Genomic DNA, 57,671 nt, shown 5'->3' with positions numbered 1-57,671 from the left:
AAGAGAATTAAGTGGTAAGGAACACATTTTATTTCCAAAAGGGAATTTAGCTAGAGATGTGATTCCGATTAAACTCCGGGAATTAGGAGTGTTCTTAGAGGAACTTGTTGTATATGAAACAAAAACAAATGATAAGAAACAACAAGATCTCATCTCAGCTTTAGAATCAGGTAAGGTAGACGCTATTACATTTACAAGTCCTTCTACCGTTACAAGCTTTGTGACATTACTCGAGGGCACAAACTGGAGAGAATGGATAAAAAAATGTACAATTGCTTGTATAGGACCGATAACAGAGCAAGAGGCAATGCGTTATTTTGCTGATGTAATTGTTCCAAAAGAATATACAATAGAAGCGTTAATACAATGCATTTCAAAATATAATCAAAATGCATAATCTAAATAAAAGAATGGGAGACAGAAATCTATGAGTTCTTTACAATTTAATCGTCACCGTCGTTTAAGACAAAGTGGAAATATGCGTGCGCTTGTACGTGAAACATTTTTACATACAGAAGATTTTATTTATCCTATTTTTGTATTAGAAGGAGAGAATGTTCGTAACGAAGTTCCTTCTATGCCAGATGTATACCAAATTTCTTTAGATCTTCTGCAAGCTGAAATGCAAGAAGTTGTAGATTTAGGTATTCGTTCTGTTATCGTATTCGGTTTACCTGCTGAAAAAGATGAAGTTGGCTCTTCTGCATTTTGTGAGCACGGTATTGTACAACGTGCAATCAAACAAATTAAAGAGCAGTTCCCAGAGTTAGTAGTAGTTGCAGATACATGTTTATGCCAATATACAAGCCATGGTCATTGCGGTGTTATTGAGGATGGAATTATTTTAAATGATGAATCATTAGAAGTTCTTGCGAAAACTGCAGTAAGCCAAGCGAAAGCAGGAGCAGATATTATTGCACCATCTAACATGATGGATGGATTTGTAACGGCGATTCGCCATGCATTAGATGAGAACGGTTTTGCGCACGTGCCGGTTATGTCATATGCGGTGAAATATTCATCGGCATTTTACGGACCATTCCGCGATGCAGCACATGGTGCACCGCAATTTGGTGATCGTAAAACGTACCAAATGGATCCAGCAAACCGCATGGAAGCACTCCGTGAAGCTGAATCGGATGTAATGGAAGGGGCAGATTTCTTAATCGTAAAACCAGCTCTTTCTTACTTAGATATTATTCGCGATGTGAAAAATAATTTCAATTTGCCAATCGTTGCTTATAACGTGAGTGGAGAATATTCAATGATTAAAGCAGCAGCGCAAAATGGTTGGATTAATGAAAAAGACATTGTACTTGAGAAACTATTAAGCATGAAACGCGCAGGAGCAGATTTAATTATTACGTATCATGCGAAAGATGCAGCACGATGGTTACAAGAAGGAGGCGCACAATAATGAAAAAATTTGATAAATCGATTGAAGCATTTACGGCGGCGCAAGATTTAATGCCTGGTGGCGTAAACAGTCCGGTTCGTGCATTTAAATCTGTTGGTATGAATCCGCTCTTTATGGAGCGCGGAAAGGGCTCTAAAGTGTACGATATCGATGGGAATGAATACATCGACTACGTATTATCATGGGGACCTCTTATTCACGGACATGCAAATGACCGTGTTGTAGAATCATTAAAAGCTGTTGCTGAAAAAGGAACAAGCTTTGGTGCGCCGACAGAAATTGAAAATAAATTAGCGCAGCTTGTAATTGAGCGTGTGCCGTCTATTGAAATCGTGCGTATGGTAAACTCTGGAACGGAAGCAACAATGAGTGCACTTCGTTTAGCACGTGGTTACACAGGTCGTAATAAAATTTTGAAATTTATCGGTTGTTACCATGGTCATGGCGATTCATTATTAATTAAAGCTGGTTCTGGTGTTGCAACGCTTGGTTTACCAGATAGCCCTGGGGTACCTGAAGGTGTAGCGCAAAATACGATTACAGTAGCGTATAACGATTTACAGAGCGTAAAATATGCTTTCGAACAATTCGGTGACGATATCGCTTGTGTGATTGTAGAGCCAGTAGCGGGAAATATGGGGGTTGTACCACCTCAGCCAGGATTTTTAGAAGGACTTCGTGAAGTAACAGAGCAAAATGGTGCACTACTTATCTTCGATGAAGTAATGACAGGATTCCGCGTTGCTTATAATTGTGGCCAAGGTTATTACGGTGTAACGCCTGACTTAACTTGTTTAGGAAAAGTAATTGGAGGTGGCCTACCAGTAGGAGCATACGGTGGTAAAGCAGAAATCATGCGCCAAGTTGCACCGAGCGGACCAATTTATCAAGCAGGTACATTATCTGGTAACCCTCTTGCAATGACAGCAGGTTATGAAACATTAGTACAATTAACACTGGAATGTTATCAAGAGTTTGAGCGTAAAGCTGAAATGTTAGAAAATGGTTTGCGTAAAGCGGCTGAAAAATATGGTATTCCGCATCATATAAATCGTGCGGGTTCAATGATTGGTATATTCTTCACGAATGAACCAGTTATTAACTATGATGTAGCGAAAACTTCAAACTTAGAGTTTTTCGCAGCTTACTATCGTGAAATGGTAGAACAAGGTGTATTCTTACCACCTTCTCAATTTGAGGGCTTATTCTTATCAACAGCTCATAGTGATGCAGATATTGAGGCAACGATTGCAGCAGCAGAAATTGCCATGTCAAAATTAAAAGCGTAAAGGAAAAAAGGTTGTCAGGGAGAGTTCTGACAACCTTTTTGTTATGTTGTATATTGTCGAAGTTCCGATATGTGACGTTTAATGGTCGATATATTAAAAAACGCCGGTATATGAAAAATGAATAGGAAGTCCTCATGTGTAGTTTGATTTTTTACTCATAAAATGACTCTTAGGTACATAAATCTGTAATGACATACAGTTTGGGAGGGGGAAAAAGAGGTGGCAACTGATCATTCATTACGTTTTTCATTAAAAGAATCGGTTTGGTTCCAAAAAGGACAGGAAGTCGAAGAACTTTTGTCAATTTCGTTAGATCCAGACGTTGAGATAGAAGAGCTTGAATACGAAGTAATTGTGAGAGGGCAATTGGATTTAACGGGGGAATACGTTGCAAGGCAAGATGATTCTGCGTTTTCATTACGAGATTTATCTCCAGCGAAATCCATTGATTATGTAGAAACGCGAGAAGATGGTGTAAACGAACTTGTACACTCTTTTCCGTTAGAAATTTCGATTCCGCGAAACCGAGTGAAACAAGTTGAAGAATTGTATGTTTCCATTGAGGAATTTGATTATGAATTAAAGGAAAGTGGTTGCCTGCAATTATTAGCAGATATATCGATATCTGGATTATGCGAAGACGAGAGAATACAGAATGAAGTGCACGAGGAAGAGATAGAGGATGTGGACGTTGATAGAATTGAGGAAGCAAAAGCGGTGGATGAGGATAAAGCACCAGTGGAAGTGGAAGTGGAAGTGGAAGAAGTAACAGTTCATACAGAATCAGATGGATGGGAGGATTATGCATTTGAGCCTTTCCAATTAGAGGAGCGTAAGGAACAAGAATTAGAAGAAGAGGTAGTAGATTTAGAAGAGCAGGAAGAGGAAGAACGAGAAGAAGTGAAAGAAACGACACCTCAATTTGAATTGTTCGGGCGGAAGGATTTTAAGAAAAAGCAAGCGGAGAAATTACAGGAAGAGCAAGAGGAGACATCTTACTCACAACGGGATGAAAATGCATTATACTTAACAAAATTGTTTACGAAAGAGCCGGAAGAAGAATTTACGAAATTACGTATGTATTTCGTGCAAGAAGGGGATACAATTGAATCGGTTGCGGAGCGGTATGAAACATCTGTCCAGCATCTACATCGCGTGAATCAAACAGATGAAGTATATTTAACCGCAGGGCAAATTATATATATACCTGTGTCAAGAGTGAAAACAAAGTGAGTGAAGAAGTTTCTTCTTCACCTCTTTTCTTTTTACTCCGCTATTCGTGGGCTTATAATCAGTGGGGGGTTCATTTTATATGTGCATAGATATATATCCAGTTTGATTTTCTGACATATAAGTCGCAGCTATGAAAATAAAAGGAATCTCCACTCATTTTCACCCGGCATGGGGCGAAAAAAGGCACTGACCGCTTTTATGCTTGGCCGGATGCTTTTTCCCACTTAAAGGTTAGGTTTTATATGTCGGTTTTTCAAGCTGTATTTCTATAGAAATCGATTGTTTCAGTTAAAAGGAATTTTATTTTACGTTTTTGAATGAGAAAGGATCATTCGTATGGATATAGAATTGCGAGATCGTTATGCCCCAATTGTACAGCGATATCAATTGGACGTCCATCATATGGAAGAGCACGGAAGTGTCATAAAAATGTATACGAATCAAGGTCCATATGCATTGAAAAAATTACCATCTCATCGATTGAAACGAAATAATTTAATGTATCATGTTCAATTTTTACGAGAAAAGGGATTTACACATTATGCACCGATTTATCATGCAACAGATGGAAATCATATTTTGAGCGACGAAACATATAGTTATTATTTAATGCCTTGGTTGGAGCGAGCAGAAGGAAGTGGAGAGGACAATGATCAATATCATAAAATGTTTCAGACGCTAGCGCTACTTCATCAAAGAACGGTAAAAGAAGAAACGTATACTGAAGAAGTGCTAGAGAATCATTATACAAATATCTCTGATCGTTGGGAGAAAGATGGGGAGTTCTTAGAGGAATTCCTTGTAGAGTCTGAGGCAAAATGGTATATGTCTCCGTTTGAACTACAGTACTGTACGTATTTTCATCATGTGATGAGGGCACGTGAATTTGCAACGAAACAGCTTTCGGAGTGGCATGAAGCGATGAAAGAGAAAGAAAAAACACGAGTTTCTTTTATTCATGGCAATGTATCGATGAATCATTTTTTATTTGATTATGAACGAAACGGTTATTTTATTAGCTTAGAAAGGTCGGGGTTTGCAACACCAGTTCAAGATCTTGTCCGTTTTTATTCCCGCTCATTAAACACATATCCAATTGCGAGAAGTGATCGTTTCGAATGGTATCAGGTGTATCAAAAGAATTTTCCGTTTACGAAAGAAGAGCAACTTCTTATGTTTGCTTATCTAACATATCCGTCCCCGTTTATTCGGCAAATCCAATCTTATACAAGTAAACAGAAGAGTCGTGGTGAAAAGCAAGAACTTCAAGGTGTGAAAATGTTACAGCAAGCCCATTGGCTTGTAAGTAATGTAGAATATTTCATTTCACAATTACAAGCTGCGCAGCAAGGGAACGAGCAACAGCCGTAGTCTCAAGTATTCTTGAGGCTACGGCTGAAAATGTAAGCGAATTGTTGCTACAACAAAGATGATAAGGATGATGAAATCTAAGAAGGTTGGAAGTAGTAATGTGCGAATTCCTTGAAAAATAGTAAGTGGAATGGCAAAATCAGAAAAAATCGTTTGTAAATTCCTAACCCATGAAGGGGCTGAAAAATTGTAGGTGCGTCGGTATCGTCGCATAATCAATCATTCCTCCGTACAGAAAGCATTTGCTACACATTAATCTTGAAGGGGAAGGTGCAATATTACAGTATGCAGGATAAGTACCTAAGGTGCTTGTGCTGCTTTTTTCATTTTTCATACATATGCTATAAAAAAATGCTTCCGCTAATTGACGATTGCACACTGATTTTTAGATGATAGGAAATTATAGCATCTATCAACTGTAGAAATTTGATGAAAAATATTTTTATCTTGACGAATATGGTTTCGTTTTTTACACTATTGTATATAATAAATAACAATTATATAAATACGTTGAAGGGGAAGAGTATAACATTAAACGTCTGCAGAGAGGAGAATTATTAGCTGTGAGGTTCTCTAGATAGTCATGTTAGAAGGTAGCCCTGGAGTATCTTTTCTGAACGGATTTATTCTCATTAGGAAAAGACGGATTTGTCCGTTATCAAATTAAGAGTATAAGCAAATTTTGAATTTGTTTGTAAATAAAGGTGGTACCACGATGTCCCTCGTCCTTTTTGGATGAGGGACATTTTTTATTCTGAAGGAGGGAAAATAATGTCAAACATGGAAAAGAATTTACCAACTAAATATGATCATATGTCCGTTGAAGAAGGCCGTTATAAATGGTGGCTTGATGGCAAGTATTTTGAAGCAAAAGGAGATGCGGAAAAACAACCGTATACAATTGTAATCCCGCCTCCAAACGTAACAGGTAAACTGCATTTAGGTCACGCTTGGGATACTACACTTCAAGATATTTTAACACGTACAAAGCGTATGCAAGGATACGACGTATTATGGCTCCCTGGTATGGACCATGCGGGTATCGCAACGCAAGCGAAGGTAGAAGGAAAACTTCGTGAAGAAGGTATTTCACGTTACGATCTTGGCCGTGAAAAATTCCTTGAAAAAGCATGGGAATGGAAAGAAGAATATGCTTCTCACATTCGTCAGCAATGGGGAAAAGTTGGGTTAGGATTAGATTACTCTCGTGAGCGCTTTACATTAGACGAAGGCTTATCTGATGCGGTTAATAAAGTATTCGTTCAGTTATACGAAAAAGGTTTAATTTACCGCGGTGAATATATTATTAACTGGGATCCAGCAACACGTACGGCCCTTTCTGATATTGAAGTAATTCATAAAGAAGTTCAAGGTGCATTCTACCATATGAACTATCCATTAACGGACGGTTCAGGTCACATTCGTCTTGCGACAACTCGTCCAGAAACAATGCTTGGTGATACAGCAGTAGCAGTTCATCCAGAAGATGATCGCTACAAGCATTTAATCGGAAAAACAGTTACACTTCCAATCGTAGATCGTGAAATTCCCATTATTGCTGATGAGTACGTAGAAAAAGATTTCGGAACAGGTGTTGTAAAAATCACACCAGCTCACGATCCGAATGACTTTGAAGTAGGTAATCGCCATGACTTACCACGCATTCTTGTAATGAACGAAGATGGCACAATGAATGAAAAAGCTGGTAAATATAACGGTATGGATCGTTTCGAATGCCGTAAAGAGTTAGTAAAAGACTTACAAGAAGCAGGTGTATTAGTAGAAATTGAGCCTCATATGCATGCGGTGGGTCATAGTGAGCGTAGCGGAGCGGTTGTTGAGCCTTACTTATCAACACAATGGTTCGTAAAAATGGCACCACTTGCAGAAAAGGCTGTTGCTCTGCAACAAAAAGAAGAAGAAAAAGTAACGTTCGTACCAGATCGTTTCGAGAACACATACTTACGCTGGATGGAAAACATTCACGATTGGTGTATTTCTCGTCAATTATGGTGGGGACACCGCATACCAGCTTGGTATCATAAAGAAACTGGTGAAGTATACGTAGGTACAGAAGCTCCAGCAGATATCGAAAACTGGAACCAAGATAACGACGTACTTGATACATGGTTTAGCTCAGCGTTATGGCCATTCTCAACACTTGGTTGGCCAAATGAAAATGATGAAGACTTCAAACGCTATTATTCAACAGATGCGCTTGTAACGGGCTATGACATTATTTTCTTCTGGGTATCCCGTATGATTTTCCAAGGTCTAGAGTTTACAGGAGAGCGTCCATTTAAAGATGTATTAATTCATGGTCTTGTTCGTGACGAGCAAGGACGTAAAATGAGTAAGTCTTTAGGTAATGGTATTGATCCAATGGAAGTTATCGAAAAGTATGGTGCAGATGCAATGCGCTTCTTCTTATCAACAGGAAGTGCACCAGGTCAAGATTTACGCTTCAGCATGGAGAAAGTAGAATCTACTTGGAACTTCATTAATAAAATTTGGAACGCGTCTCGTTTCGTATTAATGAATATGGAAGACATGAAATACGAAGATATCGATTTAACTGGTGAAAAGTCAGTTGCTGATAAGTGGATTTTAACTCGCTTAAATGAAACAATTGAAAGTGTAACGCGTAACATGGATAAATATGAATTCGGTGAAGCTGGTCGTGCACTGTACAACTTCATTTGGGATGATTTCTGTGACTGGTACATTGAAATGGCAAAGCTTCCGTTATACGGCGAAGATGAAGCGGCGAAGAAAACAACTCGTTCTGTTTTAGCATATGTATTAGATCAAACGATGCGTTTATTACACCCATTCATGCCATTCGTAACAGAGAAAATTTGGCAGCACTTACCTCATGAAGGTGAATCTATTACAGTAGCAGCGTGGCCAACAGTTCGCGAAGATTTACAAGACAAAGAAGCAGCGGCAGAAATGCACCTTCTTGTTGATATCATTCGCTCTGTTCGTAACATTCGTGCTGAAGTAAATACGCCAATGAGCAAAAAAGTTCAAATGCAAATTAAAGCAAAAGACGAAGCGGTACTAGCACAACTTACAAAAAATAGCTCTTACATCGAGCGTTTCTGTAATCCAAGTGAATTAACAATTAAAACGGATTTACAAGCGCCAGAAAAAGCGATGACTGCAATCGTATCAGGTGCAGAGTTATTCTTACCGTTAGCTGATCTAATCAACCTTGATGAGGAGAAAGCACGCCTTGAAAAAGAACTTGAGAAGTTCGATAAAGAGGTAGAACGCGTACAGAAGAAACTTGCAAATCAAGGTTTCGTAGCAAAAGCTCCAGCAGCAGTTATTGAAGGAGAGCGTGCAAAAGAGCAAGATTACTTAGAGAAACGCGAAGCAGTTCGCCAACGTCTAGCTGATCTTCAAAAATAAAAATCTTTTTAAAGAGGCTTACCATATTGGTGAGTCTCTTTTATTTGCGTATAATAGGGTTTAAGAAGGTTGTTTTTGAAAGGGGAAGGCATACGTGATACATACATACGAAGAAGCAATAGGTTGGATTCATAGCCGATTAAAGTTTGGTATTAAACCAGGGTTAGAAAGAATGCAGTGGATGCTAGGGGAGCTTGGAAATCCTGAACGTCATATAAAATGTGTTCATCTTGCAGGAACAAATGGAAAAGGTTCAACTTTAACATATATGCGTTATATGCTAGAAGCGGAAAAATATAAGGTCGGGACATTTACATCTCCATATATTGAAACGTTTAATGAACGAATTGGTGTGAATGGAAAACCAATTGTAGATGAAGAAATTACTGAGCTTGTAAATATGGTAAAGCCAGTTGTTGAAAAATTAGATGAAACAAATTTAGGAGAAGCAACGGAATTTGAAATTATTACAGTAATGGCAATCTGCTATTTTGGGAAAATAAACTTCTGCGATATCGTTTTGTTTGAAACAGGGCTTGGTGGTCGTTTTGATTCTACAAATGTCGTTCATCCAGTTCTTACAGTGATTACAAATGTCGGCCATGATCATATGCGTATTTTAGGGAATACATTAGCGGAAATTGCGTATGAAAAAGCAGGAATTATTAAATCAGGTGTTCCTGTTATTACTGGTGTGCAGGATAAAGAAGCACTTGGGGTTATTCAAAAGGTTGCCAAGGAAAAAAATGCAAACCTTTACGAACTCGGAAAGCAATTTACAGCGGTGCATAAACGTTCTGATGAAGATGGAGAACACTTTGACTTTTCTTGTCCGTTCGCTTCGTTTGAGGAAGTTCGGATTTCGATGAAAGGAAGTCATCAAGTAGGAAATGCGGCACTAGCATTGATGGGGGTTATGTATCTTAAAACATACTTATCATTCTTACTGGAGGAAGAGCGTATTCGTGTAGGATTAAGTGAAGCATATTGGATTGGCCGATTTGAACGACTGCACAGTAAACCTGACGTAATTATAGATGGTGCTCATAATCCAGAAGGAATTGCAAGTCTTGTGAAAACGGTGAAGGCTCATTATAACGATAAAAATGTTATTGTTTTATTTACAGCTCTTGGTGATAAGCAATTAGATAACATGGTTGGTCCACTTGAAACTGTAGCAGATGAAATGATTTTTACAACATTCACATTTGATCGAGCGATTTCTGCTAAGGAGCTTGCTGCTCATTCAAGTAAGGAAACAAAAGAAGTTTTTGAAAATTGGAAAGAAGCTATTGATACGAAAATGAATACTCTTCAAGAAAAGGATGTTTTCATCATAACAGGTTCTCTTTATTTCATTTCAGAAGTTCGAAAGTACATTCGTGAAAAAAACTAGGACAGCAGTTGCTGTCCTAGTTTTTTGTTCTACAAATGAAGTCAAATGCATACATATAAGATAACTATATGGGAAAATTTGACGAATCCCTCCGACAAATATCTCGTTTTTTTGTGAAGTGAATATGTTATGATGCGGACAATGATAAGAGGTGAGGTGTGAGGGTATGGACAAGCAATCACGAACAATCTCGGTTAAAGTAAATGGAACGGAAGCAAAGTATGAAGAAAAGAAGAAAAAAAAAGAAGAATTTGATTGGATCGTAGTGGATAGTGAAACATCGCAAAATGTAGTGCCGTTTCAAAAAAATAAATTACCATCCATTCAGCAGCGCAAGAAGAAATGGAATAATATACTGATTTTCATAGTTGCTACCGCAATTATTATTGGCACAGTGTTAGGGATGGGGATGCTTCACTTGTTAACGGGACAAGGTACGGTTCAGGAAGCTACGGTCACAAGTGGAGAAAAGAATAATAGAGTAGAGCAAAGAGAAGCAACGGCTGAAGAGAAAAAAGCAGAAAAACCGAAAGTAGGAAATAGTGCTGCCTTAGAACCAATTACCTTATATTTCGTGCAAGGTGGTCTTTATTCTTCTGAAGAAAAAGGACAGGCAGCTATTCAGGAGTGGAAAGATAATGGAGGCGTAGCGGCCGTGAAACAGAACGGTGAAAAGTATTCACTTGTAGTTGGAATTTCTAGTAACGAGCAATCCATAGATCAATTAGTCGGACAATATAAAAAAGATGGCGTATCAGTTTTGAAAAAGAAATGGGAAATTACAGATCAAGCATTGCTGAAAAACGATAAAGAATCTGGTCCGTTGTTAAGTAAGTTACAGCCTTTATACGTTCATTTTGTGAAATACTTGACCGGTATACAATCTGGAAGTAAAAGTAATCAAAAAGAAATAGAAGCCATTGAGAAAGAATGGAAGGTAATTGAAAAAGAAGAAAAATCAATTAAGGGTGAGGACGTAAAAAAAATATATACGTATGCATCAGTAGCTATGCAAACAATAAAAGAGGGAAAGACTGATAAAGAAGCGATAGCTAAATTGAATCAAGTTATTATTGATGGTTTACTTTCTTATGAAAAAGTGGTTTCGCAAAAAGAAAAAGAGTAGGATAATGGAGTGGGAGGGAAGAAGTGTATACTTCTTTCTTTTCTTTTGAATGATATATCTATAGAAATATTTTCTCGCTATAGCAGGTATAAACTTATGGTGAGAAAATATCATTTCCTAAAAAGAAAATAATGTTTTTATAATTTGTAGGAAAGGTATTTGTTTGATACGATCAAGCTATATTTTTCTGCTTTATGTAAGAAAGGAGAACACATGAAGAAACTTATTTTAGCATCTGGGTCACCGCGTCGAAAGGAATTACTTGAACTAGCAGATGTACCATTTGAAATTGTTGTAAGTGAAGTAGAAGAAACAATCGGTGCATATTCATCACCTGCTGATATTGTGATGTCACTCGCTTTGCAAAAAGCGTCTGCTGTAGCAGATAATCATGGTGATTGTGTGGTATTAGGTGCAGACACAATTGTTACATATGAATCGCGTATTCTTGGTAAGCCTTCTGATGAGGCGGAGGCAAAAGAAATGCTGCAACTATTATCAGGAAAAACACATGAAGTATATACAGGTGTTGCACTTATTTCAAAAGAAAAAACAGTAACTTTCTATGAGCGTACAGAAGTTATATTTTGGGAGTTAACAGAGGAAGAGATTGATGCCTATATTGCATCGAAAGAACCGCTTGATAAGGCTGGAAGTTACGGCATTCAAGGAAAAGGTTCCATCTTTGTTCAACATATTCAAGGAGATTACTACAGTGTAGTCGGATTACCAATTGCACGTCTTGTTCGTGAATTAAAACAGTTCGATAGTGATGAATCCCATGCGTGAAATTGCATGGGGTTTTCTTTGCGGAAAATTGAAAAAGGAGTGAAAATATGAACGGCATTCGTGATGTTTTGAAAGAAGAGCAACCACGGGAACGCTTATTAGTAGAAGGGGCAAGCAATTTAGCGAATCGGGAACTTCTTGCAGTGTTACTTAGAACGGGCTCTAAAGAAGAGTCTGTTCTAACATTAGCCGATCAAATTTTATATCATTTTGACGGATTACGAATGTTGAAAGATGCTACAATAGAAGAGATGACAAGTATTCATGGGGTAGGAGTAGCAAAGGCTTCTCAGTTAATTGCTGCTTTTGAACTAGGAAGAAGAATGGTACGTTTAGAGTACCAAAATCGCTATAGCATTCGAAGTCCAGAAGATTGCGCTAGTTATATGATGGAAGAGATGCGCTTTTTACAACAAGAGCATTTTGTTTGTGTAAATGTAACATAAATACTAAAAAAATACTATATCTAAAACTTCTGTAGATCCTTCTTCTTTATCAATTTTGATACTCTCGATAAACATATTCATAAATTGTCTTTTTTCAGTAGGGGATAGGTTTGACCAGTTATCTTTGATATTATTTATAGTTTCTTTTAGAATGTCATTATCTATCTCCTCGTTTTTATTAAGGTTCAACGAATTTAGTTTTTCTTTGATTGCTTCTAATACACCTTTTGTTTCCTTCATTTGATTTGTAAACTCTTCATCTGTCATTAGATCATTAGACCAGGCTTTTTGGAATTTATCTCTTTGTCGTTCTACTTTAGCTAACTGTTTCTTTAAAATGTTGAATTCATCATCTTCTTTTTTAAATTGTGGAATTTGTTTGAAACGATATTTATAAATGTAATCTAAAAATGCTTTTTCAACCTTCTTTTCACTTGTAGCAAATGCTGCTTTTTTATTTAAAGCACATGCTTGACAACGATATTGGTTATTCTCCACATGTTTTTGATCTTTTTTTCTGTAATATATGGAACGTTCGCTAGCTAAACGATTACCACAGTTTGGACAGATTAATTTCATTTGATAGATAAAAACTGATTGTGTTTGTCGCTTTTTAATGTTTTGTCTACTCACTAAAATTTTTTGCAACTTCATAAATCTATCTTTAGTAATGATTCCTTGATGTGTTCCTTCGATTATTTCATCAGACCATCTTATAGCCCCGTACAAGGCGTTATTAGAAAGAATATCTAATATGGTACGTATATGCCATTTGTATCCTCTAATGGGCTTTACATAGCTATCTAAGCGCTCTGCAAGCTGTCTGATAGAATAACCTTCTTCAACCTTCTTTACCATGTCTAAAACAACTTTACTTTCTTTTTCATTTATAACAAGTCTGCTGTGGTCATTTTTATCAAAGCCAAATGGAGCCTTTGCTGAATATTCTCCTTGACGTGCCTTTTCTAATTGACCCATTCGAACACGTTCACCTAAATTTTCTCTTTCCCATTGTGCCAAAGCCGCAACAATTGTAATAAACATCCTTCCCATCGCTGTGGAAGTGTCATAAACTTCTGTGGCTGATTTAAAAGCGCAGTTATATTGATCAAATGTATCAAGTAACTTGTATAGATCCATAACAGAACGAGTTAAACGATCTAAACGATAAACGAGAACAGTAGTAATTAAGCCTTGCTTAATATGATTTAATAAAATATTTAATTGTGGTCGATTTGTATCTTTTGCTGATACACCTTCATCCACATAAAATTTAAAACTATCCCAGTCTTGTGCCACACAATACGCTTTTAATTTCTCACGTTGAGCTGAAATAGAGAAGCCATCTCGTGCTTGTTCCTCAGTGCTTACTCTTATATAAATTCCAACAGTCACTATTTATCTCTCCTTTTAAAAAAGAGGACAGCTGTACGGGCTGTCCATTAAATTCCTAGCGCTAAGGATTTAACTAGTCTAACTCTACGATGTAAAGAACTACTTTTCCGTGTATTTTTAAGTTCTTAGCATTTTCATAAGAAACCGTGTAATCAAAGAATCTGTTATCGTATGAGTCAGGTCTAAATATTACACGCTCATTTTCTTTATCATGGAAAAATCTTTTAACAGAGTAGTCTCCGCCGTTACTAAAAACAACTATATCTCCATTTTTGAGATCTGATAACTCTACAGTTTTCACCACAATTATAGAACAATGTGGGATAACTCTATTCATTGAATCACCATTAACTCTTGTTACGAATACATCTTTGTTTCCAGCCCATTTACCCATTAATGAATTTGGTATTGATATTTTTTCAAGTTCATTATCTGATATTGAATCAACACATAGTGGGAGACCGGCTGAAATTGATGTTGGAAAATAATTATATTGAGATTCATTTATTATATGAGCTGTTTCCTTAGTGGGCATATAAGGTTCCATTGTCGAAGGAAACAAGTCATTGATTGATACATCTAGTGCATTTGCTATTGCAAATAGTGCATCTTGTTCAGGTTCATTTGTTCCATTTTCATAAGATGAAATTGTATTATGTTTTTTTCCAATTCGTAAACCTAATTCCTTTTGAGTCATCTTCTTTAGCTTCCTATAGTTCTTTATCTGTTGTCCTACATATTTAGAAATATCTTGTTTCATGAAGTTTCACCGCCTCTCTAAATACATTATACCACATTTCATGAAGTTTTAAACAATAAATTTCATAAAACATGAAAATAATTGTTGAAACTTGTCATTTTTTCATGTATCATGAAGTACGTTAGCAAGGAGGTGAACAAAGTTGCAAGATAAATTAATATCTTTTCGTATGAGTAAAAGGTTGACTCAAAAAGATATGGCTGAATTATTGGGCATTGATAAAAGAACATACATAAACAAAGAGCATAGTGTTACTCAATTTAAAGCCAATGAAATGTTCTTAATCGCTCAATATTTCGGTGCGGAGATCGGAGAAATTTTTTTACCAACAAACTTCATGAAACATGAAGTTTTAGGGGTGGAGGTAGTAGAAAGTGAAACGCACAATATTGGATAATCCACCAAGCGAGGAAACAGCATTAAAAATGGCAGAGTTTTTTATGAAAACATCGGTACCTCGTATATTGGCTGCTCGTAAAGATAAAGAATCAGAAAAGAAAAGAGGTGATAAATCATGAATGGTGTTTTATCCGCAAGTAAATTAATGAAAGCTGCTCAAATAAGAAAAGAGTGTGCTGAGATGCGTAATAATCCATCTGTAATGATTGCTATGGAATTAGAAGCAAAACGTAAATTATATGAAATGAACCGTAAGGTTTCTAATTGAGGGGAGATGAGTTAAATGAAGGAAGTAACAGTGATTTTTAAATCAGGTGCTACAGCAAGTTTTACAGCTAATGAATTTAAAACATTTAAAAATGGTTTTGGTGCTATGTCGCAAGTCGAGTGGAATACAGAAGGGCTTAACAAGCATTTGCTTCATTTAAATGATTGCAACGTTGATGCGATATTTGTGGAGTATCCAGAGGAAAAGGAACACAAAGTTGTTAAGCAAGACGATCATCCAATTGAAGATGTGTTTGGTGAAGAAATTAAAACGGATGATGTTTATTACAAATTCGGTGAACATATTGTACTTGAGAATAATTTGAAGTCTTATTTAATTGATCAACAAAATGTTGAATGCTTTCAAGCACAATAAAAAACCACCTGCGCCAACAGGTGATTTAGAAAAACAAAATTCAAAGTCATTATAGCATGAAATTTATTCGTGTAAAGGAGCGTCTTAAATGAATGAGCAATTTGAAGTGAAAACTTCATATTTGGTAATGGTAGGGAAACTGTTTGTCTCTAATGGTCTGTTTATTGCAAACTTCTCTAAAAATATAAATGATGCTACGGAATTTGATTACGATACAGCGAAGGAATTATCTTTCCAATATGGCGGTGTATTCGTTAGAAAAACTGTGGATTATGAAGTGGTGCAAAATGATTAAAAAAATTGAGGAATGTGTACAAGCTGTTCGTTTAGCGCAGGACAATGGCATCTTAGGTGTCTATCACAACCGAATACATGTAAGGTATCAATTATTTAAAGAACTCCTGAATGAGCAAGGAAATCTAGAAGTAGTGAAGCGTGATTGTTCGGAATATCCTTTTGAAGCTACTTTTACAAAAAACGGTTTAACGTATTTTTCCCTTCACACTGAAGAAGAACTAATAAATAAATTTGGAGGTAATATTGATGAACTCATTACAAGCAATTGAATTGGCGGAAGTTGATGAATTACAAGATGCGGAGCGAAAATTTGAAATTAGTGATTTGGAAAGCCTTAACTGGGCATTCCGTAAATTGACTGCACTTAAAGCAGAAGAAAAGAAAGTCACAACGTTAGCAAATGTTGAACGTGATCGTATTGCACAATGGGAACAAAAAGAATTAAAGCCTATCCACGATAGCATTAGTTTCTTTGAAAGCCATATCAGACGTTACCATGCGGAACAACTTGCCACGGATCCAAAGCAGAAAACAATTAGTACACCTTACGGTAAATCTAAAACTCGTAAGAGTAAGGAAACACCGGAACAACAGGATAAGGAGCAGTTACTTCAATACGCTATTGAAAATGAACTTGATGATTGTTTAAAGACAGAAGTGAAGTGGGGTGATTTGAAGAAGAAATTCAAGATTGAAGAAATTAGTGGCGAGAAAGTTGTTGTGGATGAGGATGGTCAAATTGTTCCAGGGGTGACGATTAAACCCGAATCTATTTCTTATAGTGTGGAGGTGTAAACGAAATGGAAATCACAAACGGTGCTGCAATTACCAAAAGTAAAAAGGCAAAAGTCATTATCTATTCAAAACCAGGTAACGGAAAAACAACAGTTGCTGGACTGTTACCAGGAAAAATATTGGTATTTGATATCGATGGGACAAGCCAAGTGTTATCAGGTTATGACAATGTAGATGTAGCTAAAATTGATGGTGAAAACCCACATGATAGCATCCTACAGTTTTACGCACTCGCAAAAGCAAGCAATGGAAAATACGACAACATTTTTATTGATAACCTAACGCATTATCAAAAGTTATGGTTGCTTAAAAAAGGCGAAAAGACAAAAAGCGGTATGCCGGAATTAAAGGACTACGCTTTACTAGATAACCATCTTTTAAAGTTAGTAGAAACATTTAATTCATTAGATGCAAATGTTATTTTCACAGCTTGGGAGACAACAAGAACTATCATTCATGATGATGGTCAGCAATATACACAATTCATTCCAGATATTCGAGATAAGATTGTTAATCACATTATGGGAATTGTTCATGTTGTTGGAAGATTAGTTAAAAAAGCTGATGGTACACGAGGATTCATCTTAGAAGGTGATCAAAGTGTTTATGCCAAGAATCATTTAGATGCACGTCAAGGTTGCGTACAAGAAGAATTAATAGTGTCATCCACAAAATAAATAAAATCAAATAACAGGGAGAGATTATAATGTCATTTTTCAAAATGGATGAAGTAGAAGAAGTAAAAGGTTTTTCATTAATTGAAGTAGGGAATTATGAAGTGGTTGTATTAAATGCGGTTAACGGTTTAACACAAAATAATAAAATTAAATTAACAGTGGATTTTGAAATTCGTTCAGATGTTCCGCAAAATCATCAAGGTCAAAAAGTTCAATATACAACATTTACTTTTGAACATCCAACAGCTAGAGGGATTGCTAAATCATTTTTCTTAGCTTGTGGTTTGCCGAATAATTATAATCCTCAAACTCCTGAGCAAATGGCGAAAGATGTTTTCAATAAACACTTAAACGTTTATATAACGCATGATAAAAAAAATGATGGTCGTGTATTTCCAAAAGTATCGAGTTATAGCACTTCAAAGGTGAACCCACCAATGCAAACAAGTGCACCGGTTACTGTTGGTGATGAAGATTTACCATTCTAAATAACTAAATAGAGAGGTTGGTTTTGCCGACTTCTCTTTTTTATACCCTAAAAAGCTAATTGGAGGGCGAAATGAAAGAAAATCCATACAATTTTAATGAAATTCCTGCTGAGTTAAAAGCCCTTCCTCAATGGATTTTGTGGAGGTTTGAAACCCGAAATAATAAGCCAACAAAAGTACCGTATCAAGTAGATGGTGAAATGGCGCAAGCAAACAATAGAAGCACCTGGTCGACATTTGCAACAGCAGTCAAATTCTATTTAGAAGGTGACTATGATGGCATAGGGTTTGTGTTTAGTAGGCAGGATAACTATATCGGAATTGATATTGATAAGTGTGTTGTAGACGAAAAAACAAATACTTTGGCGACAGAGGTTATCGATACATTAGATAGTTACACAGAATTCTCACCGTCAGGGAAAGGGATTCACATCATCATCAAAGGGAACCTTCCACAATCTGTTTTAGGTACTGGACGGAAAAATACGAAACATGGTTTGGAAATTTACTCATATGGTCGTTTTTTTACCTTTACCGGGAATCGTGAAAATTCTAATGATGTATATGAACGTACGGATGAACTAGCTGAAGTGTTCGAAAAGTATTTTGATGATAGCGATATTCAAGGTCGTGTAAATTTAGCAGAATTTGAGAAAGACGAAATTAAAATTTCAAATGATGCTTTATGGGAAAGAATGTTTCGCAGTAAGAACGGTGATGAAATTCGTTCATTATACAATGGCAGCTTAATCAATGATGATCATTCGGCAAGTGATCTTGCTTTATGTAATCATTTAGCATTTTGGACAGGAAAATCGGCAACTCGAATGGATTCGATGTTTCGTGAAACAAGCCTTATGCGTGACAAATGGGATGTTATTCATTTCAGAGACACGAATGAAACTTATGGCGAAAGAACGATAGCAACCGCTATTTCATCAACTTCCACAACTATTTTAGACAACAAACAGCAATTCGAAGAATTCTCTTTTGATTTCCATAATGGAGATGCAGAAGAGGTTGTGGAGGACAAGCCAAAAAAGAAATTCCGTTTAACAGAGCTTGGAAATGCTGAACGTATCGCATATGAATATGGTCATGTAATCAAATATGTTAGTGACATTGGGTGGTATATATGGGACGGAAAACGGTGGAAATTAGACACTAAAAAAGAAATTGAACGAATTACAGCAAAAGTACTTCGCAGTCTTTATAAATCAGAAGATGAATCTGAAATGAAATGGGCACGGATGTGTGAGCGCAGAAATATTCGAATGAATAGTATTAAAGATTTAATGCCGTTAGTACCAGGAGAGCGTGAAGACTTTGATAGACATAAATATTTGTTCAATGTTGAAAACGGCATTGTAGATTTAAAAACTGGTAAGTTGCAGCAACATGATCGGAATTTACATGTAACTAAAATCACTAATATTGAGTTTGATGAAAATGCGAAATGCCCAGAATGGATTAATTTCTTAGACCAGATTTTCCAGGGAGATAGAGAGTTAGTTGATTACATGCAACGATTAATCGGCTATTCCCTTACTGGAGAAATTACAGAGCAAATAATGGTCTTCCTAATTGGCGGTGGATCCAATGGGAAATCAACCTTTATTAATACGATTAAGGACATTATGGGAGAATACGGAAAACAAGCTAAATCAGATACTTTCATCAAAAAGAAAGAAACTGGTGCCAATAATGACATCGCTAGATTAGTAGGAGCTCGCTTTGTGTCTGCAATCGAAAGTGAAGAGGGTGAACAACTATCAGAAGCTTTTGTAAAGCAAATAACAGGCGGTGAGCCAGTATTGGCTCGATTCCTTAGACAAGAATATTTTGAGTTCATACCAGAGTTTAAAGTCTTCTTTACTACAAATCATAAGCCAGTAATCAAAGGTGTAGATGAAGGGATTTGGAGACGTATCCGTTTAGTTCCATTCAATCTACAGCTTCCAAAAGAAAAACGTGATAAGAAGTTACCGGAGAAATTAAGTATAGAAATGCCAGGTATTCTGAATTGGGCGATTGAGGGTTGCTTGAAGTGGCAGAAGTCTGGATTAAATGATCCTGCAATTGTAATGAAAGCAACAGGTGATTATAAAGAAGAAATGGATATACTTGGCCCATTTATGTTTGAATGTTGTTTCAAAAGAGAAGATGTTCAAATTGAAGCAAAAGAATTATATGAAGTTTATTCCAATTGGTGTTTTAGAAATGGTGAGCATCAATTAAAAAATAGAGCGTTTTATCGAATTTTAGAATCCCAAGGATTAAAGAGAGAACGTGGCAATAGAAATAAGTATTTCATCAAAGGTGTTACTTTAATAGAGCGAAAAAATACTTTTACGCAGCAAAAGTTACTGAAATTCGATGGAAATAGCGAAAGTGTTACTAAAAGTAACACATTTAAAATCACTTAAAACCCTTATGTATCAAGGGTTTAAGGTACTTTTTGTACTCTTTTTGTTACTTTTGTTACTAAAAATATATATAAACAAAAAATAATATATATATAAGTATTCTATTAGGGGGCTTAATGCTCAAAATAGGTAACAAAAGTAACACGAGTACTTCAATCCCTTGTGGCTCTAAGGATAAAGGGTGTTACTAAAAAGTAACACATGCTAAATTTAGGTATTTTTTAGTAACACTTATTAGTAACTTTTGATAACAGAGGTGATAGATTTGCAAGTCTTAGAAATTATAAGTTCAATTTGGAAATTAGGTGCAAATATCTATCTTGATCCGAGTGATAATCGAATTGCGATAAAAAGACAAAATTTAATTCCAACGGAAGTTATGCAAGCTGCTGAACAAAACTTTACAGGAATTGATGCTTGGTTTAAATCTTGGAAAGATGCAAGTGCGGAGAAAATCACAATCATGAAGATCTTTTACCAGTTTTGCGGATGGCAACATAATCAAAAGTTATACGAATGGTTACGTGATGACGAAGGTTCTTTACAGTTGTTTTATGAATGGACAATCGTCCTTGCTAATAACGGATGGAAAGACGTTTATGAAGATTATCGCCAATTTGAAAATGATGAATCGAATGCAATGGCAAGAAAGATATATGGACGGGCGGTTACATATGCAAGGAAAGGAGTATGAGAATGATCCGTTTTCACTATACAGATACAGAAATAAATAAAATCCTTAAAACACTCACAATCGTGGTTGATACTCGTGAAAATGTAAATGGTCATATTCGTGATTATTTAAATCAAAAGGGTATACCAGTAAAACTTCAAAAATTAGATACCGGTGATTATGGATGCATGATTCCAAAAAATGAAGAGTTTGGAATACCACGTGATATTTATTTAGATCGTCGAATAGAAAGAAAAGCTAGTATTGATGAAATTACAGGGAATCTACAAAAGGATACTCAAACAGCGTTTGAAAATGAGTTGATTCGTTCAAAAGATATTCCATTCACTCTAATTGTGGAAGATCCACATGGTTATGAAAAAATATTAAAGGGTGAATATCGCTCGAGATATAATCCGAAGGCATTGCTCGGTAGACTTAATACTTTTAAAGCAAAATATGACTTTGAAATTGTGTATTTAGATAAAAAGCTTGTTGGTAATTGGATATACTATGTCCTTTATTATCATGCAAAACACTATTTGAAAACGGGTGCGTTTTAAAGCTAGAAACGTACAGAAATAATAGGGGAAATTTAGTTCTAATATCAATCTAATACAAAAGGAGTCGGAAGAGATGACAAAGGTAAAATTGAACGTTTTATTCAAGAAAATGCAAAAGGACGATAAAAAGGAAGTTTTAATGTTCCATGTATTAAGTGATGAACTTCCACATGCTGACGATCTATTGAAAATGCCAGGTACAATTGTTCATTTAACTGTGGAGAAAAGTGATGTTGAACCAATTGGAGCTGAATTTGTTTCTATTCAACGTGATAGCAAGAAAACAGTTATTAAACTCAATGTAAAAGGTGATACGAAAGATAAAATTAATAAGCTTTATTCGTTTGCTGGTGAAAATGTTTCTATCATTCTTGAACCTTCTCACATGTCTATTGATGAATTCTATGAGGAATCACATGAAGGTATGGAATACAGCGTTAATTCAGATGGAACAACGGAAGTTGCTCCTGGTCAGTTGAAACTTGTTGATGAAGAAACGATTACTGAATAAATAAATGTCCTGAGCTTCGACTCAGGGGTTCAAAGAGTAATTGGTAAGAATAATTAATTATTTTATTGAGAAGAGGAGTGTTATTTTGAGGAGAAAAGATATTGAAATAAATCCAGGTATAACAAAATTAGAAATAGACATCTTAGATATTTCAAAAGATTGCGTAGTAATTATATCAAATGGAAAAGCAAAAGTGAGAGAGTTACCGATTTACGGTGAATATAGAATTATTACGCATCAAGGAAGAGTTAAAAGAATGAGGCGAGAGGAAGGGGAAGAATTTTAACTTTAATTTTTTGGGGTTTTTATCACTTTTTCTTTAATTTTTTAGAATATGATATATAATTAAGTGTATTACATATTATAAAAAAGAAAGAGGGATAGGAGATGCAAGGGTATACTTTTGATGCAGGGGTAAATCAAGTAATTGTTGATGGAATATTAAATGGTTATAAAAGTTATATTGATGAGCGTAACGAAAAACAAAGAACAATGCTAATTAGTGATGCATATGCATGGGTGAAAGGGAATCATATTGATGATCAAACAGCTAGAGAGTGTGCAAAGGTAGGCATTGAGTATGCCAAAGCGAAAGCTGGTTATACTTGGGGGTATTTACAGTTCTCAGATTCTGAGGACAAGAGTATGTTTATTGTTAAAAATGCAAAGTATTTTAATGAAGAGAATTTTCCAGGTGGCAAGGGGATTAATGGAAAGAAAAGACGTAAGACAAACGATGAAAACTATTTGAAAAAATTATCTAGAATAAATCATAATATTATCTTCCCAGAAGCTCGAACACTGTTTACAGGAGAGGAAGAGAATATAGAATTTTTATCGATCTTTGATGATAATACTTTAAAAGCATTAGAGGATACTGATGTAAAGAAAATGCAAGAAGAGTATAACAAATTTTATATTGTTACTTATGAAATTGATGAAGCGTTTATGATTTCCAAGATATTGCTTTGGATGCCGAATCCAAATGACGAGAAAGCATATTTAATTGACGATTTAACGGAATTAATTAATAATAGCTCAGTGGACTTTGATGATATAGATATCACGGTTTTAGAAAGTGATGAACTAGATTATAATTACGATTCACCTGCAGCTGTTGATTTTGATATTTTCCACGAAGAAGAGCTGGATCGAGAACAAACAAATAACGATGATGATAGTCAAAGTTAGGATTATATAGGAGGTAGATATACATGTTTGTTGGTACAAATTTGACCAACATTCGAATTCTCCATGGCTATACAAGGAAACAACTGTCCGAAATGTTGGATATTACAGAACAAGCTGTTTGGCAATATGAGAACGGGTATATGTCTCCTAAGTTAGAGGTTATTAATAAAATGAAAAATATCTTTGGGGTAAAAAGTAAATATTTTTACTCTGAAGATATCCTTACTAAAAATGGAAATACGAATGTACAGCAATGTCATATTGCATATAGAGCGGAAGTAATGAACAGTGCTCAAAAAAATCAAAGTGAAGCGAAAAATATTGAGTATCTTAACTCATTTTTAAAAATTATTGAAAAAAAATTGTATTATCCTCCAAATGAAATAGTCATTTTAAGAGATAAGATTATTGAATATCTTAATAATTCAAGTGAAGAGCGAAAGATAAAAATTGAGAAAGCGGCTGGTATAGCTAGAGAATTTTTAAATATAGGGAATAAAAGTAATATAAACTTATTATTTATGCTTGAAAAAAAAGGTGCATTTATCTTTGAAAAAGCTATAGGGGAAAAAATAGATGCTTATAGCTTGTGGTCAGAAGATGAACGCCCTTTTATTATGTTGGGAAATTTGAAAAAGTCTGCTGCTAGAAGAAATTTTGATTTAGCTCATGAATTAGGACACTTATTGTTACATTATAAAGTTGAATTTTCTTTATTAGACAATAAATCACATAGAGAGTATGAACAAGAAGCAAATTTATTTGCTGGAGCATTTTTATTACCTGAAAAAGAGTTTACTGAGGATTTTAGTATGCTCATCAAAAAGTCATCCCCTGATTCCTACATTGATTTAAAAAAGAAGTGGGTTGTATCAATTCAAGCGATGGCATATCGAGCACATTCACTTGGTTTACTTGATTATCAAAAGTATAGATATTTTAACATTAAATTAAATAGACAAGGGTATAAAGTAAGAGAGCCTCTTGATGATGAGATAAAAGTTATGAAACCTGGTAAGGTGAAGAGTATTTTACAACTCTTATTTGATAGAAAATATTTATCATTAGGAGCGCTTTTAGATTTACTTATGGTTGATGTTGAATTTTTATCCAATCTTTTAGGAATAGAAATGGAGTTCTTTGAGAAATACCAAAATGAATTAGCAAAAGAATTTACGATTTCAGATCTTAATTTAAAAGTAAATTAAGGAGTCCGACCAGCCTTCTGGAGGACACAAGATGTACGTATTAAGCGTATGTCTTGTGTCCTTTTTGTTTGGGTAGAGAAATGAAAGAGGTGAATCACAATTTGTTTAATTGGCTGAAAGACTATCAAAAATTAGAAGAAGACATTGCTTATTTAGAATACAACTTAGAACAAACAGAAGCTGAATTAAAACGCTGGATCATTGGTGATTTGCGAGATGTGCGTTTAACTGCTGAATCAGAAGGTGCGAAAGTAGAGAATCGTATTGAAGCAATTGAATATGAATTAGCTCATAAGATGAATGCCATGTATGACTTAAAGAATTTAGTTAACAAGTTCAAGGGATTGGATAATCAAATACTTAAAATGAAATACATTAATGGTATGACATTAGAACAAATAGCTTACGATTTAAATTATAGTCCAAACTATATTAAACGTAAGCATGCTGAAATAAGGAAGATAATAAAGTTTGTAGATGCTTTATAAGGTTACTTTTAGGAAAGTTCCTCTTTAGGTAACGAACCTATTGAAAAAATGATTTATAGTAATAACATAAGAGATTGACGAAAGGGAAACGGGTGCACGGTTGCTCTTTTATTGTGTAGGATATTCCCCTTTTTTGTCGAATAGATAGAGGGAAGGGGGAGATGATATTGAACGATAGTGAAAATGTAATAAAGCAAATTAATGAGTTTTTGGAATCTGATGAAGAGAAGATTATGTTAATTAAAGGAACAAACGATTATAAAAAGCATTCTTTGGCGTTAGAAATGATAAATCAAAATAAAAACCTAAAAAGAGGTTTATTCAGAACTCATAGATTAAAAAGTGTTCCGGACTTTTTCCAGCAAGCGAAACTTGAAGTTCCTCGTAGTATAGGGGAATCAGCAGGTGAATCGTATTTAGTAGGGAATACAACTTTTTATTTTGATTCATTTAACGAGAAGACATGGGGAAAAACACCTAATGAATTAGATTTCGCTTTGATTTATCCTATAGAAATATTGAAAAGTGATTTAAAAAAGAAGTTCCTCCAAAATATTATTGAAGGAAAAACTATAAAGAAAGTATTTATGGTCTCTAATATAGATAATAGAGGAGAGTATGAATGGGTAGATGAATGTGTAAATAGAACTATTGAATTCAATGTTAAATAAGTTAAATGGATATAGGGTGAAAGCATTCCATATGGAGTGCTTTTTATTATGTGAAAAATTACAAGGTGGTAATGAAATGTATTATTGTCTGAGCTTTTTTGGTGGATTCATGGTTTGTTTGGTAATCATGATTCAATTCCTCAAAGCAAAGGAAGTTAAAGAATTAGATTAATAAATGAAGGAGTGACCAGAAATGATTGTAGAAACTAGAAGAACTGTATCTGGTACTGAGTATTGGGATAACGAAGAAAAGCGAAGTCTATTTGTTCCGATTGGTGAAGAACCAGGATTCGAAGTAACTGAAAATCCTAAGAGCATAGTTGTTAAGTTTGCTAGTGACAAAGTGGTTGATGTTAAAGTCAAAGAACCATCTTTAGATGATATGACAGTGAAAGAGTTACGTGCTTATGCTACTGAGTTAGGCATTGAGATTCCTAAAGATGTTACAAAGAAAGATGACATCATTGCTTTATTATCATGAAATACTGTGACTTCAACGGCTGTCATATCAAGATAAACAAAGGTCGTTATTGTGAGGAACATAAGCGCAACAAACCAAGGAAGAAGAAAGATAAGAAGAACATTTACCATCACGAGAACAAACCATTCTACAGAACAGACCAATGGAAGTATGTTAGGTCTCAAGTATATGAACGAGAGAGAGGATACTGTCAACGATGTGGAAGATTCGTCTTTGGTCGGAGTGCTCATGTTCATCACATCATACCAATTAAACAAGATGAAACACTTAAATTAGAAATAAATAACTTAATGCTACTTTGTCCAAAATGTCATATCAAAGAAGAAAATGAAGATAAACCGAAAAAGGTTTTTCCAAGTTATTTTGAAAGCCCCCCTGTCAAAAAATAAAATTTTTGGTTTGGGAAGGATAGGTAGCGTAGGGGGCATTTCTTTCGTTAGACAAAAATTTTTAAAAATAAAGGGGGGTGTGAAATGTCTACGAAAAAAGAGCGTCAAAAAATGGTTGCCGAAAAAACAGAAGCTGAAAAAAATCGGATATTAAAAATTATGCGTGACGCAGATATTTACACCCTTACTTTAGATCCGTTAATTGAAAGCTATCTTGATATTTTTGAAATCTATCAAACTATGTACATTGAATGGAAAGAAAAAGGGTTTCCAGCAATGCAGCAACATACAAATAAAGCTGGTGCTACAAATAATTCAAAGCATCCATTAGCGCAGCAAGTAGAAACCTGGTCTGATAAGAAAACAAAAGCATTGGATTTATTGGGACTTACTAATAAATCTAAACCAGGTAAATTCGTCACCGGGGGTTCTACTGTCGGAAAAAATGAAGAGGTAGAAAAACCTAAAGCTGTAGTTAGTGAATTAGATAAACATCGTGCAAAATGGCGTGGTGCGAAATGATTGAACGTGGCGTTAATTATGCAGATATTTATGCAAAACAAGTAAGAAAGAATCCTAAAAAATATCCCGATACTATCAAAGCAATGGTAGATCGTTATTATAAATGGAAAAAGCGTAAAGATATTTGGTTCGATGTAGACCGTGCAAATGAAATGATGGATTGGGTTGAAACATTTGTCCGTCATACTAAAGGTAATTTGGCTGGACAACCTTTCATCCTGGAGGATTGGGAAAAATTCGCTTACTCATGGATATATGGCTGGGTTCACAAGAATGAGCAAGGTAAAGTTGTTCGTGTTACTCGTGAAGCTTATATCCAAGTTCCTAAGAAAAATGGTAAAACTTTAATCGGTGTTGGTGCTCTAGGTTATGCGATGTACGGTGAAGGAGTACTAAGTGCCGATTGTTATTGTTGTGCGAGTGATTTTAACCAGGCACAATATGCAGCAAAGCCATTTGCAGCAACAATTATGAACCATGATGTATTGATGGAATGCTCACACATTTATAAAGGGCCAAAAGGAACGATTTCTAGTGTAACATATGATTATATTCGTGATGATTTAGCTTATCAAAACCAATTTATTGTAATGAGTAAAAACATTCAATCCATTGAAGGTTCCAATCCACATTTCATTCTAAACGATGAGCTTCATGCTCAAGAAAATATGGATCAGTACGACAACTTTAAATCGGCACAAATCTCACGTGATGAACCAATTATGTTTAATATCAGTACAGCTGGTAAAGGTTCTTCATCGGTTGGTATGCGAGTATATCGTGAAGCAAAAGAAGTATTGAAACGTGATGATAATGATTCAAGTTTTGTCATGATTTATGAACCGAATAAAAATTATGACTGGACAGATCGTAATGTTTGGGCCATGGTTAATCCGAATATTGGTGTTTCTGTAACGATGAGTGCACTTGAAACAGAATTCATCTCAGCATCACGTTCAGCGCATAAAAAAGCTGAATTTCTGTCTAAACATTTGAATGTATTCGTAAATGGAGCCGAAAATTTCTTTGAACAAGGGCAAGTTGAACATGTTCTTGTGGATGACCTGGGCGATTTAACAGGTGAAACATGTTATTTAGGTTTAGACTTATCGAAAACAACCGATTTAACATGTGTAAGTTTGAATTTCCCTACTCATGATGAAGAAGGACGTTCAATATTAAAGGTTAAGCAAATGTATTTTGTGCCGAATGAAGATATTGAGCATCGGGAAAAAGAAGATAATGTTCCATATACGGATTTAGTCGAACGTGGATTTGTTACTTTTTGTGATGGGAAAATGATAGATCAAGATCAGGTCATGGAATATATCGTAGAATGTATGAATTTATATGATGTACAACAAATAAACTATGATCCAGCGATGTCACAAAAGTTAATTGAAAAACTTGAGAATCTTGGACTTGAATGTATCGCTGTAAATCAGTATCCGAATGTTATGAATGCAATGGTTGATGATTCAGAAATACTAATATATGAACAACGTTTAATTACTGACAATCCATTGTTTGTATATTGTGCCCTAAACGTAGTAGTAATAACAAATATCAACGGAATGAAAGCCCCAAGTAAGCGACAGTCCAAAAAGAAAATTGATGGATTTGTTGCTTTTTTAGTTGCTCATAAAGAAACCATGATGGTTATGGATAACATAACAGAAGAGGGCATGGATGATTTGATTAGTGAAATTTATAGATAGAAAGAAGGTGAGAAAATGGGTTTACGGGATAGGTTCTCTAACTTTTTGTACAAACAGATTGAAAAACGTGGCTGGTTTGAAGATATTTTTAATAATACCATCCGTTATGGCGGAAGATATGTGAGTGATTCAAATATCTTAGAATCTAGTGATGTTTATGAGTTATTACAGGATATTAGTAACCAAATGATGCTAGCTGAAATTATTGTGGAGGACAAAGAGGGTAAGGAAGTTAAAGATGATTCGACTCTTAAAGTTTTAAAGAATCCTAACAACTATCTAACACGATCTGAATTCATTAAATTAATGACAAATAACTACTTGCTTCAAGGTGAAGTCTTTCCTGTATTAGACGGAGATCAATTACATCTGGCGTCCAATGTTTATACAGAACTGGATGATAGGTTAATAGAGCATTTTAAAGTTGGTGGGGAAGAAATACCATCATTTATGATTCGCCATGTAAAAAATATTGGCACAGATCATTTAAAAGGGAAAGGTATTCTTGATTTAGGGAAAGACACGCTTGAAGGTGTTATGTCAGCTGAAAAGGTCTTAACAGATAAGTATAAAAAAGGTGGGCTATTGGCATTCATATTACAACTAGACGCTCATATCAATCCACAAAATGGTGCTCAATCAAAACTTATTAAAGCAATTTTAGACCAATTAGAATCGATTGATGAATCAAGGTCTGTAAAAATGATTCCTCTTGGTAAGGGGTACAGTATTGAAACTCTTGAAAGTCCAATTGATGATCAAAAGACCTTGGATTATTTAAATGTGTATAAAAAAGATTTAGGTAAATTCCTAGGAATCAATGTAGATACATACACAGCTTTAATCAAAGAAGACCTTGAAAAAGCGATGATGTATTTGCATAACAAAGCAGTCAAACCGATAATGAGAAATTTTGAAGACCATTTGAGTCTTCTTTTTTTCGGAAAAAATTCGGACAAACGTATTAAATTCAAGATTAATATTCTTGATTTTGTTACTTATAGCATGAAAACAAACATTGCTTACAACATTGTTCGTACTGGTATTACATCCCCGGATAATGTAGCAGATATGCTTGGATTCCCTATGCAAAATACACCAGAATCACAAGCAATCTATATTTCAAATGACTTAACTGAAATTGGCCAGAAAAATGCTACAGATGATTCATTGAAGGGAGGTGATGGAAATGGCAAAGAAAAAGGAAACAAGGACATTTGACATCACCAAATTAAATACCAGGGATGCTACAGAAGAAAAGCCTTCTATGATAACTGGTTATGCAGCTGTGTTTAATTCAAAAACATCTATTGGTGGTTGGTTTGATGAAGTTATCGAACCAGGGGCGTTTGCTCGTTCACTTTCTGAAAATGGAGATATCAGAGCGTTATTTAATCATAATTGGGATAACGTTCTTGGTAGAACAAAAAGTGGTACATTGCGATTAGAAGAAGATGAAAAGGGACTGAAATTTGAAGTTGAATTACCTAACACTTCTACTGGCCGTGATTTAGCAGAAAGTATGTCCAGGGGTGATATTAATCAATGTTCATTTGGATTTTGGGTAACGGAAGAAGAATGGGATTACAATGTTGAACCAGCATTGAGGACCATTAAAGAAGTAGAACTCTATGAAATATCAGTTGTTTCTATACCGGCTTATGACGATACTGAAGCGTCTTTAGTTCGTGGTAAAGAGATTGGTAAAGAAGTAGAACAACGAATGAAAATGATTAAACAAATAAATAAACTTTTGGGGGAAAATTAAAATGAATAAACAATTATTATTAGCTCTACAAAAACGAAATAAAGAAAGATTAACAGAGTTACGTACAAAGGTAGAAAATCCAGAATTACGTGCTGAGGATTTAACAGCTATTCAGGAAGAGATTGATGAAATTAACAAGCAATTACAAGAAGTTGCTGATCAATTAGCAAACCTCGAAGATGAAGGAGAAGGTGACGAAGGATCCGGTGAAGATTCTTCAGAAGGTGATGAAGGTGGAACTGGTGATGAAGGTTCAGGGGAAGGTGAAGGGCGTTCTGGTAATCCAGGAGAAGGCGAACACCGAACAGGTTTAACACCAGAGCAACGAAATGCAGCAATGACAGCTATTAAATCCGGTCTTTCTACTCGGGGACATAAAACTACTAAAGTGAAAGAAAAAGAAATTCGTTCAGCATTTGCTAATTTTGTAGTTGGTAAAATTTCCGAAGCTGAAGCACGTTCACTTGGTATTGAAGCAGGGAATGGTTCAGTAACTGTACCAGAAGTAATTGCTTCTGAAATTATCACGTATGCCCAGGAAGAAAACTTATTACGTAAATACGGAACAGTTGTTAAAACCGCTGGGGATGTAAAATATCCTGTTTTAGTTAAAAAAGCAGATGCAAACGTACGTAAAAAAGAACGTGCAGCAGGTGATGAAATCACAGAAACAGCAATTGAATTTGATGAAATTCTATTAAGTCCAGCTGAATTTGATGCACTTGCCACTGTAACGAAAAAACTTCTTAAAATGACAGGTGCTCCAATCGAACAAATCGTTGTGGATGAGCTGAAAAAGGCTTATGTACGCAAAGAAACAAACTACATGTTTAATGGTAACGATGTTGGCAACGAAAACCCTGGTGCATTAGCGAAGAAGGCTGTTAAGTATTATGAATCAGAAGCAATTGATATTAATGCCGCTGGATATTCTCAGAAACTATATCAACAATTAGTGAAATTAAAAGGACAACCAGTTACAGAAGTGTTGAAAAAGTCTATGTGGATTGTAAACCGTGCAGCGTTAACTGTTTTAGAAGGAATGACAGATACAACAGGTCGGCCATTGTTATATCAAACTCCAGATGGTGTTGGTTATAAATTACTTGGTCATAATTTAGATTTTACTGATGCAGCAAATAGTACTGATCCAACAAAACCAGTATTCTATTTTGGTGATTTCAAAGCCTTCCACATTCAAGATGTTATTGGAGCAATGGAATTACAAAAATTAATTGAGAAGTTTAGCGGAACAAATAAAGTTGGTTTCCAAATCTACAACTTATTAGATGGTCAATTAGTTTATTCACCATTTGAGCCAGCTGTTTATCGTTATGAAGTTGGTGAGAAAAAGCCAGGTGCTTAATATGGATGATTTAATTGAGAAATTAAAAGGTCATATTCATTGGGAAGAGGGCATGGATAATTCTATGCTTTCTTTTTATATCGAACAAGGTCAACGATATGTAAAAAAAGCATGTGGAAGAGAAGTGGAGTACCTGGTCATTATGTGTGCAGGTATTTTTTATGAATATCGTGTGGCAGAAAAAGAATTAGAACAGGCACTTGATGCATTGACACCTTTCTTTATCCAGGAGGTTTATGATGCCGAAGAGACAGACGAATAAGTTAAAATGGTTGGCTTATTTATTAAAGCTGGGTGAAACAATTGATCCAGAAACAGACCGAGTTGTAATGGGATATCCGTTTGAACGAAATATTCGTTATAACAACATTGGTGTCACGGTTACTGATAAACACTTTAGTCGCCAAGATGGAAATGAAATCATGAAGAAAATTGAAGTTCGTTTAGATCGAGAAATTGAAGAGAATCAAAAAGATTATCGTATCAAAATTAAAGATACGATTTACAACATTGATAGAGTTTATGTCCGTGAAAATGAACGGATTATGGAGTTGAATTTATCTTATGCAAATTAACTTTCAGCAATTAAGAGCAATCATGAAGCAATCTGGTATTCCAGTTTTTCGTGACAATGCTCCAACCACAGCAAAATATCCTTATATTGTGTATGAATTCGTGAATGAACAGCATAAGAGGGCTTCTAATAAGGTTTTAAAGTCAATGCCTTTATATCAAATTGCAGTTATTACAAATGGTACTGAAGCAGATTATGAGCCACTAAAGGCTGTTTTTAATGACGCTGGTGTTTCTTATGCTCAATTCGAAGGAATGCCTTATGACGAAAATGACGACACTATCACACAATTTATAACGTATGTGAGGTGTATCGATGGCTAGTAATCATAATGGATTCGCTGATGCTTTGGAAGATATAAATACATTGTTGCGAGTAAATAAACAAGTAAGTATGGACGTATTGGAAGAAGCAGCTAAGTATTTTGCAGCTGAATTAAAAAAGCGTATTAAACTTTCAAATAAAAATAAGCAAACACATTTGAAAAATAGTTTGAAAGTTGTTATGAAGGGTGACCATGTTTCTGTGGAATTTGAGGATAAAGCTTGGTATTGGTACTTAGCTGAACATGGTCATAAAAAAGCAAATGGAAAAGGCCGTGTGAAAGGTTTGCATTTTGCTCAAAACACGTTTGATGCAGAAGGCGACAAGATAGCAGACATTTTGGCTCAAGAAATAATTGATAGAATGTGAGGATGATATAAATGCCAATTGAAAATAAAGAAATTCAGTATTCCGTAGGTATTGAGGACTTATTTATTTGTATGCTAGAAGGTGATGAGACAACAGATGCACTTCCTATATACGATGAAAAAATTTATAAGCAAACAAATATTTCAGATTTAACAATTTCTACAACATCCACAAGCTTTACAAAATGGGCATCCAATAAAAAAATCATTAACATTACAAAGAATACAGCATTTGGTTTAGCATTTAACCTTGCTGGTTTAAATCGTGAAGTTAGAGATAAAATTTTTGGAAAAGTACGTACCAAAGGTGTTTCTTTTGAAACTGCAAAAGCGAGAGAATATCCAAAGTTTGCAGTAGGTGCTATTTTCCCACTTAACGATGGAACAAAGCTGGCTCGTTGGTATCCAAAATGTACTGTTGCACCAATAGAAGAATCTTGGAAAACACAAAATGAAGAAATGACTGTGGATGACATTGCATACACAATTACAGCTGATCCATTACTATTTAATGATGTTACACAAGCGGAATTAGATACTGGTGATGCTACTGCAGCAGGAATTAAAATTGAAGATTTTATGAAGCAAGTTATTTGTGATGAGTCACAATTAGCAACGCTTGGTGGAACTACAGGACAGTAAGGAGTGGTAATATGGCACGTTTAAGTGATTTAGTTAATGTTGATATAAATAGAAATACTATCAAGATACAGAAGGCTGAAATCCCTGTTATTTTTACAATGGAGTCATTTCCTTATCTTGAAGAAGCATATGGAAAGCCGTATCATGAGTTCCAAAAAGAAATGAATGATATGTTAAAAACAGGAACTGTTACGATGGGGAAGAACGAAACTAGATTGATGTATATATTGATTTATTCAATGGTAAGAAGCGGTGGAACAGAGTGTACGCTTAATGAAATTAAGGGTTCTATTCCTTTAAATGATTTACCTGATATCTTTCAAGCTGTATTTGATATATTTAATAATCAAGATTTTCAAGCCGAAGATATGGAGAAGCTGAAGCAAGAAAAAAAGTAAAAAATATACTGACAAAAAATGAAGAATCTCAGTCCGAATTGGACTGGGATTTTTATTTTTATGTTGGTAATACATTGCTCGGTTTAAGCATGGATGATTTTTGGAAAATCACTCCTAATCATTTTTTGAAACAATTTATCATGCATCTTCGATACACCAATCCTGATGCATTAAATGAAGTTAAACCAAAGCAAATTTACACGCTAGATCAAACGCCATTCTTGTAAAAAGTGAGGTGAGAAAATGGCAAATAAAGAAAGAAACGTTGTCCTCAATTTTAAGATGGATGGTCAGGTTCAATATGCTAATACATTGAAGCAAATTAACATGGTAATGAACAATGCCGCTAAAGAGTATAAAAACCATATTGCAGCAATGGGGCAAGATGCTACGATGACCGATAAACTTCGTGCTGAGAAGAAAAAGCTGGAGATTCAAATGGAAGCCGCAAAGAAAAGAACAGCTATGTTGCGTGCTGAATATGAAGCAATGTCCAGGGATACTAATACTACAGCTGAACAACTTAATAAAATGTATGGAAAGCTACTTGATGCAGAGCGTGCTGAAACTTCTTTAGATAATGCAATGAGAAGAGTTACAGAAGGTCTTTCACAGCAGGCAATTGAAGCCAGAGAAGCACGTGAGGATTTGGACAAGTTACAAGAGAATACTAAGAAACTTGAAGCGGAGCAAAAGAATTTAAGTAGTTCTTTCAAACTTCAAAATGCTGAATTAGGTGCAAATGCTAGTGAAGCGGAGAAATTGGAATTAGCACAAAGGCAGCTCCGTCAACAGATGGAATTAACTGATAGGACAGTTGATAACTTAGAGCGTCAATTAAGTGCAGCAAAGCGTGTATATGGTGAGAATTCAGCAGAAGTTCAACAACTTGAAGCGAAGCTGAATCAAGCAAAAACTACATTAAAGCAATTTGAAAACTCACTTCAAGATGTTGGTCGAAGTGGAGATCAGGCTGCTGATGGTATGGCAGAAATCGGGAAGAAGCTAGATTTAAACAATCTTATGGAAGCTACTGACGTACTACAAGGCATGTCAGAAAAACTGATTGAACTTGGTAAAGGTGCAGTTGGTATAGCAATAGATTTTGATAGTTCACAAAGGAAAATCCAGGCTTCTTTAGGTTTAACAGAAAAAGGAGCAGAAAACCTTGGTAAGATTGCAAAAGATACTTGGAAAAATGGATTCGGTGATTCATTAGAAGATGTAGATACAGCTTTAATAAAAGTCTATCAAAATATGCGTGACGTTCCACATGAAGAATTACAAGGTGCATCAGAAAATGTTTTAACACTTGCAAAGCTATATGATGTGGATTTAAATGAAGCAACTCGTGGTGCTGGGCAATTAATGAGTCAGTTTGGTTTATCTACACAAGAAACATTTGATTTACTTGCTGCAGGTGCTCAAGAAGGACTTAACTATTCAGATGAGTTGTTTGACAACCTTTCAGAATATGCACCACTCTTTAAACAAGCAGGATTCAGTGCTGATGAGATGTTTACCATTCTGGCAAATGGAACTAAAAGTGGATCATATAATCTCGATTACATCAATGACCTTGTGAAAGAATTCGGTATTCGTGTGCAAGACGGATCAAAGGGTGTAACTGAGGGGTTTGGTGAATTATCAGAAGAGACACAAAAAGTATGGGAGTCTTTTAACCAAGGAAAAGGTACAGCGGCTGCTGTATTTAATGCTGTTTTAGGTGATTTACGAAAAATGGACGACAAAGTAAAGGCCAATCAAATTGGTGTAGCTTTATTCGGTAGATTCTAAATTGTGCCGAATTAAAATTGCGGTATTAAGCAAGAAGGGTGAGAATCCTAACTTGAACCGAAGGCTATACAAAGTATAGTCAGGGGCAGAGCATAGAGGGTGAAAAGATATAATCCCTCCACGAGACCGCAACACTTTATAAGTGAAAACATATGCCGAACTTACAGGAAATGAACTGTAAGAAGTAAAGGATAAAAAGCCTTTACGATAACAAAACTGACAAAATGGGAAGACATGGGTGCTGAAGCTGTATTAAGTCTCAATGATGTGAACGGTGGTCTTGGAGATGTAAATGGACGTATGGAGGAAATGAAAAAACTCCAAGAAGAATCACTAGGTCAGCAATTTCAAAAGGCACTGAGAGAAACACAAGCAGCATTTGAACCGCTTGGAAAGCAACTCGCTGAGTTAGCGCAAACTATTTTACCACCATTAGTTGAAGGGATTAAATCAGTAATGGATTGGTTTTCAAAATTACCAGAACCAGTGCAGAATTTCACTTTTATTTTGCTAGGATTAATTGCTGTAGTTGGTACTTTAGCACCTATTATTGCTGCTGTAGCAGTATCATGCATAGCACTAGGTACAACTTTAGGAACTGTCATGCTTGTTATTGCTGGAGTATCAGCGGTAATAGCAGGAGTTATTTGGGCTATACAAAATTGGGGTGCCATAACCGATTGGCTTTCTGAAAAATGGTCTCAATTTAAGGAGTGGTTTGGTGAATTGTGGTCAAATTTAGTTCAAGCCTGTATCGATGGATGGTCTTCCACAGTTGATTATTTTTCAGAAGCCTGGGCTTCTTTTTTAGAAATGTGTCATTCATTTTTTGACCCAATAGGTCAATTTTTTAGCGATTTGTGGTCTGGAATTGTCGAAATAGCATCTTCTTGGTGGTCGAATCTTGTCACGACTGCATCTGAATTGTGGGGGCAACTGACTCAAGCCTGGTCTGATACATGGAATACCATTCTCACAGTCTTAGACCCTGTTATTTCGTTAATTTCAACCGTTCTACAAGCTGGATGGCTACTTATCCAAGCTGGTACACAAATTGCTTGGGCTGCGATATCTAAATATATAATTGATCCAATAACGGATGCATATAATTGGGTAAGTGGAAAAATTGGTGAATTAGTTACCTGGTTAGGCGGAAAATATGAAGAAGCAAAATCAGCCACATTAGCAGCTTGGTCTTTGGTGAAACAATATATTATTGATCCAGTAACCCAGGCATATAACTGGTGCAAAGAAAAATTCGGTGACTTGGTAAATTGGACGAAAACTCACTGGGAATCTATCAAATCCGCCACGCTTTCAGCCTGGAATACAACGAAACAGTATATTATTGATCCAATTCGAGATGCGTATAACAGTGTCAGAGAAAAATTCCAAGAAATCTATAATAGCGCAAAAGAGAAATTTGATTCTGTAAAAAATACTGCTAAGGAAAAATTTGATGCAGCTAAACGTAATATTATTGATCCGATAAAAGAAGCCGTAGAAACGGTGAAAGGTTGGATTGATAAAATCAAGGGATTCTTTAGTGATCTTAAATTAAAAATTCCAAAGCCTGAAATGCCTAAAATGCCACATTTCAGCTTGCAAACTAGCACAAAATCAATTTTAGGAAAAGATATTACTTATCCATCAGGAATCGATGTGAAATGGAATGCAAAAGGTGGTATTTTCACTAGACCTACTATCTTTGGAATGAACGGTGGACGTTTGCAAGGTGCTGGTGAAGCAGGACCAGAGGGTGTTTTACCTCTAAATAAAAAGACATTAGGTGCGATTGGTGAAGGTATTGCAGCAACTATGAAGAGTGAACCAACTATAGTAAATATCAATAATCCCGTGGTAAGAAATGACCGTGATATTGATCGTATGTTTGAAAAAGCTGATGAATGGTTTTCTCAGCGTGGACGTAATTTAAATGTGGGGGTAGGGAGACAATGATATTAGATATTAGAATAGATGATTCATTGGCTAGTGATTACCAATTAGGCTTAGTTGGACGTCCTAATATCCCTACTGCTAAAAGAAAGATTGAACAAATAGATATCCCTGGTCGTGATGGGGCATTAACTAAAAAGGGTGGTTATGAAGATGTCTCTTATAAAATTAAATTCAATTTATTAGAAGAGGAAAATATAAAACCACTACTTCGTCGAATAAAAGTATGGCTCATGAATGGGAAAACACTTTATTTTACTGATGATAATGTGTACCGGAAAATTAAACATGTTGAAATTGGTGATATTGTTAACGAAATTGAAGAACATGGAGAATTTGAAGTTGATTTTACGCTAGATCCTTTTGAATATGCAGAGGATGAAAACTTTACAATTTACAAACCAGGCCTAATTTACAATCCTGGGACAATTGAATCACTTCCGAAATTGTGGATTGTTGCGAAGGGTACCGTGAACATAACCATAAATGATATTACATTCCAGGTTAAAGACATTGCTAGTTCTGTAGTGGTGGATTCCGAAATTTTAGAAGCTTATATAGGAACGGTGCCATTCAATCACAAAATGATTGGTGAATTTCCAAAGTTCCAAGTTGGTAGTAATAAAATCGAGTGGTCAGGAGCAATTGAATCTATAACAATTAAACCAAGGTGGAGATATTTATGATTACATTATACAAACCAAATGAAACAGATTTTACACATAATGGCCTTGGGGTATTAGATGCAAATATTTATGAAGCTGAAGTTGAAGAAATACTCAATGGATTGTATTCATTTACTTTCTATTATCCGTTGTTTGCTCCTCACGGATTAGAAATAGAGGGAATGTGTATTGTAAAAGCCAATACTCCTGACGGAGATCAGTTATTTCGAATAGCTACACCAACAATCAGCATGGGAGAAATAAGAGTACAGTGCTATCATATTTTTTATGATTTAACGGAAAATTTAATTGAAGATATATTTATTCAGACTACAAATGGAAATGGAGCAATGAGTCGTCTGTCCGCAGGATGCCAATATAAGCATCCTTTTACTTTTTATTCAGATATACCATCCATTGCAAACGCACGTATTGTAAGAAAGAATCCAGTTGAAGCTATTTTAGATGATAGTCAAGACAATGCCTTTATCAATCGCTGGGGCGGCGAATTAAAACGGGATAATTTTGATGTAAAAATGTTAAAAAATCGTGGAATGGATCGTGGTGTTGTTATTCAACATAAAAAGAATCTATTAGGTTATGAAGGGAATGTGGATTGGAAAAGTCCTGTTACTCGTATCATGCCTAAAGGATTTGATGGGTTACTTTTACCAGAAAAATATGTGGATAGTCCACTTATTAATAAATACCCACATCCTAAGATAGCTGTCATTGAATTCTCTCATATTAAAGCAGCAGTTGGTGAGAATGCAAAGGATGATGATGCTGTACCATTGGAAGAAGCATATAAACTTTTACGTCAAGCGGCTAAAGAAATGTATGATATACAACACGTAGATCAACCAAAAGCCACATATAAAGTTGAATTTCAAGAGTTATCACAAACTGAGGAATATAAAGATTATGCAGTATTACAACGGGTGTGGATGGGTGACACTGTTACGGTCAAACACATTGAAGATGGGATTGATATTAAAGCTAAAGTTATATCGTATAAGTATGATCCGATAAAAAAAGAATACAAAAGTATCACAATAGGAAATTATAAAAAATCGTTTACTGATGTAGCTGGTAAAGTGGATCAAATGGAAAAAGAGATGTCAAACATGCCAAATGATATTTTAAATGCGGCAAAAGAACATGCAACGAATCTTATTAATAGTGGTTTTGGTGGGCATGTTCGTATTCATCCAGACAGAATTTTAATTATGGATACAAAAGATGAAATGACTGCTTCTAAGGTTTGGCAATGGAATATCAATGGATTAGGTTATTCTTCCACAGGGGTGAATGGCCCATACGGAACAGCAATAACCAAAGATGGACGCATTGTTGCTGATTTCATTACTGCTGGAACACTTAGTGGTAATCGGATTCAAGGTGGAGAAATAAGTGGTTCTACTTTAAGAACATCTGATGGTACAAACTATGTGCATCTTTCAAAGCAATTTATACGTCTTTACGAATCAAATCAAGTACGAGCATTTTTAGGGTATTACTATAATAGACATGGCATATTACAACCAACTTTGTTGTTAGGAGCTGACGCAAATGCCTCAGCAAGTGATGCGTTAATGCTTGCGCTTAATGATAGAGAAGATGGAAAGAAAACAGCGAGTTTAGGTATAACACGTGGGTTTTCTGATTTTCCGACGGTGTATTATCCAGCGGCATTGCATTTGGATCAACAGGGGGACGCATCAATATATGCAGAAGAAACCATTGATTTGAATGCTAAAAACTTCGATATGTATTTAACGTCTGGAAATAATATGCAAGTAAAAGCTAAGAATAACATTGACCTTAATTCTATGAATGGAAATATGTATTTTAAATGTGCTCAAGATTTTTATTTTTCAAAGGGAGCGAAACGAATATTAAGTCTTGGACTTTCATCAGCTGGAGAAACTGACCTTGTGTTTCAAAGTATTTTATTACGAAACTCAAGCACAACTGACAGTACTTATCTACAAGTAAGGAGTGGACTAGGAACCTACTGGAATGGTGTTATGGCATCGGACTTTAAAGTTTCTTCTCAGAAAAAATACAAGACGAACATTCGTGATATGAACAATGCATTAGACGAAGTGATGAATTGGGATATTAAACAATACAATCTCAAAATAGATATGGAAAAGCTTTATGAAATGCGTATGAACCGACAAGAAAATGATCCGGTTATAACAACAAATGATATCCCAACGTATTACGGTATAGTCATTCCAAATGAATCGGAAGAAACGGGTAAAAGTGTATATTCTATGATTTCTCAATTAGCAAAAGGTTTTCAAGAGTATGTAACTGATACAGATGCTAGAATCAAAGAATTAGAGCCGATACAACCTAAAGGGAACATTAGACATAGAAACAGACCAAAACGTATCAGAAAACCGTCTAGACGTCTTAGAAAAGGGGGTTGATAAAGTGAAGACGCAAACACTAACAATTGATATAGCGAATCCAAATTTCATGAAGGTTATTACATCACGCATTAATGATAAAAATGGTTTGAAATTAACTGTCCTTTTAAAAGATGGTGGTGTTCCTTATAATTTATCAGGATATGCAATCAAGTACGAAGCCGGGAGCAATTTAGGCAGTTTCATACGTGATGATTGCAAAATTATAGATGCTTCAAACGGTGTTTTTGAATATACATTTTCGGCAGCAGCTGTTTCTGCAAATGTCTGGGTTGCTTATTTTGCCTTTGAAAAAGGTGAAGAAAGATTTACTACACAAGACATAAAGGTTGTATTAAATCGTGATGTGAAGCAAGGCAAAATCAATATTGAGAGCTATATTTCGGATTTTGATAAGGCTCTTGAAGCCGTAAAGGGTTATCGAAAAGAAATTGATGATACAAATAAAAAAATCGCAGAGTTAACAGCATTAATTCATGCAAATAATGTTCAAGTGCCAAAAATCACAACAGATGTGGGCGGTGCGTTAATCTCGGTGAGTGATGGTACAAAAAATATTCTTGATGAAATTGTAGCCAGAGGACTAGGAGTAAACACAATTTATTGTCATGGCAGTGCGCAAGGAAATACACCCAATGCTAAATCATGGCGTGGTTTCTCATTTATAAATTCTCCTACCTATGGATTTGTTTTTGCGAAAGATTACCAAAATAAACTGTGGACGAATTATATTGATGATGCAAAAGGCTGGTTAGGTTGGGTTGAACATCCTTCATTTGAAGATGTGAAAAAACTGTTTGCATCATGGGGTTTTGATAGTAAAAAACTGACCTTGAATGGCAAATCAATTTTAGAAGAAGATGTGGATTCTCTAGTTATCAATAAGGATAAACAGTATAAAAAAGTTAAAGTTGAAGGCGATCTCTTAGTCAACAATAAACTTCAAACTCTATCTAATGTTGCTGTTTGGTTTCATAAAGAAAAAAGCTACAATAGCGGAAAGTGGATTGTAGAGTTTAATGATCTTCCTCGTTGGGGTTTTAATAGAAGTGTAGATCGTTCTGGTGGTCTATTTCACATTAAAGAAAGTGGTATCTATGATATACATGCTTACCTGTCTGCATTAGCCCAAACAGCGGATGCTGAACATATCCTAGAAATCCACATATTAGATGCGAGCGGAAAAACAACTGAAGAACATGAAATTGCAGGAGAAATTGCAGGTTATGCAAGTAAATGGGTTAGGATGACAGGTAGTTTTCAATGGTACTTTACAGCAGGGCAAAAATTCAAAGTTGTTTATAATAATAAAGACAAAGATCAGATTTATGTTTGGGAAGGAAGAACTACTGTTACTCAGTTATCAAAAGGTTTAGATGAAAATACACCGGTTTAAGTAAGCGTGCAAAAGCAGGCTTTTTTATTTTGCTTGAAAGGGGGTGAGTAAGATGTAGAAAAAGATAAGAAATAATGCGGTAAAAGTAAGAGTCAAATTAAGAGAATCAAAAAATCAAACAACAAAATTCAAAGGAGATGTTCAATAATGACTAATGAGGTAAATCAAGCAGTAGTTGAAGAGGTAATTAAAGAGGTTCAAAAACGTTTTGGCTTAATTCCAGGATTCTTCAGTGAGGATAAGGAAGCGGGCGCTATCTTCTTAAATAAAGGCAATTATGAAAGCAGCATTTGGATGGATGGTGAAGGACTCTTTTATGAGGACGATGTACCTTGGGAAGAATTAACGATTACAAATGCAGTAGCAGACACAGATACACCTCCAATGCTACGTAGACATGGAAACTGGGTACACATGACAGGTGCTATTAGATCGGTTAAAAACCAACAAGTATTCACAAGAATCACACCAGATATTGCACCACGCCAGGATTCTTCCTTTGCTGCCACAGCGTATCTAGATAACGATCCAAATCGTCCAGTTGCAGCTGACGTGATTGTTCATAAAGATGGAAGTGTTTCTACTTATCTTCCAGAAGCACAAACTCGTTATGTATCATTTTCGCTATCATATCCAATTAAGTAATGGTAAGCAGTAAAGGGTATTGTCAGTTAAATAGCAATGAAAAGGGAGCATAAATGATGCTTCTTTTTTATTGCCAAAAAGGGGATGAGGGAATTGGAGGAACTAAACAATTTAAGGCAAGAGATCCAACAAATCAAAGCAGAACAAAAGGATATCAAGTCAGAACAAAAGACAATACAGCAGGATATTCGTAACTTAGAGTCACGTACTTTAGGTAACGAAAAAGATATCGTTAATATCAATAAGCAACTAGATAAAATCAGTGCTAATACTACATGGATTCTTCGTATCATTATTGGTGCAATAGCAACTGGACTAATTGGACTACTAATAAAAGGAGGTGGTATGTAATGATTGAAATAAGCATAATAATTGCCGTTGTAGTAGGTCTTTCGAAGATTGCCAAAACAATTGGGTTACAAACAAAATACATTCCGTTAGTGAATTTAACGCTTGGCATTGTGCTAGGCGTTTTATTTTTGCCACAAGATTTGAAAATGAATGTATTTCAAGGAATCATCATCGGACTATCAGCAAGTGGATTATTTGACCACACAAAAATTCTAAAAAAGGATGCTGATGTGAAATGAAACAAACATTAAAAGGTTTTTCTTCGGTTTTATTGGCCGTTATTTTAGTATTATCGATTGCAACAAGTGCATTTGCTGACAGGGTTTTAATTATTCCAGATTTATCAAAACAACCATATCGTTATGGTGTAGGTGCTTATGAGGGCGTTGTGGCACATTCTACAGCGACTCCTGAAGCTCCGGCTATTAATATTCAAAAATATGAAACTCGTACATGGCGAAACGCTTTTGTTCATTATGCAGTTGATTGGAATGAAACAATCCAAATTGCTGATACAAAATACATTGCTTATGGTGCGGGACCAAGTGCAAATAAACGATTTGTACATGTAGAGCTTTGCGAAACACGTGATTATGAGAAATTTAAACGCAGCTATGATAAATATGTGAAGTTACTTGCTAAAATCCTACGTGATCGCGGTATCAGCGTAGAAAAAGGATTGTGGACGCATAGTGATGTAACGCATCATCTTGGCGGTACAGACCATGAAGACCCATTAGACTACTTACGTAGTCATGGCGTATCAGAAGCACAATTCCGAGCTGATGTGAAACGTGCATACAATAATTCTAATGTTGATGTTTCTGTTCCAGAACAACCATCTAAACCTGAAGAAGTACCTACTGCTGTGACTGATGGTGTTGCTTATATTCAAGGTTACAATGTGAATTTACGTAAAGGGCCAGATACAAGTTATTCTGTTATTCGTCAACTTAACAAACCAGAATCATATGTTGTGTGGGCTGAAAAAGATGGCTGGTTAAATCTTGGAGGAAATCAATGGATTAAATACAATCCTTCTTATGTAAAATTCGATAAGAAAAGTACAGTGGATTCATCTATCGTAGGTAAACGTGTTATTTCAAAAGTGGACAACCTACGTTTCTATGATTCTCCATCTTGGCAGGATAAGGATGTTGCTGGAACTGTGGATACAGGATTAGGATTTACAATCGATGCAAAAGTAACTGTCAATGGATCATCACAATACAAAGTACACAATTCAAAAGGCAACACGTTTTACATCACCGCAAGCAATTCCTATGTTAACATACGCTAACGCAAAAGAAACCGGCTCTGTAATCGGAGTCGGTTTTATTTATTCATTTCGTGTTAAACAGGGTCAGTAGGAAGAAGTACACCTTTAAACCCACGATTTCTAACTTGAGCACTTAGTACACCTCCTAATGACCCTATATTCGCAACGACTCGATAACGTATGGGGTCAGTAGGAAATATCGGATCTCCTGGAAATATTGGATCAACGGGTAAATCTACCCACGTAAAAGTGGAATTAAAGGTATATAAATTGTTAAATCCAAATCCTGTTTGATACCTTCCGGATACAAGCGTATCTGTCAGCAATGTATTATTACGGAATAATTGATAAGTAATAGCATCCAAATTAAGAGAAAAACCTTCCAATGGGTCCAAAATCACTTCTGTACTCATTGTTGCATCAAGTCCAACACTTGGTCTTTCTGCTGCTAATCTTGCTAACGCTTGGGCGGGAATTACAAACTCCATAATCGTGATATTGCTCGTATCATCTGGAAGAGGTATAGGAGGTGGGTTTGGAGGTAATGGAGTAAAAAATAGGCGGGATGTTGTAGCGGTAGATGGCGCTGAGCCCGGAAAAGGGACGGAAACGGAACCAGGAACAGAACAAGAAATCGCGGAATGGTTAACGTTTCTTCCATTATTTAAGCTCACGAATAATCACACTCCTTTACTTATAAAGCACATATATAACAATAGATGCAAAATGAAATCGTTTTTCTTGTATGATTACCTATCGTACAAGGTAATTATTCTTGATTAATAAGAGTGTTTGTCCTTATTACACACAAATAATTTGTTTTATAAAGCGAGAAAACCGGCTCTTATGAGTCGGTTTTTTTACTGTATGTTTGTCTATGCTTGTTCGAAATAAATTATGCATATTATATACACATGAGGTGAAATATTCTTTACTTAGTTTTTTATCTAATATAACCTTTTATTTAGAACTATACATTAACTTAATTCTAAGATTAACTAACCTAATTGAAGATAACCAAATTTAAAATCTATAAAAAACCTCAGTAATAGACAACTGAGGTTAAGAATCTCTTCGAGCTGCGAAAATTTTCTCGCAGCAAATATTTGTTACTAAACCATTTTGGTCCTGTACTTGAATTATCCCAGGAGTAACAACTCCAATCAAACTACCCTGAACTGCGGTGTTGGCTTCAGCAAAGAATGTAACGGAACTGCCTTGAGGAATACCAGTGAGTAAACCTTCACAAGAACAACCTCCGCTGTCTCCAGGAGGTCCTTGAAGTCCTTGAGGTCCAGGAGGTCCAGGAGGTCCTTGAATAATCGGACAACTGATGGGACTAGGGACAGAACATGGAACTGATGGAGGGTTAAAATTTCTTCCGTTATTTAGGTGCAAGGATAATCACACTCCTTTACTAATAAATTGTACATAATACAATAAATGCAATATGAGTTTGTTTTTCTTGTATGATTACCTATCGTACAAGGTAATCATTCTTGATTTATAAGAGTGTTTGTCCTTATCACACACGAATAATTTTTTTATAAAGCGAGAAAACCGGCTCTTGTTGAAGTGACCCCATAAAGTTAGACAGGTTATTTCATTAGGCAACCTTTGGGGCATGAGTCAGTTATTGTACGGTGCTCATGCTTTTTAATTTCATCTTAATTCTTTTAGGATTGTAATAGTGAACATTATTCTCATTGTGTAGACATTATCATATTCGTAATTTTATATGTAGTTGGTGCACTTTTTTAAAGAAATTTTTTTGAATCATACAAACTTCCTCTTTAGGATATTGCCATATGATAATTTGCATTCTGTTTTTAATTAAAACCTGTAGGAGGAATTTTTTAATGTATAACTATGTTTATCCATATTATTACCAGTGTGATTATTACAATAGCACCCCATATTACTTTGATAATCGAAATTATTATACAACCCCTTATAACTTTAATACTTCACCATACACTCCCTATAATTATAACAATCAAACCAATATGCCTTTTCGACAAGATAAATTAGGTACAAGATGGGTAGGGCAAGAAAAACAATGGAAATGGACGTGGGTGCGAAGAGGTAATAGTAATGCTTTCGATGCAACATATACCCACCCACATGATAACCCTATTTATGCTACTGTCTACATTACACTTAACGGTAATCAAGTGATTGCACAAAGACGACATGCTAACGAAGGTGGAGACTGCGATTATGTAGGAGTGATACAAGGAAATACAGCTTCAGGTTCATATACATGTCAGCAAGGAACTGGTACCGTATGGTCTGCTACAATTGAGGGGCAAGGTGATACAACACCAGGTACTGAAGTAAGTTCAAAACCATTCAATATCAATGTACCTGTCTTTGGAGAATTGGGATTCACACTAAGAGGTACTATTCTGCCTGGAGGTCAGCAGTTGCAGCTTCAAGCATTCGTATTTGGCAATGAAGTAGCAAATAAAACAATTCCAATGCCTGCGGGTCAATTACCACCATTCGAAGGTGAGTATATAGTACCAGTCATGGGCATTCCAACAAAGGTGAAATGGAAGCTTATTATCGGGTCAGATTTAAGTCGAAGAGAATTATATTACCGTTTCGAAGCCAGATATCTTGGGGAAACTTTATATATACCAGGACCAAAACATCAACAAGTGACTACAATTGCCACGTGGTAAAGCGACTTTAGTACAATAACAGAATAAAAGAAGCTGTGTTAATTTAAATGATAATCGGCACAGCTTTTTCTAATGTACTACTAAAGATACATACAATATGCGAGATCATTAAAAATAGCTATGATTGTTGTGGATGAATAAAATATTCAAAGCGGTGAATAGGAATTTTATTAGAAGGGTCTTTAAAGGAAAACGTCAAGTAACTCCATACAATTAAATGATATTCAACCATTTCAACCGGAAGGTTTTGGACAGGCACATCCCTATGACCACGTTTTTTCTTGCAATGATAGATGATTGTTTGTTCTTTTAAGGAAGATATTTTAAAAAGTAAAGAACAAATGAGAAAGAAAACCGGCTCTTAATTGAGTCGGTTTTTTCTTTACTTCAAATCTGATATTTTTCTAACTTGTTTTTCCTTTGCTTTAAAATCCTTCTTGTATTGTTTAAATTCTTGTTTATCAACATAAAACTTTTCACCAGTAGCTACGTTCTTTACTAATTGTGTTTTAGTGAAAATTGCCTTTGTATAATAGTAAACCAAAAACGCTACTAAAGAAAAAGTAAGAGTTGGAATGAATAGAATAAATGCAATAACCATTAACCATGTATCTAAAGTAGAATATATTGGTTTTAATACCAAACGTTCCCCGGCCACAGCTTCTGCTTGTGCTAATTGTTCCATACGTTGTAGCGATGCTACTGTATCATAACTCATCAAAAAACCCCCCTTGAAGTAATAACTAAATCATACCAATTCTGTGCAAGAACTGTAAATATTACATTCCCATAAACTCTTTATCAAAGTAAAACTTGTCCATTAAGTTATTTACAATACCGTTGAAATAAGCGAATTTACCTTTCTTCATTTTTGCCCCAGACTTCACTTTCATAACAAACTCTTTAATAGCTTTCAAACCAATTGTAAGTTCTTGTTCTTTATTAAATGCTTTATCACCTGTTAAATGATTAACAACTCTATTACACTGTCTTACAACCTTCCACAGTTCTTGAATTGTTTTTGATTCAGAATAAAAAGAGTTAGTTAAAGAAACAAAACGTTCTGGAACCCAGTGAGCAACAAAATCAGCTTGTTTAATGTTTTCCTCAGGTGTATTAATATTCTCATTACTATTACGTTTGTTTATATCTTTTATATTTTGTTTTAAGGAAACAGGTGTTGTTTTAATGGTCGGACACTTTGTAGGACTTTTAACAGGTTGCTTGTCGGACACTTCTTCCACAATAGGTTGAATAATAATAGCATTAGCAGTTTGTAACATATCTTTTTTACGCTTCATGGATACCTGGCGGATCATGTCCAAGTCCACAAGCTTCTTCATTAAACGTTGAACAGTTTTATAAGATACTTCCATCATGTCAGCAATTGAATTTTTGCATAGGAAACTAACACCTACATATTTGCAGCTATGGCGTTTTAAAATTTCAAGTAGTGCAATGAGTTTAGATTGTACATCGGTACGCTTAATAGACATACGGATGATGTCTCTGTATGCACGTACAGTTCTATTTAATTCTTCTATTTCTGTAAATGTAGAAAGGTTATGAAAAGATTCTTCACCTGCTATAACATCAATACGTTCTTTCATCAATATGTGTCTCCTTTGCGGAAACAAAAAAGCAACGTCGCCATTTATGACAAACGTTGCTAAATAGACCCTACATGATGTAAAATAACTCATGGGGGTACAGCAAGTGTTTGCCTGGGCATTCAGGCGGACGGTATAAGAGTGTTGGTAGCACTACTTATACACGCTGTGCTCTTTTGTTTTGATTTTTTGTATTTGTGAGAAGTTTACATGTTTATACTTAAATACGAAAAATCAAGTTATGCATCGGCAGACAGTGTTTATCGGGAGTCTAAATGCCTCAATTGTACATCCTCGCGAGGTTTTCAAAGAAGCTTTTCGCCGCGCAGCAGCCTCTATTATATGTCTGCATAACCACCCTTCTGGAGACCCAACACCGAGTCGTGAAGATATTGAAGTGACAAAACGATTAGTAGAATGCGGGAGGATTATTGGAATTGAAGTCCTGGATCATATTATTATAGGCGACCATAAATTCGTGAGTTTAAAAGAAAAAGGTCATATTTAAGACTATTCTTTTTACCTATTTTGTTTTATAATGTGATTTATGAGTTTTTTGTAGGCATTCGCTTACAATAAAGGATAGAAAATATAAAAACGTACTGTTTTATTATAAATATAAAGTAAGAAAATGAGTCCGTGAAAATGAGAAAGGAAGATAGATGACATGTTTGGATTTGGTGGTTTTACTCGTGATCTTGGAATTGATTTAGGAACAGCGAATACGCTTGTATATGTGAAAGGAAAAGGTGTAGTTTTACGTGAACCTTCAGTTGTAGCATTGCAAACAGACTCAAAACAAATCGTTGCAGTTGGTGGCGATGCGAAACAAATGATTGGTCGTACACCAGGAAATGTAGTGGCTCTTCGCCCTATGAAAGATGGTGTAATTGCTGATTATGAAACAACAGCGACAATGATGAAATACTATATTCAGCAAGCGCAAAAATCAAATGGATTTTTCTCTCGTAAGCCGTATGTAATGGTATGTGTACCATCTGGTATTACGGCTGTAGAAAGACGTGCAGTAATCGATGCAACTCGCCAAGCAGGTGCGCGCGATGCATATCCAATTGAAGAACCATTTGCAGCAGCAATCGGTGCAAACTTACCTGTTTGGGAACCAACTGGTAGTATGGTTGTTGATATCGGTGGTGGTACAACAGAAGTTGCAATTATTTCTTTAGGTGGGATTGTAACAAGTCAATCTGTTCGTGTTGCTGGTGATGACATGGATGATTCTATCATTCAATACATTAAGAAGAGCTACAACTTAATGATTGGGGAAAGAACAGCAGAGGCATTAAAAATGGAAATTGGGTCTGCTGGCGAGCCAGAAGGTGTTGAGCCAATGGAAATCCGAGGTCGTGATTTAGTAAGTGGTTTACCAAAAACGGTATTAATTAAACCTGAAGAGATTGCGGATGCATTAAAAGACACAGTAGAGGCAATCGTTGAATCAGTGAAAAATACATTAGAAAAAACGCCACCTGAATTAGCGGCGGATATTATGGATCGTGGAATTGTGTTAACAGGCGGTGGTGCATTGCTTCGTAACTTGGATAAAGTAATCAGTGAAGAAACGAAAATGCCAGTTCTTGTTGCAGAAAATCCACTTGACTGTGTAGCAATTGGAACAGGTAAAGCTTTAGATAATATCGACCTTTTCAAAACTGCTCGATAATATTCCAAAATAAAAATCAATGAAATTAAGAGGGTGTGAACGTGCCACAGTTTTTCTTAAACAAAAGATTAATTGTTTTGCTAGTTAGTATTATTCTTCTCGTGGCATTGATTGGAATCTCATTGAAAGAACGAAAAAGTCTAACATGGCCAGAGCAGTTTGTAAAAGATACTGTCGGTGTTGTAGAACGTGTATTCCAAAAGCCAGCGAATTATGTTGCCGGGTTCTTTGAGAACGTAGAAGATGTAAAGCGCACGTATGAAGAAAATAAAGAATTAAAAGAAAAACTAGATAAGTATGCGGAGTTATCCGTGAAAGTAAAAGATTTAGAAAAAGATAATACGAAGCTTCGTGAAACGATTGACAAAAAAGATTCTCTTCGTGACTATAAGCCAATTCAAGCTACAGTGATTGCACGCAATCCGGACAAGTGGTATGACTTAATCGGAATTGATAGAGGTGCACAGCAAGGAGTCCAGAAGGATATGGCTGTTATGACTTCAAAAGGTTTAGTAGGCCGGGTGAAAAGTGTCTCTCAATTTACATCAACTGTAGAATTATTGAGTTCACTGAATCGAACAAATCGTATTTCTGCTGTAGTAGAAGGACAGGAGCGTATTTTCGGATTGATTGAAGGATATGACAAGGAAAAACAAACTCTTGTTTTTACAAAAATTCCATCTGATGTAAAAGTAGAAAAAGATCAAACGGTTGTAACATCGGGATTAAGTGATATTTTTCCAAAAGGATTAGTTATTGGGAAAATTGTAGATGTTGCACCAGATGAATATGGATTAACACAAACAGCTTACGTAAAACCTGCTGCGGATTTAAATGATGTAGACCATATTATGGTTACAAAAAGGGTTATGCCCTCAGCAGCGTTGGAACAGTAGGGGGGAGAAGACATGGCTATTTTGAAAAGGGCGATTCTTCCTCTGCTGCTTCTTTTTGTGTTTTTATTCGAAAATATGTTTTCTACTGTAGTTCCAACAGCACTATTTTGGAAAGACAGTATTGCAGCGCCACATTTCTTTATGATTGTACTGTGTTTTATTACCGTTTATTTTAGTCCTTTGCAAGGAATTTATTATGGACTATTGTTTGGTTTTTTATTTGATACTGTATATACAGAACTTGTTGGTGTGTATATATTTGCTTATCCGATTTTAGCGTATCTTGTGTATAGTGCGATGAGAGTATTGCAATTGAACTTATTCATTGTTTCTTTTATTGTATTAGCGGGTATTGCGGCATTGGAATATTATGTATATGGATTTTTAACGTTGCTAGGTCGCATTCATGTACCAGCGCATATCTTTTTCTCAGATCGTCTCCTTTCTACTTTATTGTTAAATGGAATTTTCTTATTGCTAGTTTGTTTCCCACTGAGACGATATCTTGTGCGTCTTTCAAAAGCGATGGAAGAAAAAGAAAAAAGGATTTTCTGATTTTATGTCGAATTGAATCGTTGGGGTGAACTTTAGTGGAAGAAAAAAAGCAACAGAATGTAACAATTAAAGGGACAAAAGATGGGCTGACATTACATTTAGATGATTGTTGTTCATTTTCTGAATTACTAGAAGAACTGGACGAAAAACTTTCCACTCACTATTATGATGGTGATGGACGTTCATTAATCGAAGTACATGTTAAAGTTGGCAATCGCTATTTGACAGATGTGCAGCAAGAAGAAATTCGCACTTTGATTCGCAATAAAAAAAATCTTGTTGTGGATTCAATTGAGAGTGATGTTATCACGAAAGCGGAAGCGATAGCATGGAAAGAAGAAACAGAAATTGTCCCTGTTTCCAAAATTGTTCGCTCAGGTCAAGTATTGCATGTAACAGGAAACTTATTATTAATTGGAGATGTTAATCCAGGCGGAACGGTTATCGCTGGGGGAAATATTTTTGTCATTGGAGCATTACGAGGTATTGCACATGCAGGATATCATGGGGACAGAGATGCTGTTATTGCGGCATCTATTATGAATCCGATGCAACTTCGAATTAGTGATGTAACAATGCGGGCTCCGGAAGAGAAAGAAGACGGAGCAGAGACGGCAGAATGTGCATATATTGATGAGAACAATCACATTGTTGTCGATCGCCTGCAACTTCTCACTCATCTTAGACCTAATTTAACAAAGTTAGAAAGGGGAATTGTATAGCTGTGGGAGAGGCAATAGTAATTACATCTGGAAAAGGCGGAGTAGGTAAAACTACAACGTCTGCAAACATTGGTACAGCCTTGGCATTATCCGGGAAAAAGGTTTGCTTAATTGACACGGATATTGGTCTAAGAAATTTAGACGTAGTAATGGGGCTGGAAAACCGTATTGTATTTGATCTTGTTGATGTCGTCGAAGGTCGTTGTCGTTTACCTCAGGCTCTGATTAAAGATAAGCGCTTTGATGAGCTTTATTTATTACCTGCAGCACAAACGAGTGATAAATCAGCGGTAACGCCTGAACAAATGGATGAATTAATACAGGTATTACGTCAAGATTATGATTACATATTAATTGATTGTCCTGCAGGTATTGAGCAGGGATTCAAAAATGCGGTGGCAGGTGCGGATAAAGCAATTGTGGTAACGACACCTGAAGTATCTTCTATGCGTGATGCAGATCGTATCATCGGGCTTTTAGAAAAAGAAGATATCGAACCACCAAAACTTGTCATCAACCGTGTGCGTAGCCATATGTTGCATGAGCAAGATATGTTAGATGTAGATGAAATTGTACGTACACTTTCAATTGAACTACTTGGAGTAGTCGAGGATGATGATGAAGTTATTCGTGCTACAAATACAGGAGAGCCTGTAGCGTTGCAGCCGAATGGAAAAGCAGCATTAGCTTATCGGAATATTGCAAGACGTTTGTTAGGTGAATCTGTACCTTTACAAGCGTTTGAGCAAGAAAAAGTGTCTGTTTTTACAAAAGTAAAGAATTTCTTTGGGATTCGTTAAAAGCACTTCGCATGTATGCGAGGTGCTTTCTTTTTCTCTTCTCATGAATATCTTTCCTTTAGGGTTCATACATATGTACAAACTGTATTTTGGTAAATAGAGAGCTTTTATTTACTGAAAGTTTCACTTTGCTCGCCTCTTGCAAGAAGAGGTGGAAAAGGAAGGGGACAAGATGAAGAATAGACGTGTAGAAGAGATTAAAAAACGGATTGCAAAGAGAAAAGAAGAACAAGAGAGGCTCGAGGAAGAACAGTATTTTTCAGAAGGAAACTTTGATGGAGAAACGATGTTCATTGAAGAAGGTGAAAAAGAGGTGCATCCTCTTTTTCGAAAAGAAGTATTTTTATTTAAATTTTTATTAGCGGCAATTCTCGTTCTCTCGGTAGCTATTTTATTTAAAAATGCACCGGCTTCTTTTGATGGAGCAAAAACGGTTGTAAAACAAGTTATGCACGAAGAATTTCAGTTTGCGACTGTATCTAAATGGTACAAAGATCAATTTGGAAAACCACTTGCTTTTCTACCTGTAAATGAAAAGAAGCAATCAGTGCAGCAAAAAGATTATGCAGTTCCAGCTTCAGGGAAAGTCATGCAAAGTTTTCAAAAAGATGGCCAAGGTGTATTTGTACAAACAGCTGCGAATGCAGCTGTTGAATCTGTAAATGAAGGAGTTGTTATTTTCGCTGGTAAGAAAGAGGGATTTGGAAATATAGTCGAGATCCAACATGCAGATGGTACGGAATCTTGGTATGGAAATTTAGGTGAGACATCTGTAAATTTATATGATTATGTCGAAAAGAAACAAAAGATTGGAACAGTTGGGAGCAGTGCAGATAACAAGAATGGTAAGTTCTATTTTGCAATCAAAAAGAATGAAAAATTTATCGATCCGATTCAGGTGATTTCATTTGAATAAATATAGTGAAGTATTGTCAAAAATTACAGTGCATCCACTGTTTTGGGGAATTATAGCTATTGGAATTTTTACAGCGCGTTTTAAAGAATTACTACTTTTATTTTGCATCGTTTTGATTCATGAACTTGGGCACGCCGTCGCAGCTGCTCATTATAAGTGGAGAATTAAGCAAATAAAACTTTTGCCGTTTGGCGGTGTTGCGGAGCTTGAGGAACATGGGAATAAGCCGTTAAAGGAAGAACTAGTCGTTGTAATAGCAGGACCTATTCAACATGTATGGATGATTGGGCTAGCTTATGTCTTGGCTAAGACAGGATGGGTTAGTGAGGAACTGTATCATTTTTTTGTATGGAACAATTTAATTATTCTGGGGTTTAATTTATTACCAATTTGGCCACTAGATGGTGGGAAAGTATTGTTTAATGTTTTATCACATCAATTCCCTTATTTACAGGCGCATGAGAAGATGATGAAAATATCATGTGTTTTTTTTAGTGTGATATTAGGGTGGCAACTTCTTTGGAATATTAATAATATTATGATGTGGGTGCTTCTTCTGTTTTTAGCTATTTCTTTATATCAAGAATGGAAGCAACGGCGCTATGCGTTTATGCGTTTTTTACTAGAACGTTATTACGGGAACAAGCGAGATATTGAAAAAATTGCTCCAATCGAGGTGCAAACAGACGATCGGTTGTATACGATTTTTACAAAGTTTCGGAGAGGGTATAAACACTCGATTATTGTTCATGGCAAATATAAAGAGCACTATACATTAGATGAAAATGAGTTGCTTTATGCGTATTTTACTGAGAAACGAACAACTTCATCTGTAGCAGAATTAATAGGTTAGTGTTGACGATGACACTAACCTTTTATATTGTAAGAGGAAAAGAAAATAAAAAAGTGAGGAAAGTATTTTGAAGACGTTATACATCAACTATACTGGTTCGGAAAAGAGAGTTGCTGTTGAAGAAGAACAAGAGATTGTTGAACTTCTATGGAAAAGAAACGAAGAACAAGAAATTGTCGGACATATTTACTTAGGGCGCGTTGTGCGTACCATTGCTGGGATGAATGCAGCTTTCGTAAATATTGGTTTAGAAAAACATGCATATCTGTCATATGACGATGTTCCATCATCATATCGAGTACACGAAGGGCAAGCTCTGCTCGTGCAAGTTGTGAAAGAAGCAATTGATACGAAGGGTCCAAAACTAACAGCTAATATAGAATTTACCGGGAAATATGTCGTTTATATGCCGCATGATGAGATGCGTGCTGTTTCCCGGAAAATAAAAAATTATAAGAAACGACAACAATTAATGGACATTCAAGTAGAAGGAACCGGGGGCTTTATTTTTCGCTCAGCGTGTGAAAGAGGTTCTGTGGATGAAGTTCAGAGTGAAATGAAATATTTTCAGGAGCTGTTTGAAGGGTTAAAAAGAAAAGAGGGGCAAGGGAAGGCTCCATTATTGCTTCATCGTCCTGAGACGTTTTTAGATCGTGTGTTTCAAGAAAATCCAGTTGAATCCATTTCAAAAGTAGTAATAGACTCGCACAGTATTTTAAATGAAGTGGCAGATAAAGTAGGAAAAGAAAAGGTTAGGCTTTATAATGAAAAAACTTCTATGTTTAGTCACTATGGTGTTGAGCGCGAAATTGAAAAAGCACTGCAAAAAATAGTGTGGCTTCCAAACGGCTCTTACTTAATCATAGAGCAAATGGAGACAATGACGGTAATTGATGTGAATACCGGTAAATTTACTGGAAAACAGAACTTGCAAGATACAGTATTGCAAACAAATGAAATAGCTGCGGAAGAGATTGCTCGCCAATTAAGGCTACGTGATATTGGTGGTATGATTTTAATTGATTTTATTAATATGAAAAAACAAGAAGATAAAGAGAAGATAAGAGAGAGAGTTATTTCTTCTTTACAAAGAGACCGTACGTATACACGCGTTCTCGGATTTACAGAGCTCGGTATTTTAGAAATGACACGTAAGCGTAAGAAACACTCGCTGCGTGACGTGTTACTAGAAGACTGTTCGCAGTGTAAAACGACAGGGTACGTCATTTCAAATGAATCAATTGCATATGAGTTAGAAAGAGAGCTTGTTACATATAATCATGTAGAAGATGAAGCAGTGTTAATTGCAGCGTCAAAAAAAGTGCAAAAAATATTTTTACAAAAAGAATTGCAAAAAAATATACCACTTGAAATTTATTTCACAGATGAAGAAACTGAGAAGTATGCGATTATTCGATTTGGAACAAAGAAAGAAATCATGAATCGGAAAAAATAGTTAGCAGAACATTTATTGACAATAGTCAACGTTTCGTGATAACATCTTTATGTTATAGTTTATAGCACCTAAACTGCTATATGCTACAACCGCGCAAGACAGGTTCCAAAAAGGCATTTTATGTCTACCTCGTTTTGGCGAGTCTTAGTAATTATGAGGAGGTGCAAGTATGTACGCAATTATCGAAACAGGTGGAAAACAAATTAAAGTTGAAGCTGGTCAAGAAATCTACATTGAAAAATTAGATGCTGAAGCTGGTGAAACTGTTACTTTTGACAAAGTTCTTTTCGTTGGTGGCGAAAACGTAAAAGTTGGTAGCCCAGTTGTAGAAGGTGCAACAGTTACTGCGAAAGTTGAAAAACAAGGTCGCGCTAAGAAAATCATCGTTTTCAAATACAAAGCGAAAAAGAACAATCGTAAGAAACAAGGTCATCGTCAACCTTACACTAAGCTAGTGATTGAAGCAATCAACGCTTAATTCTGGTTAAGATGATTAAAATTACGATAAGTCGCACGAAATTAGGAAGTATCCAATCATTTAAAATGACTGGACATGCCGATTATGCGCCACATGGACAAGATCTTGTCTGTGCTGGAACAACTGCGGTTGTGTTTGGATCTATAAATGCAGTGGAAGTACTTTGTAATGTGCAAGCAACTATTGAACTCGGAAGTGACGGCGGATTCTTAACGTATGAATTGCCTAATGATTTAGACGCTCATACAGCAGAAAAAGCACAAAC

General features: G+C 35.7%; 64 protein-coding genes, 4 pseudogenes and 2 other annotated features (2 of these 70 cut by a window edge). Of the genes and pseudogenes, 62 read left to right on the top strand and 6 right to left on the bottom strand.

Annotated elements, in window-relative coordinates:
* The 5 genes from hemD to ysxE all read left to right on the top strand — a co-directional run.
* On the top strand, nucleotides 1–397 hold the 3' portion of the coding sequence (gene hemD, locus AAIE21_RS05205) for a uroporphyrinogen-III synthase (protein ID WP_343265757.1). Its footprint begins 362 nt before the window's first position; 397 of the gene's 759 nt are visible here — the last part of the coding sequence; the start codon falls outside the window, past its left edge; it ends in the stop codon at nucleotides 395–397.
* Nucleotides 398–427: 30 nt separating this feature from the next.
* Nucleotides 428–1,417 (top strand): porphobilinogen synthase, encoded by a 990-nt coding sequence (gene hemB, locus AAIE21_RS05200; protein WP_343265756.1) that lies wholly within the window; start codon nucleotides 428–430, stop codon nucleotides 1,415–1,417.
* Nucleotides 1,417–2,706 (top strand): glutamate-1-semialdehyde 2,1-aminomutase, encoded by a 1,290-nt coding sequence (gene hemL, locus AAIE21_RS05195; protein ID WP_343265755.1) that lies wholly within the window; start codon nucleotides 1,417–1,419, stop codon nucleotides 2,704–2,706. The genes hemB and hemL overlap by 1 nt, the downstream gene beginning before the upstream one ends.
* 219 nt (nucleotides 2,707–2,925) lie before the next feature.
* Entirely contained in the window at nucleotides 2,926–3,939 is a 1,014-nt protein-coding gene (gene spoVID, locus AAIE21_RS05190; RefSeq protein ID WP_343265754.1) for a stage VI sporulation protein D, read from the top strand.
* Between the two features lie 336 nt (nucleotides 3,940–4,275).
* On the top strand, nucleotides 4,276–5,310 hold the full coding sequence (ysxE, locus tag AAIE21_RS05185) for a spore coat protein YsxE (protein ID WP_343265753.1): 1,035 nt from the start codon (nucleotides 4,276–4,278) through the stop codon (nucleotides 5,308–5,310).
* Nucleotides 5,311–5,328: 18 nt separating this feature from the next.
* On the opposite strand, the gene AAIE21_RS05180 is transcribed toward ysxE, so the two are convergent.
* Entirely contained in the window at nucleotides 5,329–5,523 is a 195-nt protein-coding gene (locus AAIE21_RS05180) for a hypothetical protein (protein ID WP_079999563.1), read from the bottom strand.
* Nucleotides 5,524–5,811: 288 nt separating this feature from the next.
* Nucleotides 5,812–6,043: a binding site (T-box leader), on the top strand.
* Nucleotides 6,044–6,081: 38 nt separating this feature from the next.
* On the opposite strand from AAIE21_RS05180, the gene AAIE21_RS05175 reads away from it, so the two are divergent.
* The 5 genes and pseudogenes from AAIE21_RS05175 to AAIE21_RS05155 all read left to right on the top strand — a co-directional run.
* Entirely contained in the window at nucleotides 6,082–8,727 is a 2,646-nt protein-coding gene (locus tag AAIE21_RS05175) for a valine--tRNA ligase (RefSeq protein ID WP_343265752.1), read from the top strand.
* A gap of 94 nt (nucleotides 8,728–8,821) precedes the next feature.
* On the top strand, nucleotides 8,822–10,123 hold the full coding sequence (locus tag AAIE21_RS05170) for a bifunctional folylpolyglutamate synthase/dihydrofolate synthase (RefSeq protein WP_343265751.1): 1,302 nt from the start codon (nucleotides 8,822–8,824) through the stop codon (nucleotides 10,121–10,123).
* Nucleotides 10,124–10,289: 166 nt separating this feature from the next.
* Entirely contained in the window at nucleotides 10,290–11,249 is a 960-nt protein-coding gene (locus AAIE21_RS05165) for a stage II sporulation protein B (protein ID WP_343265750.1), read from the top strand.
* A gap of 213 nt (nucleotides 11,250–11,462) precedes the next feature.
* Complete coding sequence (locus AAIE21_RS05160; protein ID WP_343265749.1) at nucleotides 11,463–12,038, top strand: Maf family protein; 576 nt, start codon at nucleotides 11,463–11,465, stop codon at nucleotides 12,036–12,038.
* Nucleotides 12,039–12,085: 47 nt separating this feature from the next.
* Nucleotides 12,086–12,472, top strand: a pseudogene (locus tag AAIE21_RS05155) (UPF0758 domain-containing protein); the annotation flags it as partial.
* A gap of 15 nt (nucleotides 12,473–12,487) precedes the next feature.
* Here the strand turns inward: AAIE21_RS05155 and AAIE21_RS05150 are convergent.
* Both AAIE21_RS05150 and AAIE21_RS05145 read right to left on the bottom strand, forming a co-directional pair.
* Nucleotides 12,488–13,879, bottom strand: a complete 1,392-nt coding sequence (locus tag AAIE21_RS05150; RefSeq protein WP_343265748.1) for a recombinase family protein — start codon at nucleotides 13,877–13,879, stop codon at nucleotides 12,488–12,490.
* Nucleotides 13,880–13,952: 73 nt separating this feature from the next.
* A complete protein-coding gene (locus AAIE21_RS05145) occupies nucleotides 13,953–14,639 on the bottom strand; it encodes a helix-turn-helix domain-containing protein (protein WP_343265747.1) in 687 nt (228 codons plus the stop codon).
* 142 nt (nucleotides 14,640–14,781) lie between these two features.
* Here AAIE21_RS05145 and AAIE21_RS05140 point away from each other — a divergent pair, with 142 nt between their 5' ends.
* The 40 genes and pseudogenes from AAIE21_RS05140 to AAIE21_RS04945 all read left to right on the top strand — a co-directional run bounded on the left by AAIE21_RS05140 (nucleotide 14,782) and on the right by AAIE21_RS04945 (nucleotide 44,770).
* Nucleotides 14,782–15,036, top strand: coding sequence for a helix-turn-helix transcriptional regulator (locus AAIE21_RS05140; protein ID WP_098302340.1), 255 nt, complete (start codon nucleotides 14,782–14,784; stop codon nucleotides 15,034–15,036).
* Nucleotides 15,014–15,157, top strand: coding sequence for a hypothetical protein (locus AAIE21_RS05135; RefSeq protein WP_176527666.1), 144 nt, complete (start codon nucleotides 15,014–15,016; stop codon nucleotides 15,155–15,157). The genes AAIE21_RS05140 and AAIE21_RS05135 overlap by 23 nt, the downstream gene beginning before the upstream one ends.
* Nucleotides 15,154–15,306 carry a hypothetical protein gene (locus AAIE21_RS05130; protein WP_343265746.1) on the top strand — a complete coding sequence of 51 codons (153 nt, stop codon included), beginning with the start codon at nucleotides 15,154–15,156 and terminating at the stop codon, nucleotides 15,304–15,306. The genes AAIE21_RS05135 and AAIE21_RS05130 overlap by 4 nt, the downstream gene beginning before the upstream one ends.
* Nucleotides 15,307–15,321: 15 nt before the next feature.
* Nucleotides 15,322–15,681, top strand: coding sequence for a YqaI family protein (locus AAIE21_RS05125; protein WP_343265745.1), 360 nt, complete (start codon nucleotides 15,322–15,324; stop codon nucleotides 15,679–15,681).
* An 88-nt stretch (nucleotides 15,682–15,769) separates the two neighbouring features.
* The gene (locus tag AAIE21_RS05120) at nucleotides 15,770–15,976 is read left to right on the top strand and encodes a hypothetical protein (RefSeq protein ID WP_343265744.1); all 207 of its coding nucleotides are present in this window, start codon (nucleotides 15,770–15,772) and stop codon (nucleotides 15,974–15,976) included.
* Nucleotides 15,969–16,247 (top strand): hypothetical protein, encoded by a 279-nt coding sequence (locus tag AAIE21_RS05115; RefSeq protein ID WP_343265743.1) that lies wholly within the window; start codon nucleotides 15,969–15,971, stop codon nucleotides 16,245–16,247. Before AAIE21_RS05120 ends, AAIE21_RS05115 begins: the two co-directional genes overlap by 8 nt.
* Complete coding sequence (locus AAIE21_RS05110; RefSeq protein ID WP_343265742.1) at nucleotides 16,225–16,773, top strand: host-nuclease inhibitor Gam family protein; 549 nt, start codon at nucleotides 16,225–16,227, stop codon at nucleotides 16,771–16,773. Before AAIE21_RS05115 ends, AAIE21_RS05110 begins: the two co-directional genes overlap by 23 nt.
* A 5-nt stretch (nucleotides 16,774–16,778) precedes the next feature.
* A complete protein-coding gene (locus tag AAIE21_RS05105) occupies nucleotides 16,779–17,450 on the top strand; it encodes an AAA family ATPase (protein WP_343265741.1) in 672 nt (223 codons plus the stop codon).
* A gap of 29 nt (nucleotides 17,451–17,479) precedes the next feature.
* Entirely contained in the window at nucleotides 17,480–17,938 is a 459-nt protein-coding gene (locus tag AAIE21_RS05100; RefSeq protein WP_343265740.1) for a DUF669 domain-containing protein, read from the top strand.
* A 71-nt stretch (nucleotides 17,939–18,009) separates the two neighbouring features.
* Nucleotides 18,010–20,364: a phage/plasmid primase, P4 family gene (locus tag AAIE21_RS05095; protein ID WP_343265739.1), complete on the top strand. Its 2,355-nt coding sequence runs from the start codon at nucleotides 18,010–18,012 to the stop codon at nucleotides 20,362–20,364.
* Between the two features lie 265 nt (nucleotides 20,365–20,629).
* Complete coding sequence (locus tag AAIE21_RS05090; protein ID WP_343265738.1) at nucleotides 20,630–21,058, top strand: hypothetical protein; 429 nt, start codon at nucleotides 20,630–20,632, stop codon at nucleotides 21,056–21,058.
* A 2-nt stretch (nucleotides 21,059–21,060) separates the two neighbouring features.
* On the top strand, nucleotides 21,061–21,600 hold the full coding sequence (locus AAIE21_RS05085; RefSeq protein ID WP_343265737.1) for an ERCC4 domain-containing protein: 540 nt from the start codon (nucleotides 21,061–21,063) through the stop codon (nucleotides 21,598–21,600).
* 73 nt (nucleotides 21,601–21,673) lie between these two features.
* Nucleotides 21,674–22,111 (top strand): hypothetical protein, encoded by a 438-nt coding sequence (locus AAIE21_RS05080; RefSeq protein ID WP_343265736.1) that lies wholly within the window; start codon nucleotides 21,674–21,676, stop codon nucleotides 22,109–22,111.
* A gap of 85 nt (nucleotides 22,112–22,196) precedes the next feature.
* Entirely contained in the window at nucleotides 22,197–22,397 is a 201-nt protein-coding gene (locus tag AAIE21_RS05075; protein WP_343265918.1) for an XtrA/YqaO family protein, read from the top strand.
* 101 nt (nucleotides 22,398–22,498) lie between these two features.
* Complete coding sequence (locus tag AAIE21_RS05070; RefSeq protein ID WP_343265735.1) at nucleotides 22,499–23,302, top strand: spr1630 family ClpXP-sensitive toxin; 804 nt, start codon at nucleotides 22,499–22,501, stop codon at nucleotides 23,300–23,302.
* 23 nt (nucleotides 23,303–23,325) lie between these two features.
* Complete coding sequence (locus AAIE21_RS05065; RefSeq protein WP_343265734.1) at nucleotides 23,326–24,510, top strand: spr1629 family repressor/antitoxin; 1,185 nt, start codon at nucleotides 23,326–23,328, stop codon at nucleotides 24,508–24,510.
* Between the two features lie 101 nt (nucleotides 24,511–24,611).
* The gene (locus tag AAIE21_RS05060) at nucleotides 24,612–24,998 is read left to right on the top strand and encodes a DUF1492 domain-containing protein (protein ID WP_343265733.1); all 387 of its coding nucleotides are present in this window, start codon (nucleotides 24,612–24,614) and stop codon (nucleotides 24,996–24,998) included.
* Between the two features lie 167 nt (nucleotides 24,999–25,165).
* The gene (locus tag AAIE21_RS05055) at nucleotides 25,166–25,669 is read left to right on the top strand and encodes a hypothetical protein (RefSeq protein WP_343265732.1); all 504 of its coding nucleotides are present in this window, start codon (nucleotides 25,166–25,168) and stop codon (nucleotides 25,667–25,669) included.
* Nucleotides 25,670–25,862: 193 nt separating this feature from the next.
* The gene (locus AAIE21_RS05050) at nucleotides 25,863–26,150 is read left to right on the top strand and encodes a hypothetical protein (protein WP_343265731.1); all 288 of its coding nucleotides are present in this window, start codon (nucleotides 25,863–25,865) and stop codon (nucleotides 26,148–26,150) included.
* Nucleotides 26,147–26,539 carry an HNH endonuclease gene (locus AAIE21_RS05045; RefSeq protein ID WP_343265730.1) on the top strand — a complete coding sequence of 131 codons (393 nt, stop codon included), beginning with the start codon at nucleotides 26,147–26,149 and terminating at the stop codon, nucleotides 26,537–26,539. The genes AAIE21_RS05050 and AAIE21_RS05045 overlap by 4 nt, the downstream gene beginning before the upstream one ends.
* Before the next feature lie 84 nt (nucleotides 26,540–26,623).
* Entirely contained in the window at nucleotides 26,624–27,061 is a 438-nt protein-coding gene (locus AAIE21_RS05040; protein WP_343265729.1) for a P27 family phage terminase small subunit, read from the top strand.
* Nucleotides 27,058–28,779 carry a terminase large subunit gene (locus AAIE21_RS05035; protein WP_343265728.1) on the top strand — a complete coding sequence of 574 codons (1,722 nt, stop codon included), beginning with the start codon at nucleotides 27,058–27,060 and terminating at the stop codon, nucleotides 28,777–28,779. Before AAIE21_RS05040 ends, AAIE21_RS05035 begins: the two co-directional genes overlap by 4 nt.
* A gap of 15 nt (nucleotides 28,780–28,794) precedes the next feature.
* A complete protein-coding gene (locus AAIE21_RS05030) occupies nucleotides 28,795–30,000 on the top strand; it encodes a phage portal protein (protein WP_343265727.1) in 1,206 nt (401 codons plus the stop codon).
* Entirely contained in the window at nucleotides 29,969–30,547 is a 579-nt protein-coding gene (locus AAIE21_RS05025) for an HK97 family phage prohead protease (RefSeq protein ID WP_343265726.1), read from the top strand. Before AAIE21_RS05030 ends, AAIE21_RS05025 begins: the two co-directional genes overlap by 32 nt.
* Before the next feature lies 1 nt (nucleotide 30,548).
* The gene (locus tag AAIE21_RS05020) at nucleotides 30,549–31,913 is read left to right on the top strand and encodes a phage major capsid protein (RefSeq protein WP_343265725.1); all 1,365 of its coding nucleotides are present in this window, start codon (nucleotides 30,549–30,551) and stop codon (nucleotides 31,911–31,913) included.
* A 1-nt stretch (nucleotide 31,914) separates the two neighbouring features.
* Nucleotides 31,915–32,175: a head-tail connector protein gene (locus AAIE21_RS05015; protein WP_343265724.1), complete on the top strand. Its 261-nt coding sequence runs from the start codon at nucleotides 31,915–31,917 to the stop codon at nucleotides 32,173–32,175.
* Complete coding sequence (locus AAIE21_RS05010) at nucleotides 32,153–32,488, top strand: hypothetical protein (protein ID WP_343265723.1); 336 nt, start codon at nucleotides 32,153–32,155, stop codon at nucleotides 32,486–32,488. The genes AAIE21_RS05015 and AAIE21_RS05010 overlap by 23 nt, the downstream gene beginning before the upstream one ends.
* Entirely contained in the window at nucleotides 32,478–32,810 is a 333-nt protein-coding gene (locus AAIE21_RS05005) for a hypothetical protein (protein ID WP_343265722.1), read from the top strand. The genes AAIE21_RS05010 and AAIE21_RS05005 overlap by 11 nt, the downstream gene beginning before the upstream one ends.
* Nucleotides 32,803–33,180: an HK97-gp10 family putative phage morphogenesis protein gene (locus AAIE21_RS05000; RefSeq protein ID WP_343265721.1), complete on the top strand. Its 378-nt coding sequence runs from the start codon at nucleotides 32,803–32,805 to the stop codon at nucleotides 33,178–33,180. Before AAIE21_RS05005 ends, AAIE21_RS05000 begins: the two co-directional genes overlap by 8 nt.
* An 11-nt stretch (nucleotides 33,181–33,191) precedes the next feature.
* On the top strand, nucleotides 33,192–33,821 hold the full coding sequence (locus AAIE21_RS04995) for a phage tail protein (RefSeq protein WP_343265720.1): 630 nt from the start codon (nucleotides 33,192–33,194) through the stop codon (nucleotides 33,819–33,821).
* An 11-nt stretch (nucleotides 33,822–33,832) separates the two neighbouring features.
* Nucleotides 33,833–34,219: a hypothetical protein gene (locus AAIE21_RS04990; protein ID WP_343265719.1), complete on the top strand. Its 387-nt coding sequence runs from the start codon at nucleotides 33,833–33,835 to the stop codon at nucleotides 34,217–34,219.
* A 243-nt stretch (nucleotides 34,220–34,462) separates the two neighbouring features.
* Nucleotides 34,463–36,007, top strand: a pseudogene (locus AAIE21_RS04985) (phage tail tape measure protein); the annotation flags it as partial.
* A gap of 231 nt (nucleotides 36,008–36,238) precedes the next feature.
* Nucleotides 36,239–37,975: pseudogene (locus tag AAIE21_RS04980) on the top strand (phage tail tape measure protein); the annotation flags it as partial.
* The gene (locus AAIE21_RS04975; protein WP_343265917.1) at nucleotides 37,975–38,658 is read left to right on the top strand and encodes a phage tail protein; all 684 of its coding nucleotides are present in this window, start codon (nucleotides 37,975–37,977) and stop codon (nucleotides 38,656–38,658) included. The pseudogene AAIE21_RS04980 and the gene AAIE21_RS04975, both read left to right, overlap by 1 nt.
* Nucleotides 38,655–41,078 (top strand): phage tail spike protein, encoded by a 2,424-nt coding sequence (locus AAIE21_RS04970; RefSeq protein WP_343265718.1) that lies wholly within the window; start codon nucleotides 38,655–38,657, stop codon nucleotides 41,076–41,078. Before AAIE21_RS04975 ends, AAIE21_RS04970 begins: the two co-directional genes overlap by 4 nt.
* A 4-nt stretch (nucleotides 41,079–41,082) precedes the next feature.
* Nucleotides 41,083–42,474 carry a BppU family phage baseplate upper protein gene (locus AAIE21_RS04965; RefSeq protein ID WP_343265717.1) on the top strand — a complete coding sequence of 464 codons (1,392 nt, stop codon included), beginning with the start codon at nucleotides 41,083–41,085 and terminating at the stop codon, nucleotides 42,472–42,474.
* Nucleotides 42,475–42,621: 147 nt separating this feature from the next.
* Nucleotides 42,622–43,119 (top strand): hypothetical protein, encoded by a 498-nt coding sequence (locus AAIE21_RS04960; protein ID WP_343265716.1) that lies wholly within the window; start codon nucleotides 42,622–42,624, stop codon nucleotides 43,117–43,119.
* A 93-nt stretch (nucleotides 43,120–43,212) separates the two neighbouring features.
* A complete protein-coding gene (locus AAIE21_RS04955; protein ID WP_343265715.1) occupies nucleotides 43,213–43,470 on the top strand; it encodes a hemolysin XhlA family protein in 258 nt (85 codons plus the stop codon).
* Nucleotides 43,470–43,709, top strand: coding sequence for a holin (locus tag AAIE21_RS04950; protein ID WP_343265714.1), 240 nt, complete (start codon nucleotides 43,470–43,472; stop codon nucleotides 43,707–43,709). Before AAIE21_RS04955 ends, AAIE21_RS04950 begins: the two co-directional genes overlap by 1 nt.
* Nucleotides 43,706–44,770: an N-acetylmuramoyl-L-alanine amidase gene (locus AAIE21_RS04945; RefSeq protein ID WP_343265713.1), complete on the top strand. Its 1,065-nt coding sequence runs from the start codon at nucleotides 43,706–43,708 to the stop codon at nucleotides 44,768–44,770. Before AAIE21_RS04950 ends, AAIE21_RS04945 begins: the two co-directional genes overlap by 4 nt.
* Before the next feature lie 53 nt (nucleotides 44,771–44,823).
* Here AAIE21_RS04945 and AAIE21_RS04940 read toward each other — a convergent pair whose 3' ends face one another.
* A complete protein-coding gene (locus tag AAIE21_RS04940; RefSeq protein WP_343265712.1) occupies nucleotides 44,824–45,423 on the bottom strand; it encodes a hypothetical protein in 600 nt (199 codons plus the stop codon).
* Nucleotides 45,424–46,608: 1,185 nt separating this feature from the next.
* Between AAIE21_RS04940 and AAIE21_RS04935 the strand changes: the two genes are divergently transcribed.
* Complete coding sequence (locus tag AAIE21_RS04935; protein WP_343265711.1) at nucleotides 46,609–47,436, top strand: hypothetical protein; 828 nt, start codon at nucleotides 46,609–46,611, stop codon at nucleotides 47,434–47,436.
* Nucleotides 47,437–47,818: 382 nt separating this feature from the next.
* Here the strand turns inward: AAIE21_RS04935 and AAIE21_RS04930 are convergent, their stop codons facing one another.
* Both AAIE21_RS04930 and AAIE21_RS04925 read right to left on the bottom strand, forming a co-directional pair.
* Nucleotides 47,819–48,154 (bottom strand): hypothetical protein, encoded by a 336-nt coding sequence (locus AAIE21_RS04930; RefSeq protein WP_343265710.1) that lies wholly within the window; start codon nucleotides 48,152–48,154, stop codon nucleotides 47,819–47,821.
* A 61-nt stretch (nucleotides 48,155–48,215) separates the two neighbouring features.
* Nucleotides 48,216–49,046, bottom strand: a complete 831-nt coding sequence (locus AAIE21_RS04925) for a helix-turn-helix domain-containing protein (protein WP_343265709.1) — start codon at nucleotides 49,044–49,046, stop codon at nucleotides 48,216–48,218.
* Nucleotides 49,047–49,245: 199 nt separating this feature from the next.
* Here AAIE21_RS04925 and radC point away from each other — a divergent pair.
* From radC to AAIE21_RS04870, 11 genes and pseudogenes are all read left to right on the top strand, one after another.
* A pseudogene (radC, locus tag AAIE21_RS04920) lies at nucleotides 49,246–49,554 on the top strand (RadC family protein); the annotation flags it as partial.
* Nucleotides 49,555–49,713: 159 nt separating this feature from the next.
* Nucleotides 49,714–50,730, top strand: coding sequence for a cell shape-determining protein MreB (mreB, locus tag AAIE21_RS04915; protein ID WP_343265708.1), 1,017 nt, complete (start codon nucleotides 49,714–49,716; stop codon nucleotides 50,728–50,730).
* Between the two features lie 41 nt (nucleotides 50,731–50,771).
* On the top strand, nucleotides 50,772–51,626 hold the full coding sequence (gene mreC, locus AAIE21_RS04910; protein ID WP_343265707.1) for a rod shape-determining protein MreC: 855 nt from the start codon (nucleotides 50,772–50,774) through the stop codon (nucleotides 51,624–51,626).
* Between the two features lie 12 nt (nucleotides 51,627–51,638).
* Complete coding sequence (gene mreD, locus AAIE21_RS04905) at nucleotides 51,639–52,181, top strand: rod shape-determining protein MreD (protein WP_343265706.1); 543 nt, start codon at nucleotides 51,639–51,641, stop codon at nucleotides 52,179–52,181.
* 35 nt (nucleotides 52,182–52,216) lie between these two features.
* Complete coding sequence (gene minC, locus AAIE21_RS04900) at nucleotides 52,217–52,903, top strand: septum site-determining protein MinC (protein WP_343265705.1); 687 nt, start codon at nucleotides 52,217–52,219, stop codon at nucleotides 52,901–52,903.
* Between the two features lie 2 nt (nucleotides 52,904–52,905).
* Entirely contained in the window at nucleotides 52,906–53,703 is a 798-nt protein-coding gene (minD, locus tag AAIE21_RS04895) for a septum site-determining protein MinD (RefSeq protein ID WP_343265704.1), read from the top strand.
* A gap of 172 nt (nucleotides 53,704–53,875) precedes the next feature.
* On the top strand, nucleotides 53,876–54,619 hold the full coding sequence (locus tag AAIE21_RS04890) for a peptidoglycan DD-metalloendopeptidase family protein (RefSeq protein WP_343265703.1): 744 nt from the start codon (nucleotides 53,876–53,878) through the stop codon (nucleotides 54,617–54,619).
* On the top strand, nucleotides 54,612–55,472 hold the full coding sequence (locus tag AAIE21_RS04885) for a M50 family metallopeptidase (RefSeq protein WP_343265702.1): 861 nt from the start codon (nucleotides 54,612–54,614) through the stop codon (nucleotides 55,470–55,472). The genes AAIE21_RS04890 and AAIE21_RS04885 overlap by 8 nt, the downstream gene beginning before the upstream one ends.
* Nucleotides 55,473–55,539: 67 nt before the next feature.
* Nucleotides 55,540–56,928, top strand: coding sequence for an Rne/Rng family ribonuclease (locus AAIE21_RS04880; RefSeq protein WP_343265701.1), 1,389 nt, complete (start codon nucleotides 55,540–55,542; stop codon nucleotides 56,926–56,928).
* 77 nt (nucleotides 56,929–57,005) lie between these two features.
* Nucleotides 57,006–57,083: a sequence feature (ribosomal protein L21 leader region), on the top strand.
* A 14-nt stretch (nucleotides 57,084–57,097) separates the two neighbouring features.
* Nucleotides 57,098–57,406, top strand: a complete 309-nt coding sequence (gene rplU / locus AAIE21_RS04875; protein ID WP_003200848.1) for a 50S ribosomal protein L21 — start codon at nucleotides 57,098–57,100, stop codon at nucleotides 57,404–57,406.
* Between the two features lie 11 nt (nucleotides 57,407–57,417).
* Nucleotides 57,418–57,671, top strand: partial view of a ribosomal-processing cysteine protease Prp gene (locus tag AAIE21_RS04870; RefSeq protein ID WP_006096063.1) — the 5' portion only. Its footprint extends 91 nt past the window's final position; the window shows 254 of its 345 coding nt (coding positions 1–254); the start codon lies at nucleotides 57,418–57,420; the stop codon falls past the right edge of the window.

The organism is Paenibacillus sp. 102 (genome assembly GCF_039549175.1).
In the GTDB taxonomy this organism is placed as follows: domain Bacteria; phylum Bacillota; class Bacilli; order Bacillales; family Bacillaceae_G; genus Bacillus_A.
Note: the sequence above shows the minus strand (reverse complement) of the source record. Positions and strands in the feature narration are given on the sequence as shown.

Excerpts from the sequence above, each read along its gene's own strand:
- hemB (WP_343265756.1), top strand. The coding sequence starts at position 428 with ATGAGTTCTTTACAATTTAATCGTCACCGTCGTTTAAGACAAAGTGGA.
- hemL (WP_343265755.1), top strand. The coding sequence starts at position 1,417 with ATGAAAAAATTTGATAAATCGATTGAAGCATTTACGGCGGCGCAAGAT.
- ysxE (WP_343265753.1), top strand. The coding sequence starts at position 4,276 with ATGGATATAGAATTGCGAGATCGTTATGCCCCAATTGTACAGCGATAT.
- AAIE21_RS05180 (WP_079999563.1), bottom strand. The coding sequence starts at position 5,523 with ATGCGACGATACCGACGCACCTACAATTTTTCAGCCCCTTCATGGGTT.
- AAIE21_RS05175 (WP_343265752.1), top strand. The coding sequence starts at position 6,082 with ATGTCAAACATGGAAAAGAATTTACCAACTAAATATGATCATATGTCC.
- AAIE21_RS05165 (WP_343265750.1), top strand. The coding sequence starts at position 10,290 with ATGGACAAGCAATCACGAACAATCTCGGTTAAAGTAAATGGAACGGAA.
- AAIE21_RS05160 (WP_343265749.1), top strand. The coding sequence starts at position 11,463 with ATGAAGAAACTTATTTTAGCATCTGGGTCACCGCGTCGAAAGGAATTA.
- AAIE21_RS05145 (WP_343265747.1), bottom strand. The coding sequence starts at position 14,639 with ATGAAACAAGATATTTCTAAATATGTAGGACAACAGATAAAGAACTAT.
- AAIE21_RS05130 (WP_343265746.1), top strand. The coding sequence starts at position 15,154 with ATGAATGGTGTTTTATCCGCAAGTAAATTAATGAAAGCTGCTCAAATA.
- AAIE21_RS05125 (WP_343265745.1), top strand. The coding sequence starts at position 15,322 with ATGAAGGAAGTAACAGTGATTTTTAAATCAGGTGCTACAGCAAGTTTT.
- AAIE21_RS05120 (WP_343265744.1), top strand. The coding sequence starts at position 15,770 with ATGAATGAGCAATTTGAAGTGAAAACTTCATATTTGGTAATGGTAGGG.
- AAIE21_RS05115 (WP_343265743.1), top strand. The coding sequence starts at position 15,969 with ATGATTAAAAAAATTGAGGAATGTGTACAAGCTGTTCGTTTAGCGCAG.
- AAIE21_RS05110 (WP_343265742.1), top strand. The coding sequence starts at position 16,225 with ATGAACTCATTACAAGCAATTGAATTGGCGGAAGTTGATGAATTACAA.
- AAIE21_RS05105 (WP_343265741.1), top strand. The coding sequence starts at position 16,779 with ATGGAAATCACAAACGGTGCTGCAATTACCAAAAGTAAAAAGGCAAAA.
- AAIE21_RS05100 (WP_343265740.1), top strand. The coding sequence starts at position 17,480 with ATGTCATTTTTCAAAATGGATGAAGTAGAAGAAGTAAAAGGTTTTTCA.
- AAIE21_RS05095 (WP_343265739.1), top strand. The coding sequence starts at position 18,010 with ATGAAAGAAAATCCATACAATTTTAATGAAATTCCTGCTGAGTTAAAA.
- AAIE21_RS05085 (WP_343265737.1), top strand. The coding sequence starts at position 21,061 with ATGATCCGTTTTCACTATACAGATACAGAAATAAATAAAATCCTTAAA.
- AAIE21_RS05080 (WP_343265736.1), top strand. The coding sequence starts at position 21,674 with ATGACAAAGGTAAAATTGAACGTTTTATTCAAGAAAATGCAAAAGGAC.
- AAIE21_RS05070 (WP_343265735.1), top strand. The coding sequence starts at position 22,499 with ATGCAAGGGTATACTTTTGATGCAGGGGTAAATCAAGTAATTGTTGAT.
- AAIE21_RS05065 (WP_343265734.1), top strand. The coding sequence starts at position 23,326 with ATGTTTGTTGGTACAAATTTGACCAACATTCGAATTCTCCATGGCTAT.
- AAIE21_RS05050 (WP_343265731.1), top strand. The coding sequence starts at position 25,863 with ATGATTGTAGAAACTAGAAGAACTGTATCTGGTACTGAGTATTGGGAT.
- AAIE21_RS05045 (WP_343265730.1), top strand. The coding sequence starts at position 26,147 with ATGAAATACTGTGACTTCAACGGCTGTCATATCAAGATAAACAAAGGT.
- AAIE21_RS05040 (WP_343265729.1), top strand. The coding sequence starts at position 26,624 with ATGTCTACGAAAAAAGAGCGTCAAAAAATGGTTGCCGAAAAAACAGAA.
- AAIE21_RS05035 (WP_343265728.1), top strand. The coding sequence starts at position 27,058 with ATGATTGAACGTGGCGTTAATTATGCAGATATTTATGCAAAACAAGTA.
- AAIE21_RS05030 (WP_343265727.1), top strand. The coding sequence starts at position 28,795 with ATGGGTTTACGGGATAGGTTCTCTAACTTTTTGTACAAACAGATTGAA.
- AAIE21_RS05025 (WP_343265726.1), top strand. The coding sequence starts at position 29,969 with ATGGCAAAGAAAAAGGAAACAAGGACATTTGACATCACCAAATTAAAT.
- AAIE21_RS05020 (WP_343265725.1), top strand. The coding sequence starts at position 30,549 with ATGAATAAACAATTATTATTAGCTCTACAAAAACGAAATAAAGAAAGA.
- AAIE21_RS05015 (WP_343265724.1), top strand. The coding sequence starts at position 31,915 with ATGGATGATTTAATTGAGAAATTAAAAGGTCATATTCATTGGGAAGAG.
- AAIE21_RS05010 (WP_343265723.1), top strand. The coding sequence starts at position 32,153 with ATGCCGAAGAGACAGACGAATAAGTTAAAATGGTTGGCTTATTTATTA.
- AAIE21_RS05005 (WP_343265722.1), top strand. The coding sequence starts at position 32,478 with ATGCAAATTAACTTTCAGCAATTAAGAGCAATCATGAAGCAATCTGGT.
- AAIE21_RS05000 (WP_343265721.1), top strand. The coding sequence starts at position 32,803 with ATGGCTAGTAATCATAATGGATTCGCTGATGCTTTGGAAGATATAAAT.
- AAIE21_RS04995 (WP_343265720.1), top strand. The coding sequence starts at position 33,192 with ATGCCAATTGAAAATAAAGAAATTCAGTATTCCGTAGGTATTGAGGAC.
- AAIE21_RS04990 (WP_343265719.1), top strand. The coding sequence starts at position 33,833 with ATGGCACGTTTAAGTGATTTAGTTAATGTTGATATAAATAGAAATACT.
- AAIE21_RS04970 (WP_343265718.1), top strand. The coding sequence starts at position 38,655 with ATGATTACATTATACAAACCAAATGAAACAGATTTTACACATAATGGC.
- AAIE21_RS04960 (WP_343265716.1), top strand. The coding sequence starts at position 42,622 with ATGACTAATGAGGTAAATCAAGCAGTAGTTGAAGAGGTAATTAAAGAG.
- AAIE21_RS04950 (WP_343265714.1), top strand. The coding sequence starts at position 43,470 with ATGATTGAAATAAGCATAATAATTGCCGTTGTAGTAGGTCTTTCGAAG.
- AAIE21_RS04945 (WP_343265713.1), top strand. The coding sequence starts at position 43,706 with ATGAAACAAACATTAAAAGGTTTTTCTTCGGTTTTATTGGCCGTTATT.
- AAIE21_RS04935 (WP_343265711.1), top strand. The coding sequence starts at position 46,609 with ATGTATAACTATGTTTATCCATATTATTACCAGTGTGATTATTACAAT.
- AAIE21_RS04930 (WP_343265710.1), bottom strand. The coding sequence starts at position 48,154 with ATGAGTTATGATACAGTAGCATCGCTACAACGTATGGAACAATTAGCA.
- AAIE21_RS04925 (WP_343265709.1), bottom strand. The coding sequence starts at position 49,046 with ATGAAAGAACGTATTGATGTTATAGCAGGTGAAGAATCTTTTCATAAC.
- mreB (WP_343265708.1), top strand. The coding sequence starts at position 49,714 with ATGTTTGGATTTGGTGGTTTTACTCGTGATCTTGGAATTGATTTAGGA.
- mreD (WP_343265706.1), top strand. The coding sequence starts at position 51,639 with ATGGCTATTTTGAAAAGGGCGATTCTTCCTCTGCTGCTTCTTTTTGTG.
- AAIE21_RS04890 (WP_343265703.1), top strand. The coding sequence starts at position 53,876 with ATGAAGAATAGACGTGTAGAAGAGATTAAAAAACGGATTGCAAAGAGA.
- rplU (WP_003200848.1), top strand. The coding sequence starts at position 57,098 with ATGTACGCAATTATCGAAACAGGTGGAAAACAAATTAAAGTTGAAGCT.